Consider the following 56860-nt stretch of genomic DNA (forward strand, 5'->3'; position numbering starts at 1 on the left):
TACGTGGGGGGGGGGGGGGGGGGGGGGGGGGGGGGGGGGGGGGGGGGGGGGGGGGGGGGGGGGGGGGGGGGGGGGGGGGGGGTTGGGGGGGGGGGGGGGGGGGGGGGGGGGGGGGGGGGGGGCCCCCCCCCCCCCCCCCCCCACCACGCGGTGGGGACGGGGTTTGCGGAGCCGGGCGGGGCACAAGGACCCGGTACTGCCACGTGGGCTTGTGGCCCCGCCGACGTCATGTGTGGTCTGCTGGCCGCTTGTTCCGTTCCGCTCCCAGGCGGGCGAAGTAAGCGATCAGATCGGGGTTGTCGACCGCCGCGGGGTTCAGGACCTGCTCGGCGGGGGCGCCCTGGAGCAGGCGCTTGACGGGAACCTCGAGCTTCTTGCCGGTCTTCGTGTGCGGGAGGGCCGGTACGGCGAGGATCTCGTCGGGGACGTGGCGGGGCGAGGCGCCGGTGCGGATCGCGTCGCGGATCCGGTCGCGCAGGGCGTCGTCCAGGCCGACCCCGTCGGCGAGGACCACGAAGAGCGGCATCCAGTAGCCGCCGCCGGGTTCCTCCGCGCCGATCACGAGGGCCTCGGTGATCTCGGGGAGGCGTTCGACCACATCGTGGATGTCGGCACTGCCCAGGCGCACGCCGTTGCGGTTGAGGGTGGCGTCGGAGCGGCCGTGGACGATCACCGAGCCGTGCGAGGTGAGGGTGATCCAGTCGCCGTGCCGCCACACGCCCGGGTAGGCGCCGAAGTAGGCGTCGCGGTAGCGGCTGCCGTCGGGGTCGTTCCAGAAGTACAGCGGCATGGACGGCATAGGGCGGGTGACGACCAGTTCGCCGACCTGGTCGAGGACCGGGGTGCCGGTCGCGTCGTAGGCGGCCAGCGCCACGCCCAGACCGGGGGCGGACAGCTCCCCCGCCCAGACCGGGGTCGTGGCGGCACTGCCGGCGAAGCCGGAGACGACGTCCGTGCCACCGCTGGTGGAGGCCAGCTGGACGCCGGGGCCCACGTGGTCGCGGACCCAGGGGTAGGCGGAGGCGGGCAGAGCGGAGCCGGTGCAGCCGACGACGCGGACGGCCGACAGGTCGTACACGGAGGGTTCGATGCCCAGCTTGCTCATGGCCAGCAGGTACTGGGGGCTGGTGCCGAAGACGGTGACCTTGTGGCGGGCCGCCAGCTCCCACAGGACGTCCGGTCGCGCGAGCGGCGCCGGGCTGCCGTCGTAGGTGCAGGTGGTCGCGCCGGTCAGCAGGGTGGAGACGACCAGGTTCCACATCATCCAGTGGGTGGTGGTGTACCACAGCAGGCGGTCCCCGGTGCCCAGATCGGTGTGCAGGCCGAGCATCTTGAGGTGTTCGAGCAGGATCCCGCCGTGCCCGTGGACGATGCCCTTGGGCAGTCCGGTGGTGCCGGAGGAGAAGACGACCCACAAAGGGTGGTCGAACGGCACCGGGGCGATGGTGAGGTACTCGGTGCGGGTGGCGGCGTCCTCCCAGGGAACCGTCAGCCCCGGGTGCCCGCCCTCGGGCCAGGCAAGGCCCACGTGGTCCACGAGCACCGCGGCCGTCAGCGTCGGCAGGGCGGCGGCCAGTTCGAGCGAGGCGGCGCGGCGGTCGTGTGTGGTGCCGTTGAAGAGGTAGCCGTCCGCGGTGATGAGCACCGTGGGTTCGAGCTGGGCGAAGCGGTCGGCGGCGGCCTTGGGTGCGTAGTCCTGGCCGCACACCGACCACACCGCGCCCAGGCTGGCGGTGGCGAGGAAGGCGATGACGGCGTGGGGAGTGTTGGGCAGGTAGCCCACCACCCGGTCGCCCTGTCCGACGCCCAGGTCGCGCAGGGTGGCGGCGACGGAGGCGACCCGGGCGCGCAGTTCCCGGCCCGTGATCTCGTAGCCGGCTCCGGTCTCGTCCAGCGCGGTGATGGCGGGAGCGTCCGGCTGCAGGTTGCGCAGCGCGTGGTGGGCGTAGTTGAGGGTGGCGCCGGGGAACCAGCGGGCGCCGGGCATGGTCTCCTCGGCCAGCACCCGCTCATACTCGGTCGTCGCGTCGATGTCGAAGTACTCCCACACCGCGGCCCAGAACCCCTCCAGGTCGGAGACGGACCAGCGGTGCAGGGCTTGGTAGTCGGTGGGGTCCTGGATCCCTTCGGTGCCCTGGTGCCGGGCCGCCCATCGGGCGAAGTCCGCGATGCGGCTGCGGGCGGCCGTCTTCGGGTCGGGAGTGAAGAAGGGTGCCGGATACGGCGTGGGGTGCGGGCTGGTCATGGAGTGGTGTTCCTCGTCAGGGGACGGGCCGGACATCGGCGGTATGGCGGGCCGTGTGCAGCAGGGGGGCCCAGGCGACGGCGTCCGTGAAGTCGCCGGTGCCGGTCCGGACGGTGTCCATCACGACGCGGTCGGGGCGCAGCAGGACGGCATCGGCCCGGCCGCGTGCCAGCCAGCCGGCCAGGGTGTCGTCGTCGCCCAGGTCGTCGACGTGGATCGTCGGGGCGCCCAGTGCCGTGGCCACGGCCGTCATCTGCGCCGTGGGCGGCACAGCGGTCAGGACGGCGAAGGAGTCCCCGAGGAGGTCATCGAGGCGCACTCGCCTGCCGTCGTGCCGTACCCAGGGCTGCGGGCAGAAGGTGCCGGCCAGCACGCGGCCGGTCAGCCTGGGGCGGCGCCGAACGAGTGGACCGGCGGTCAGGGCGGGGCTGAGGTCACGGCTCACCGCCGCGGTCACGCCAGGGATGCGACAGACCGTGCCCACCACGGCCCGGCGGAACGCCGCACCGCGGTCCTGCCCGCCGGTCATGGCCCAGCCGACGGCGACCGCCACGCGGATCACATGGCGGGCGTGCGGCTTGCGCTCGCGTTCGTAGGTGTCCAGCAGCCCCTCGTGTACGCCCTGTTGGAGCACGCGGGCGAGCTTCCAGGTGAGGTTGTAGGCATCGCGCAGGCCCGCGCACAGACCCTGCCCGACGAAGGGTGGGGTGAGGTGGGCGGCGTCGCCCAGCAGGAAGACACGCCCCCGGCTCCACCGGTCGGCGAGACGGGCCCGGAAGGTGTACTGGGCCTGCCGGATCACCTCGAAGTCGTCGCCCTGCGAGGCCGGCAGGTCCACCCAGGGGGCGACCAGCTCGCGCAGGCGCTCCCATCCGTCCGGGCCGTCCAGGTTTTCGTCCTCGGGCAGCCGGAACTCCCAGCGGTAGCGGTCCTCGCCGACGCGCATGAACGTGCCCGGCCGGTTGGGGCAGCAGATCTGCTCGGCGCCTTCCCAGGTGCGTACCGGGCGGCTGGTGCGCACGTCGATGACCCGCCAGCTCTCCTCGAAGTGCAGGTCCTCCCACACGGCGCCGATGGCGTCACGGGTGAGACTGCCCGCACCGTCGCAGCCGAGGACGGCATCGGCCCACACGTGCTCCATCTCGTCGCTGCCGTCGCGGCGGAAGGTGACCCGGACCGGACCCGTGGGATCGTTCGATCCGTCGGTGTCCTGGGTGACGGACACGACCTCCACCCCGCCCCACAGCTCGCACTCGGGGCGGCGCGCCAGGGCGTCGCGCAGCAGGCGTTCCAGCTCGGGCTGGTCGAACATGCTGGTCTGCGGGAAGCCGTGGTGCCCGTGCAGGGACCGCGGGAATTCGGTGATCATGCGGCGCCGGGCATCGAGCAGCCGTAGCCCACGCGCCGGGCGTGCGAGGGCGGCGAACTCCTCGTGGACACCGACGCTCTGCAGGATCCGGCGGATCTCGTCGTCCACGACGACGGCGCGCGGCTGGGGGTAGATGTCCCGGTGGCGTTCCAGGACGACGCTGCGCACTCCGTGCCGGGCGAGCAGGAGGGCGGCCGTGACCCCGACGGGTCCGGCACCGATGATCACCACCGGTATCCGGGATACGGCCTTCATGGTGCGTCCGTAACGGGGGTCCGCTGCTCGCCGAGGTCGATCTGCCCGTCGGGGGTGGCGATCGTGGCGGTGATGCGGTCACCGTCGCGCAGGTAAAGGGGGTTCTTGGCCTGGCCCTTGAAGAACGCCTTCCACCTCACCGCGGGCGACAGCAACGCACTGATCTTCGCGATCGGCTTGGGCGGGGCCTTCAGGGCCGTGCCGCCGGGAGTGCCGGTCAGCAGCAGGTCGCCCGGGTCGAGGGTCTGGAAACGGGCGAGCAGGGTGAGCGCCTGTGCGGGCCTTACGATCATGTCGGCGAGCGTGCGGTCCTGGCGCGGTACGCTGTTGACCGACAGCCGCAGCCGCAGGTTGAGCAGGTGGGCGAAGTCCTCGGGCTCCAGCAGGGCCAGATACGGCCCCGTCGGCGTGAAGGTCGGATAGGACTTGCTCTCGTAGAACTGGGTCTTGGTCAGCTGGACGTCGCGGGCGCTGACATCGTTGGTCAGGACAAGGCCGGCGACGTAACGGGGCAGGTCCTGCTCCTCGACGACGGTGCCCACGGGCAGGGTCGCGCCCATGACGAGGCCGAGTTCCACCTCGTAGTCGAGGAACTTCACGTGCGCGGGGCGGATGATCGCGTCACGGGGGCCGCTGACCGAGCCGGACGCCTTGCGGAAGAAGGTGGGCGGAATGTCTCCGGTGAAGCCCGAATCCTTGGCGTGGCTGCGGTAGTTGACCATCTGGGCGACCACCCGGCAGGGGGTGGTGACCGGCGGCAGCGCCACCAGGTCGGCGACGGGCGTGCCGCTCTCGGCGGAGGCAGCCGCCTCGCGGACCGCGTCCCGGTCGGCGAGCAGTTCGGCGGTGGTGACCGCCTTGGTCTCGATGCGGACGGCGCGCTCGTCCCGGACGACCCACCAGCCGTCGGTGGTGCGCAGAACGTTGGTGCTCATGAGCTCATCGCTTTCATCAGGCCCAGCAGGCGTGCGGGGTCGAGTTCGTTGTCGCCACGCAGGGCCGTCATGACCTCGCGCAGCTTTGCGGGGGACGGGTTGGTGCCCAGGAAGTCTCGGGTGACCGGCGGGCCCCATTGGGACAGGCCGCTCGCCGACATCGGCGCCCAGCCGGGCTCCAGGTCGCAGGAGAACAGGTCGCCGTCGGCGAAGTGCTCCAGCATGAAGTGGTCGGGGTCGCGCCAGTAGTCGAACAGCTGGCTGCCCTGGATGTGCCGGCCGATGCCCCAGCTGCGCTGGTAACCGCGCTCGGCCAGGTACTCCCCACCGGCGCCGATCGCGTCGAGGTCGGTGACCTGGTAGGCCGAGTGGACGTAGCCGGTTCCGGGCCCCAGGTGCAGGGCCAGCGTGTGGTGATCGACGGCCACGCTCCCCTGGTCGCACCGGTTGAACGCCATCGTCGGCCCGCGCCCGCGCTGCCCGTCCAGGAACAGGAAGTCGGACACGATCATCCCGAGGGTGTCCAGGTACCAGTCCAGGGTGCGGGCGAACACCCGTGTCTCCAGCACCACATGGCCCAGCCGCTGGATACGGGACGGCTCACGGGGCGGACGCTGGGTGGCGTTCGTACGACGATGATCGGTACCGAAGTTGAGGATCAGCGGCTCCTGCTCGGGCAGCTCGGGCAGCTGCTCGGCGCAGTGCACGACCCGGACCGGCAGGCCCGAGGGATCGAGCAGGGCGACCGACTGCCCACCGCCCGGTACGCCGATGTCCCGGACGGTACTGCCGGTGGCGCGGGCCAGCCGGTCGAGGTCGGCCCGCTCGGCCGCGCGGAACGCCGGCCCGATGAACCGGGACGCACGCCCCCGCCGGATGACCATGCAGGGTGAGCCCGCGAAGGTGCCGCGCAGCCACAGCTCGCCCTCGGTGCGGGCGGCGATCGCGAAGCCGAAGTCACGGGCGAAGACCTCGGCCCGGTCCAGGTCGGGCTTCTCGAACTCCAGCCAGGCCAGGTCGGCCACCTTGACCACGGGATTCCGGGACCGTCCGGGGTGCTCTCCGCGCAGGGCGCCCTGCTCACTGTGGAGGTCTTGGTGGGGCGTCTGGGGAGCGGCCCTGTTAACGGGGGTGTGGGACATGGTGTCCTCCAAGCAACACTGCTGTAATGAGGAAATCATCAACTTTGCCGTTACCCATCGTCAATAGGGTGGACCCAAATAATTGATGATCTCATCAGTAATGGCAGACTGATCGCGACGGTTGTTACACTCGCCGTATGCCGACGTCAGCCCCGCCCAAGAACCGCTTCGAACGGCGCCGCGCCGAGACCCGTCAGGCGCTCGTCCGTGCGGCCCGGCAGATCCTCGCGGAGACCGGGGACACCAGCGCCAGCATCCAGGCCATCGCCGAGCGCGCGGACGTCGGTTTCGGCTCCTTCTACAACCACTTCGAGTCCAAGACGGAGCTGTTCGACGCCGCGGTGACAGACGCCCTGGACGAGTTCGGGCAGGTCATCGACGAGCGCGTACAAGGAATCGACGACCCGGCCGAGCTCGTCGCCGTGGGCTTCCGGCTCACCGCCCGGATGGCCGACTCCCACCCTGAACTCATGCGGATCCTGCGTGACCGCGGTCTGGCCTACATCCACTCCGACCGCGGCCTGTCCCCGCGAGCCCTGCGCGACCTGGAGATCGGCATCGCCTCGGGCCGCTTCACTTGCAGAAACGCGACCACCGCCCTGTCCGCCGTCGGCGGCACCCTGATGTCGCTCGTGGCGCTGCGGCTGGCCCGCCCGGACCTCGACGGCGACGAGACCGCCGCCGACCTGGCCGAGATGGTCCTGCTCATGCTCGGCGTCCCGCAGGACGACGCCCACCAGGTGACCCGGCGGCCGCTGCCCGACCTCGGTTGACCCGAAGCACCGGCTGCGCCAGGCCCCGTGGACACCGGAAAGCCGTGGGCGCCACCCCGCCCGCCGGTGGCCGCGCGGACCCTCGACCACGACCAGCCCGTGAGACCGAACTCCTCCCGGACATCGCGCAGCCAGACGCGGCCGGCTGAGGCTTCGCGGTCCACCCGGACGGCGTAACGTCGTCAATGTGGACTTCACCGCGGACAGTCTTCTGTCCCGTGCCGCGCATGAACTCAGCCCGCGAGCGGATGAGCTGATCCACGACGTAGAGCAATGCCTGCGGCGCGAAGTCCCCGAGCTGTGGGACGAACCCGACATCGCACAGATGACGAGGGAGAACGTCGCCGAGCACGTCATCGCCCTACTTTTCGGCATCGAGCACGGCATCGAGCCAAGGCGGATCGATCAGCCAGCGGCCGACGCAGAGCGCGCGCGTCGGCTGGCTCAACGCGGAAAGCCGGTCACAGCAATGCTGCGCGCCTTCCCCCTCGCGCACGGCCGTGTCCTCGACCGGCTGCTCGAAGAGCTGCCCCGGCTCACCAGCGATGCCGAGTCGATCAACGCGGCGGCACGCAAGCTGATCGCACTGTCGATCGGGTACATGGACCGCACATCGGAGACGGGCATTCTGGCCTTCCAGGAGGAGCGGGATCGCCGGGTGCAGTGGCGGCTGTCGGTGGTGAACGAGGCGAGCGCACGCGTCGGAACGACCCTGGACATCGCCCGCACCGCCCAGGAGTTGGCGGACCTGGCCACCGAGCACTTCGCCGACGCCGTCACCGTCGACCTCCTCGACACGTCTTCCGGAGAGGAGCCTCCTGCGGAGCGCACACTCGTGGTCCGCCGGGTCGCCCAGCGGTCCGTGATGGACGGTTACCCCGAGACGACCCAGCTGGAAGCGATCTACGCGGAGTCGACGGTTCCGCCGCAGCAGCTCCACAGGTATCCGGACGGATCACCACCGGCTCGCGCCCTGGTCACCGGCCGGCCCTCACGGCACCACCTCGGCCCGTCCGCATCAATGCTGCTGGTACCGCTGAGCGCCCGTGGCACCACGCTGGGTGTCGCTCAGTTCTTCCGTCACCACAAGCCCGACGCGTACGGGGACGAGGACCTGCTCCTCGCCCAGGAGATCGCGGCCAGGGCGGCGGTGGCCATCGACAACGCCCGCCGCTACACGCACGCGCGCGCCACCGCCCTCACCCTCCAGCGCAGTCTGCTCCCGCGCAGTACACCCGCGCAGTCCGCCGTGGAGGTCGCCTGCCGCTACCTGCCTGCTGCCGCCCAGCTCGGCGTGGGCGGCGACTGGTACGACGTCATCCCGCTGTCCGGTGCCCGGGTCGCACTCGTGGTGGGCGACGTGGTCGGCCACGGCATCCACGCCGCCGCCACCATGGGCCGGCTGCGGACCGCCGTGCGCACCCTCGCCGACATCGACCTGCCGCCCGACGAACTCCTCACCCACCTGGACGACGTCGTCATCCGCCTGGCCGCCGAAGTCTCTGCCCAAACGGACACCGAACCCACGGGGGACATCGGGGCCACCTGCCTGTACGCCGTGTACGATCCCGTCGCCGGCTGCTGCACCCTCGCCCGCGCGGGCCACGTGCTGCCCGCCGTGATGACTCGGGACGGAACCGTCGACATCCTCGAGCTGCCCGCCGGCCCGCCACTCGGCCTGGGCGGCCTGCCGTTCGAGGCGGCGGAGATCGACCTGCCCGAGGGCAGCATCATCGCCCTCTACACCGATGGCCTGATCGAGGCCCTCGACCACGACGTCGAGGCGGGCCTCACCGGACTGTGCCACGCCCTCGCGCAGTCCTCCGCCTCCCTGGAGGCGACCTGCGACGCCGTCCTCGAGGCGCTGCTGCCCGCAGACCGACCGCACGACGACGTGGCACTCCTCCTGGCCCGCACCCACGCCCTTGGGGACCATCAGGTCGCCACTTGGGAAGTGGATGCCGACCCGGTCGAGGTCGCCCGGACCAGAGCGAGCGTCTCCGAGCAGCTGACCACCTGGGGACTGGAGGAACTCGACTTCACCACCGAACTGGTCGTCAGCGAACTGGTCACCAACGCCATCCGCTACGGCCGGCCTCCCATCCAGCTGCGTCTCATCCACGATCGCACCCTCATCTGTGAGGTCGCGGATGCCGGCAGCACGACTCCGCACCTGCGCCGGGCCCGTGTGTTCGACGAGGGCGGGCGAGGTCTGTTCCTCGTCGCCCAACTCGCCGAGCACTGGGGAACGCGCCATGCCCGACGTGGCAAGACAGTCTGGGCGGAGTGCGCCCTGGGCGCGCCGGAGCTCTCCTCGGACGCGGCAGCGCTGGACGTGGAGGGTATTCCCGGGGTCGTATGAGCACCATCTCGCCCGGCCGCCGAGACGATCGCGAGGTTGTCGGTCCAGCGATCGCACCGGCCACCGCCTCCACGGCGTTTCCTCCGACAGTTACGGCCTGCGCACCAGCCCGATCGCCTTGATGACAGTACTCACGGATGGGGGGCGATGACGGCGCGTCCTTGGATCTTGCCGTCGTGCAGGAGCTGGTAAGCCTCGTTGGCGCGTTCCAAGGGGAACTGCTCGACCAGCATCTTGATCTTTTGCTGCTGGGCGAGGGTGATCACTTCCATCAGTTCGGGAAGGGAGCCCCAGTAGGGGGAGGCGACCGAGCACTCGTGCGGCGGGCTCGCGAAGTTGACGGGGAGGGCTCCGACGCCGATCCCGACGATGGTCAGGTGGCCGAGCACCCTGGCCACCTGAGCAGCCATCCGCAGAGTCGGGTCCATGCCGACCATGTCCAGCACGAGCTGAGCGCCCTGCTGCCCCGTCATGTCCTTGATGCGCGTGACCGCCTCCTCGCCCGAGAGCAGCACCTCGTCCGCGCCCATGCGCTTGGCGGTTTCCAGCTTGCCCGCATCGGTGTCCACGGCGACGACGGTGGTCGCCGCGCTGAGCGCGCGCACCAGCTGGATGGCCATCTGGCCCAGACCGATCGCCCCGATCACCACCGCGGTCGAGCCCGGCCCCAGCAGATGCACCGATCGCTTGGCGGCGTGATAGCTGGTCAGCCCCGCGTCGCTGAGCAGGGCGGCCTGGCGGGGGTCGAGGGTGCCCAGCGGAATCAGGAATCGCGACGCCGGAACCAGCAGGTACTCAGCCATTCCGCCGTCGTGACCGCCTCCCAGGCCCCCGCCCTGACCACTGACCCTCTGGCAGTAGTTCTCCCGGCCCTCCCGGCAGTTGGCGCACACCCCACAACCCCAGGGGCCGTAGACCATCACAGGGTCTCCGGGCGCGAACCCGGTGACACCCGGCCCCAGCCTCTCCACCCATCCCGCATTCTCATGGCCGAGCGTGAAGGGCAGTTCCGTGGCGAACCCGGGTGGTGGTCCGGGTGCCTCCATGATGTGCAGATCCGAGTGGCACGCACCGGCACCTCCGACCTTCACCAGGACCTGCCCCGGCCCGGGCTCGGGCACCGGCACCTCGCGCAGCTCGGGCGGTTGCTGCCATCCGACCAGTTGAAAAGCCCGCATAGCGATCCTTTACGCACGCCGATTCAGTCGCGGATCCCGTCGATGTCGACCAGGACGTGGTGCGGGCCGCGGAAAATCTGGTTGTGGCGGTACGGCGGCGGGTCCTCCACGAGCCGGGGGTTTTCCACCCGGCGGACGAACTCGCCGACCGCGACCTGGACTTCGAGCCGCGCGAGCGGAGCGCCGAAGCAGAAGTGGATGCCCTGGCTGAACCCGAGGTGCTGGTTGTCCCGGCGTTCGAGGTCAAGCTCGTCGGGGTTGGCGAACCGCTTCGGGTCGCGGTTCGCCGAGCCGTATGCCAGGAAGATCGGCGCGCCCTTCGGGATGGTGGTGCCTGCGATGTCGATGTCTTCCACGGCGGAGCGGGTGTGCCAGAACTGGACCGACGACTCGAAGCGCAGCAGCTCCTCGACCGCGGGCACGATCAGCTCGGGCCGGCGGCGCAGCTTCTCGAGCGCGTCGGGATGCCGCAGCAGGGTGAGCACGCTGTGGGCGATGAGATTGACCGTGGTTTCATGCCCGGCGAAGATCAGGAGCAAGGCATTGCTCACGAGCACGCCCTTGGACATCCCTCCCTCCGGGCCGTCCTCGTTCACCATCGCCGAGAGCATGCCCGGGCCGGGCTGCTGGGCGTATCGGTCGAGCAGCTGATCTGCGAACCGCCCGAACTCCTTCACCGCCTCGCGACCCTCGGCCAGCCGGCTCTGTATCTCCTCGGAGGCAGCCTCGGGGCCGAAATCCAAAGCGTCCAGGGCCGTCTCGATCCAGTTGTGGAAGCGTGGCTCGTCTTCCAGTGGCACGCCCAGGACCTTGCAGATCACGGTCACCGGCAGGGGGTAGGCGAACTCGTCGACGGCATCGATCCGGGTCTTGCCCCGCATGTTGTCCAGGAGGCCGTCCACGATGCCGCGGATCTCGGGTTCCAGGTCGGAGATCAGGTGAGGGGAATGGGGCGGGCCGACGAAGTGCGGCGTCATCATCCGGCGATCTCGATCGTGCTCGGGTGGATCCTGGGTGATGATGTTCGGCTCCAAAGAGATGACCGCCTCCGTGATCGGCTCGGCCTCCGCCTCTGCCGAGCCTTCGGCCGGGGCCGCAACCGGGACGGGGAGCTTTCTGACATCCGAACTGACCCGGGGGTCGTGCAGCAGCGCGACGATCTCTTGGTAGGTACTGACGACGTAGGTGCCGTCCGGCTGCCGCGCCACCGGTGTCCTGCGGAGTTCCTCGTAGAACGGGTACGGATTGGCGCGGTTGGCGTAGCGGAGGGCCTGCTGCCAGGGGGTTTCCTCGACCACGAGGCTCCCCTCCTTCTTCCTGTCGATGCTGTCCGCTTGCACGCCCATCCGGCGGGCGCGTCAACGAGGGCGAGACCGGAACTCGGCCCTCCGCTCGCTCGGGTCGTGGCCGGTAAGGACGACGTCGGGGATCGCCGTCGGGACGCCGGGTTGCGGGAACTCGGCCGGGACCGGCTTCATGTCGGGGAACTGGTCCCAGCCCGGCGGCGGAGGCGGGAACGGACCCGATTGCTCGATCAGCTTCCCGTAGTACTCCAGCCACTTGCCGTGATCGAAGGTGACGGCGGCGACGATGCGGCCCCGGCGACCGTAGGCGGCGGCGAAGTGGCGCTTCTTGACGGATCCCTGCGTGAAGACGATCTCGTCGCCGAAAGGCGGCACGCCGACGGACTTGATGTTGACGCCGAACTGACCGGACCAGAAGCCGGGCAGCAACAGATGCGGGCGATAGTGGGGCTCGAGGTTCACCATGTTGTGGGCCGCGACCTCGGCGCCGAGAACGGCATTGTCCCAGTGCTCCATCGCGAGGAACTGGTACTCGTACAGCACGTGGGGCGCGCGCGCCACGTCCCCTGCCACGTAGATGCTGTCGGTGACCACGCCGTTGATGTCGAAGGCGCGACCGCCGGCGTCGCAACCGACGCCCCAGAAACCGGACGCCAGCCCGGCGCCCTCCAGCCATTCCACGTTGCGGATCGACCCCAGCGAGGCCACCACCACGTCGGCGTCGACGGTGGTTCCGTCCGAGAGATGAGCACGCCGCACGTGTCCGCCGGAGTCGCCTTCCAGTGACGACACGCCCAGCCCGCAGCGCAGGTCCACGCCGTGGTCGCGCTGCATCTCCGCGGCGATCTCGCCGATCACCCCGCCGAGCGCGCCGACCAGCGGCGCCGAGCCCCGCTCGACGACGGTCACCGGAAGATCGAGTTCCCGGCAGACGGAGGCCACCTCCGAGCCGATGAACCCGGCGCCGATGACCATGACCCGCGACGGCGACGCGGCCAGCGCCTTTTGCAGCTGTGCGGCATCATCACGCGAGCGCAGCGTGTAGACCCCGTCCAGGGCGGCCTCGTCCGGGTTCGGCCACTGTCGCGCCCGGGTGCCCGTGGCGATCAGCAACCGGTCGTACGGGATCTGCTCGCCGTCTGCCAGGCGCACCTGCTTCGCGGCCCGGTCCAACCCGGTGGCGGCCACCCCGAGCCGCCACTCCGCATTCACTTCTCGCAGGCGGGGCAGCTTGGTGTGGTCGGCCGGTACCCAGCCTTTGAGCACCTGCTTGGACAGCGGAGGACGGTCGTAGGGCTCGTACGGCTCGTCCCCGATGATGGTCAAAGACCCGGTGAAGCCCGCCTCACGCAGGGCTTCGGCGGCCCGCAGTCCGGCCAGGGACGCACCGACGACGACGATCCGGCCGTTGGCCCTGAACTCGCGCACCAGCTCTGCGACCGTTGCCGGCACGGTCATGACGTCGCGCTCCCCTGCGCGCCGTCCAAGCGGTCGATCACGATCGCCTGCACCGGACACGCGGCAGCGGCTCGCTCAACCTGCAGGCGCCGCTCGTCCTCGGGGTTCGGCTCGTAAGTGAGCGCCTCCTGACCAGTCAATCTGAAGACCTCGTGCGCCAAATACACACATTGTGCGTATCCCTGGCACCGATTCAGGTCCACGGCGATCCGCATGGGCAGACTCCTTCCGATCTGCCGCCCAGCCGGACAGCCCACCCGTCGCCCCCGCCGACGCCACCGGCTGAGCACCCGTATGTTCGATCTTCTTCGCCACGGCGGTACCTTCGCGGTGACGCTTACTGCCGGTGAGCGTCACGGTCCGAAGGTCGTACACATCCGATTGGGTCGGCATCAAGATTTGCCCCTGCCGTTCCGCCCATAAAAATGGTCGTCCCGTCTTCCGACGACCGCAAATCCGCTGTTACGGAAGACATCTCGCAGGGCAGCTGTCGTTCTTGATCACTGACCGGTTCGTGCAGGTCCGGGCGGGCTTCCGGAGGGCCTGCCCGCATGGAAGCGGCCACCGTGATCATGAGTTCGAGATGCCGGCTGTACCGCAGGCCGCGATCAAGGCTGGGACGGCGCCCGCACCACTGTGGGCGCCCGCCGCTCCCGCGGACAGCTGCCAAAAGACGTGCCGACTTCGACCGCAGCCGACTGATCGTCAGGTGTTCAGGGCGCCGAGGAATTCCAGGAGCGCCGCATTCACCTCGCCGGGGCGTTCCTCGGCGATCCAGTGGCCGCAGCCGGGAAGGATGTGCGCAGGTCCGACGGTCGGGTGGAGCGTGGGCAGGGCCGGGAGGAGTTGGTCCATCCCCGGGAACCCGTGGACCAGGTCCCGATCGCCGGTGATGTAGCGGCCGGGCATCCCGTACTGCGCGCCGTCCCATGGGGCGGTCAGCTGCCAATTGCGGTCGAAGTTGCGGTACCAGTTGAGGGCGCTGGTGAACCCGGCTTCGGTGAACTCCGTCGCGAGTGTGTCGATGTCGGCCTCGGTGAGCCAGGCGGGGAGTTCCTCGGGGTCCTCGAAGAGGTCCAGGAATCCCTTGCCCGGTGGGACGAGCGGCTCGACCGGCGGGTCGCTGTGCGGGTTGTCGCCGCAGAGGCCGTACATCACACGACGGATGGTGGCGTGCGGGTCCTTCGCGAGCTCGGCGTCCGCGACGCCGGGGGTCTGGAAGTAGTTCCAGTAGAACTGGCCGTCGAACAGCTCGCGCATCGCCTGCAGCGGAGGAACCGGACCACGCTGCGGCGGCGGGACGCTGAGGCCCACGACTCCCCGGACGACGTCGGGCCGCATCAGCGCGGTGGACCAGGCGACCATCCCGCCCAGGTCGTGGCCGACGACCACGGCCTGCTGTGCGCCGAGTTCGCGGATCAGGCCGATGACGTCGCCGACGAGGTGCAGGATGGTGTATTCCTCAACCGCGGCCGGCCGGTCGCTGCGGGCGTAGCCGCGCTGGTCAACGGCGACGACGTGGTATTCGGCCCCGGCCAGGGGCGTGAACTGGTGGCGCCAGTTGTACCAGCATTCGGGAAAGCCGTGGAGCAGGAGAACCAGGGGTCCTTCGCCCTCCTCCGCGATGTGCAGCCGACGCCCTCCAACCGTGACGGTGCGGTGCTCGACCATGGTCACACACCCCTTCCAGGTGGGTTGGTCCGTAACCCACGCTACTCACGGGTCACACCGACGGCCGAGTGATCGCCCGCCGTGGTCGCGGGGCCGTTGCTCAGTTTGACGCGCACAGCCACCCTCGGCGGGCATCGCATTCCCACGATCAGGCGGTGACCCGGCCGGCAGCGGAAGGGCCGGCGCCGCCGCCGGCAGGTGCCCAGTCACTGGTGCTCTCGGTGCCCAAGCGGCCCTACCGGGGCTCGCCGGGCACCACCGATTCATGGCACACCACCGAAGGGTGCGTCTGCCCTTCTCGTCCCCACCACACCCACCGGCCGCAGGCTGTGATGGACAGCCGGGTTGCCGGTGGTTGTCCCTTGTTCAGCGGTCTGACGATGCCTTCGGAGCGGCGGCACCCCCTGGGCAGTGCGTTCACCATGCGTACACGGCATGGGGATGGGACATACCGGCTCCAATGCCCCGATTGCACCCTTCTGGACCAAAGGGCGTAATAATGATAAAAATCTCATGTATGAGGCTTTTGTCCTACGGAGGAGCTCGTCCATGCCTGCAGTTCTGATCCACGGCGTCCCCGACACCCACCGTGTGTGGGACGGCGTGTGCCAGCACTTGAGCCGAAGCGACGTCGCGGCCTGGGACCTGCCCGGCTTCGCCGCACCGCGGCCGCAAGGCTTCGGCTCCACCAAAGAGGAGTACGTCGATTGGCTCATCGATCGGCTGGAGCAAGTCGGCGAGCCGGTGGACCTGGTCGGCCACGACTGGGGCTGCATTCTCACCGCGCGCGTCGCTTCGATACGGCCGGACCTGGTTCGTACGTGGGCCGGCAGCAGCGCTCCGGTCAGTGCTCAGTACGACTGGCATCCGCTGGCCAAGATCTGGCAGGACCCGGTCGAGGGGGACCGGTTCATGAACGAGCTTGACCCGGCGTCCTTCGCCAAGGACCTGAGCAAACTCGATGTTCCGGCTGACGTGGCCGAGGAAATGGTGCGTCGCATGGACGGGTCGATGAGGGACAGCATCCTCAAGCTGTACCGCTCCGCCGTGACGGTGGGCGCGGAGTGGGAACCGGAACTGGCGAACGTGTCCGCGCCGTCCCTGGTCCTCTGGGGGACGCTCGACCCGGCCTGTCCGATCGCGTTCGCCGATGAACTCGGCCAAGCCGTGCGAGCGTCCCGGGTCGTCAAACTCGACTGCAGCCACTGGACGTTGATCCAGAAGCCGGCCGAGGTCGCCGCAGCCCTTGAGGCGCACTGGAATGCCTGAGGAGCTGTTGTCTTTCCGTCCGCGGGAGTGGCGGCCTGTCGTGTCGCCCTTGGGAGGGGTCGCATCCAGGCCCCCATTCACTGCCGGGCGCGGTCCGGGTGAAACGGACGGCCAGGAGGAGCTGGTGGCTGTCCCACTGTCCCACTGACTCCCCCATGTCCGGAGTTTCTTGTCCTGCCCCCTGACGCCAGGCGGGGCGGGAGCGCCTCGTTGACGTGCCGGGCACGGTCCCAGTCGGGTGATCCAGTTCGCCACGCGGGGCGTCGGCTTCCGGTGCGACGCCCCGGTTCCTGCGACGCGCCGCCGCCATCACGAGCGAGAGATGAGCCTCTCCCTTGGCTGGTGGCGCCACCATCGATTTTCCATACAACGTATGGTAATACTGAAAGGGAGGTTTCGTACATTGTATGGAATCTGAGGGCGTTGTCGCATCGCTCACGAAGGAGAGCGACCCGCGCCGCTGCATCGAACAATCCCAGTGAATTGCACTAGTGAACTCGGCGTCCGTCGCACTGACGGATGGTTTTGAATCGAAGGAGAAATCTGTGAGTTACCTCGCGAAGCGCGTGTCTGTCGCCATCGCCTCCCTGGCGGTGGCCGGCGGAGCCGTTCTTGGTGCCGGGGGTACTGCGTCGGCTGCGACGTCGACGTCAGGGCACGTCCAGCGCCCCGCCGCCGGAGCCGAGGCCAACGACCACCGCTGGGGCGGCGATGACGACCGCTGGGGCCGTGACGACGGACGTTCGGACGACGGCCGTTGGGTCCGTTACGACGACGACCGCTGGGACTGTGACGACGACGACCGGGACCGTGACCACGACCGCCGGGACGGTCACAACGACGACGACCGGGACCGCGACCACGACGACCGGGACCGCGACCACGACCGCCGGGACCGCGACAAGGCGAGCCGCCACCACGACCGGTGGAGCTCCGGTCGCTGATACGAAGGTCACCGTGATCCGGCAACCGACGTTGGTCGCATCCCTGTGATGCTCCCGGCCGTCAGTGGTGGCTTCGCCTGCTGCTGACGGCCGGGTGCGACGGCAGGAGATGTAGCTCCTGCGAGCGTTCTCCTGCCGTACGACACCAGTCCCCGTAGTACCTCCCCGTAGTACCCACTTCTCCGTTCAGGCCTCCTTGACAGGCCCTTCCGATGGCCCTCCCTTTATGACTCGAGGCAGCAGGAGCAAAGACCAATGAAGTCGTTGAGAACCGTGATTCAGGGGCTGCATGTGCAACTTGTCGTTGCGCCTGAGATGTCCTTGCCTGTGAGCATGAGGCTGCGGTACGAGCCCTGTGATCCCTATGTCGTCCGTGCCGCATTCACCGCTGTCGACAGCGACGAGACGGTGGAATGGATCATTGGACGAGATCTTCTGATCGACGGGCTGGAAGGCCCCGCCGGCGAGGGGGACATACGCATATGGCCCGCCGACGGGCCTGACCGCTGCGACTCGTACATCCTTCTCGACCCGCCGGCTGGTACGGCCTTGCTCAAAGTCCGGACGCACGAAATCAAGACGTTCCTGGAGGGAACGGAGGCCGTGGTGCCCAGGGGCGCCGAGCTCGGGCACATCGACTTGGACGCTTCGCTGGCGCACTTCCTCGCTGAAGGATGAAGGTGGCTCAGCTGCCACTCGTCGAGAGGCCGGGTCGCTCAAGGGCCCCTCGCCACCGAGTCCTGTTAGCGTGCCCACCCTGAGGTGAATTCATGCTTTTGCTGATGTCCGCTGCTGATCAGAATGCGTCCTCATCGATTTCTGGTGCGGGCTTGCTGTCGATCTGCGCATTGCTCTTCACCATCGCCTCGTTCTGGTGGCTCAACGCCAGACAGGGGCGCCTGGAGTCGTGGGAGCCTCATTTCTTTGCGGCGATTGTCCACGGCTCCATGGTTCGCCTGCGGCTTCCGCTCATCCTTCACAACACCGGTGCCAAGCCGATAGTCGTGCAGGATCTCAGGCTGAGCTTCCCCGATGAGCCCGCCTCTCATCTGCCACTCCTGTGGACGTCTTCACCATCCCGTCTCCAACCCGGGCCGGACGAGGAACCCAAGCTGCCGGCCGGATTCATCGTGGCCGGCAGAGAAGCGCAGCAACTCTTCATCGAGTTCGAGGCACCGTTTTCCGGGTTTGTTCCGGAGGCCCGTGACTACAACGTCCGAATCCAAGTGAGGGTTGGCCACCGCAAGGGGTGGCGCTCGCTTCTGACGTTCACCTTGAGGACCACCAACATCATTTATCCCGACCGGTACACCGTCTACAACAACGCACCTCTCGAACTGACCAGGGAAGACCAGAAAAAGGCAGACGCTGCGCTCCTGGAGCTGTTGGAGGGGCAGGAGAAGGGCGCTTCCGCCAAGGGCGCGACCAAGCGGCGAGACTCTTGGAACGACGAGGGCAACGCCGATACGGACCTGTAGGCCGTGAGAATGGTGCTGAGCTCGGCCAAAGCGCACCGTGTCGGCACCCGCCCGCTGACGCCGGAGCCGCCGATCCTGCTGGGTCGCCCTCAACAGGAGGGCGCCGTCGGGTCACGTCTGCCCGCTGTCGTGCTTCGGCTCACGGGTGCCGACCAGTCCCGGAATGAGCACGGCGGCCACGGCAAGGTGCATCAGAGCCGGCGATGCGCGGGTTCCGAGGTTCTCCTCTCCTGGGCTGGAGCCGGAGGTGAAGGCTCCGGAGTATGCGTGCCGCGCCGGGCCCGCGGGCGCACGTTCTGGGAAGACGGGGGTGTCGGGTGCCCCGATGTCAGCGGAACTGCAGGCGGGCCTGGTTCGGGATGTCGCCGAACCCGCCGCTGTGGAAGTCGCGGAAGGCCTGCTCGATCTCGCTCGCGCTGTTCATGACGAACGGGCCCCCCATCGTGACCGGCTGACCGATCGGCTCACCGCTGTAGACCATGACCACGCTGTGCTCGTCGCCGTCGGCGGTCTCAAGCGCGATGGTCGAGAGCGAAGCCTGGGGAAGGGGGTCGGACCAGGCGATCTCCCCTGCGCGCACGGGACGCCCGGCGACCGAACTCTCCCTGGGGGAGGCGACGGTGTTCGCCCTCGACCGGGTCAGCGGCGAGGCCCCGCCGCGCGGGTGTCCGCACGCCGAGGCCGAGCAAGCGTCGGCACGGCACGCCTGGTCGAGGACCAGGCGTGCCGTGCCCGTCCAACTGTGAGGCCCGTCGTGGGTCATGGCGTCGTCAGGATCACACCAGAGATCGCGGCACCTTGATGCTCCGTGAGCGCAGCCATTCACCGAGTGCTTTGGCCTGCGAGTCCAGCCGCAGTGTCGAAGTGGCGCCGGTCCCGAGCAGTCCTCGGACGAGGAAGTTGACCGCGCCCAGGTTGGGGAGTTCGTGGCGCGAGATCTCCAGTGCGCGTGTTTCGGGAAGAAGGCGTCGCAGTTCGTCGATGGTCAGGGTGGACCTGAGCCAGTCCCATGCCGCACGGTCGCGTACCCAGACGCCCAGATTCGCGTCGCCGCCCTTGTCGCCGGAGCGGGCGTGCACGATCTCACCGAGTGGGGCGACGACGAGTTCGTCTGCCCGCGGCGCAGGCACCGATGGCGCGAGCGCCGGCCCGGCCTGCGGCAATACCTCGCCACGGGCTCCGTCCGGGTTGCCGGGGGCGATGATCTCGGTCGTGCCGTCGTAGTGGTGGACCGTGTGCTGGAGCAGCCGCTGGTCGAGCAGTGCCGGCCAGTAGACACCGAATGCGGAGCCCGGTTGCGGAGGGCCGAGGGAGTACAGCCCGGGGTAGCTGGACAGGGCCAGCTCGACCACGCCCGACGAGAAGGCGCGCCCGGCGGCCTGCTGCGTCCCCTGCACGGTGATCCTGAGCAACTCGGTTGCCGCGTTCTGGGTTTCGGGATCGGGCTGGGCCCGCCCGATGCGCTCGACGGCGACCGCGTCGAGCCCGCGGGCGGCCTCGGCGTAGCGGTGGACGAATCGCTCCACGAGGGCGGCCTTCGCGTCGAGGTCCGTGCCGGTGAGCGCGAGGATCGCGCTGTTCGTCCAGCCTCCCACCCCTGTGATCGCGACCTTGGTCGTCCTGGACGGCGCCGTGCCTCGCACGCCGCTGATCCGGACGCGGTCCTCGCCGAGGTCTGTCAGCGTCGCGGTGTCCAGGTGGGCGGTCACGTCGGGGTTGAGATAGGCGGGCTCACCGATCTCGTAGAGCAGTTGGGCGGTGACCGTGTCCTGGGTGACCACGCCGCCGGTGCCCGGGTTCTTGGTGATCACCGAGGAGCCGTCGGCGGCGATCTCGGCGATCGGGAACCCCGGCTCCACGAGGTCGGGGACGGAACGGAACCCGGAGAAGTTGCCGCCGGTCGCCTGAGGCCCGCACTCGATGACGTGTCCGGCGGCGACCGCGCCGGCGAGGGCGTCGTGGTCGTCAGGCGTCCAGCCCCACCACCAGGCGGCGGGACCGACGACCAGGGATGCGTCGGTGACGCGGCCCGTGACGACGATGTCGGCGCCGCCCTGGAGGGCGCGCGCGATGCCGAAGCCGCCGAGGTAGGCGTTGGCCGTCAGCGGCTGGTGCGGCCAGTCCGACAGCGGCTGACCACTCGTCAGGTGCGGTAGGCAGTGGCCCGCTTGCCGCAGATCGTCGAGGCCGGCGAAGACGTCGTCGCCTTCGATGTGGGAGACCCGCAGGTCGTGACCGTGGCGTGCGATCAGTTCGCGGGTCGCGGCGGCCAGCCCGGCGGGGTTGAGTCCTCCGGCCGGCATGGGCATCGCGGACGCCGAACTGCTGGCCGGGCGCTCGCCGAACACGACCACCTGCCCGCCTCCCTCGGCGTGGGGGAGCAACGGCTGCGCCCGTTCGTCACCCGCCACCAGAGGGAGGCCCTGCGCATGCGGCACTTCTTCATGCCCGCCCACCGGTCCGGGTACGCCGCCCGCCGCACCCTCATCCGCGCGGCCAACACCCCTGTCGGCTCCGCGCGCACCAAGACCCTTGCGAACTGACCGTCCACACAAGACCGTGGGCGCCGGTGCTCCCTCACACACCGGCGCCCACTCACCCCTGCCCGAGGTGGTCTTGATGAACTTTCTGTTCAGTTATCAGGGGACGAGGATAAGGCGGATCGGGTCGCCGATCTTGTTCTCCAGCCGGTTGACCGCGTCGGCGGCCTCGGCGAGCGGGATGTGGTCGGTGATGGAGGGGGCCAGGTCGAGACGGCCGACCTCGGCCAGCCGGACCAGCTCGGTGACGGACTCGGGGGTGCCGCCGTAGTGGCCGCGCACCTGCTTGCCCAGGTAGTTGAAGGTCAGGCCCTCGCTGATGGTGAGGGGCCTGGGGCTGATGCCGACCAGGATGAGGGAGCCGCCCAGGCCAAGCACGGCGGCGGCCTGCTCACGGACCGCCGGCACGCCGGCGCAGTCGAATGCGAAGTCCAGGCCTCGTCCGCCGGTGGCCGCGCGGACCTGGTCGGCGAAGTCGTCGGCGGCCGGGTCCAGGGCGAAGTCCGCGCCGAAGGCCAGGGCACGCTCCCGGGCGCCGGGCAGCGGGTCGACGGCGATGATCGGCGCGGCGCCGGCCAGGCGGGCGATGCGGACGTTGTGCGCGCCGACGCCGCCCACGCCCCAGACGCCGACGGACTGGGCGGGACGTACCCCCGCGGTGGCGACGACGGCGGCGTAGGGGGTGGAGACCGCGTCGGGGATGATCGCGGCCTGGTCGAAGGGGAGGTTGTCGGGGATGGGGATGAGGGTGTCCTCGCGGGCGAGGGTGTACTGGGCCCAGCCGCCGTCGTAGTCGATGCCGGCGGTGCGCATCTGGGTGCAGGGGCGGCTGCGCACGCAGCCGGCGCACTGGCCGCAGGTCTTGCCGGCCTCCAGGGTGACGCGGGTGCCGACGGTCAGGCCGCGCTTGAGGTCGGGGCCGAGGGTGTGGATGACACCGGAGACCTCGTGGCCGACGGTGACCGTGTCGGAGGTGGCGAACAGCGGGACGAGGGAGCCGTCGAGCAGGTGGACGTCCGAGAGGCAGACGCCTGCGGCCTTGACCTCGATGAGGACCTCGCCCGGGCCGGGCACGGGGACGGGAACCTCCTCCACGGCGAACTTCTTGCTGTCCAGGTGGAAGCGTCCGGCGAGCATGGTGTCCATGGTGCTCTGCTTTCTGTGAGCGGCATTTTCCGGCGGTTCGGGCCGGTGGGTGCCGTGCGGTGCCTTGTGGGTGAGTGGTGGCCAGGAGGGTGCGGGGTGTCAGGACCGCCGCACCCTCCCGGCGTTTTTGGGGGTCAGGCGAAGACGTCCTGCTGGTAGCGCTCGTCGGCTTCCAGCTGGGCGAGCCACTGCTGGGCGGCCTCGTCGTCGCTGCCGGTCCGCTCGCGGTAGATCGCCGCGAGGGCCTCGCGCACGGCGGGCGCCATGCGGCGGCCGTCACCGCAGACGTAGATGTACGCGCCGTCTTCGATGGCCTGCCACACGGTGTCGGCGGCGTTGGCGATGGCGTTCTGCACGAACCGGGCCGGGTGGCCGGTCACCGCGGAGTAGGCGGTGTGCACCTGGGCGATCCCGGCCTGCTCCCAGTCCTGCATCTCCTGCCGGTAGAAGTAGTCGTGCTCCGGGTGGCGGCAGCCCACGAAGACCTGGGACAGGCCCACCTCGATGCCGTTCTCCTGCTGCGAGGCGCGCTCCTCCAGGAATCCGCGCAGCGGCGCGATGCCGGTGCCCGGGCCGATGAGGACCAGCGGCGTGGCCGGGTCGACCGGCGGCGCGAAGGTCGGGGAGGGCACCCGCACGTAGCCGTAGAAGACGTCTCCGGGCTCGAGGCCTGCGATGTAGGACGAGCAGGTGCCGCGGTACTGGCCGTCGCCGGACAGGGCCGGGCCTTCCAGCAGGCCCACGGTCAGGCGCACGTGGCGCGGGTTGGCCAGCGGGGCGGAGGAGATGGAGTAGAACCGCGGGCGGATCGGGCCCATCATGTCCAGGAAGTCCGCCAGCGGCAGCTCGACCGCCGGGAAGCGCTCCAGCAGGCCCAGCACGGAGACCCGCTTGCCCAGGATCTCGCTCTGGTAGTGCTCCTCGGATTCGGCGGTGTCGGCCGTATAGGCCTGCAGCTGCGGCCGGGTCCACGGGCACTGGGTGTGCTCGGCCAGCGTCTGTATCTGGGAGCGGGTGGCCACGTCCTGCAGCTCCAGGAACTCGGTGAGCAGCAGGCCTGCGGTGACGGGGGTGCCGACCGGGAGGTGGGTGCGGCCGCCGGCGGGCTGGTCCAGGCGCAGGACCTGGTCGCGGTCGACGCCGAGCCGCGCGAGGGCGCGGTTGACCAGCGCGGGCTCGTTCTTGGCGAAGACGGCCAGGTGGTTGCCGGTGTCGTAGGTGACACCGTCGGGGAGTTCGATGGTGATGGACTTCGCGGACGGGCGCGGCGGCTCGATGCTGAAGTCCCACAGGCCGGTGGCGTCGGCCACGAGTTCCTCGTTGGCCACCACCGTGAGGGGGTAGGCCTGCTCGGAGACGATCGCGGGGCGCACGTCGGCCTCGGTGAGCAGCTGGACCTGGTAGCGCGGGCCGCTGGCCTGGGAGGTGTCGGCGGCGTACTCCTCGGCCAGGGTTGTCCACAGGGTGTCCATCCAGCGAGTGGCCATGCCGTCGAAGTCTCCGGCGGCATCCGCGATGCCGCGTTCGATGACGGGGGTGGCACCGGCGGCCAGCAGGCCTTCCTCGATCCGCTTGGGGAAGGCCTGGTAGGTGGCCACCCACTGGGTGTTGCCGGCACCCAGCAGCGCGAACCGCACGTTGGACAGCGAGCCCTCCGGGAGTCCGGCGGCGAGCAGGTCGTCGAACCGCTGGGCGTTGTCGGGGGCCTTGCCGTTGTAGCTGGAGGCGACGACGACGAGCAGGCCCTCGGTGGGCAGGTTGTCGCCCAGCTCGTCCAGGCCGACCAGGGTGGTGCCGAACCCGGAGCGCTCGCTGCGGTCGGCGATGGTGCGCGCCAGGTCCTCGCTGGAGCCGAGGCTGGAGCCATAGGCGACAGTCAGGTTCACCCCGACACCGCTGACCGCGGCCTGCGCCTGCGTGTCGTCCGTCTGCAGGTCCACTGCGCCGAACACGGTCCGCTCGTGCTCCCGACGAGACCGCACTTTCAGTTCGAAGCCGCCGGGCTTGCGCGTCAGCGCCTCCTTGACGTCCATCTTGTAGTCGTCGGTGTCGGCGAACTTGAACTTCTGCAGCACCAGTGCGAGGGCCAGACGGGCCTCGGTCAGCGCGAACTGCCGGCCGATGCAGGCACGCACGCCGTTACCGAACGGCTTGTAGGCGTGCGGGTGGTGGTTGACCCGGTTCTCCGGCAGCCACCGGTCGATGTCGAACTCCTCCGGCCGGTCCCACGCCTTGGGGTGGGTGTGCAGCGGGCCCTCGAGGAGGTTGACCCGCGCTCCCTTCTTCAGCTCGTAGCAGCCGCCGATGACGGTGTCCTCGATCGGCGACTTGCCGATCATCGGGATGGGAGCCCACAGGCGCAGGGTCTCCTCCAGGATCCGCGGGATCACGTCCAGCTTCATGATCGTGTCGTAGTCCGGGACCGTGTCGCCCGGCAGCAGCCGGTCCACCTCGGCGTAGGCCTGGGCCAGCACCTGCGGGTTACGCATCAGCGAGTAAGTGGCGAACGACAGCAGACCACTGGTGGTCTCGTGACCGGCGATCAGGAACGTCACCACCTGGTCACGGACGTTGTCGTCGTCCAGCCCCTTGCCGGTCTCCGGGTCGGTGGCCTCCAGCATCAGACCCAGCAGGTCATCCTCATCGGTGCCCTTCCCCTCACGGCGCTCCCTGATCACACTCTCGACCAGGTCCCGCATCAGCTGGATGTTCTCGCGGTACTTCTTGTCATCGGCCTTGCGCATCTTGGTCATCATCGGCAGCTCCTGCGAGCGCCGCAGCGACTCAACCAGCGCCTCCAGCAGCGCGTTGAGGAAGGGGTGCAGATCCTCCTCGGCGAAGGAGTCGAACCGGTAACCGAACCCCGACAGGGCGATGGTGTCCAGGGTCAGCCGGGTGTAGTCGTCGGTGATGTTGACCGGCCGGCCCTCCCTGCGCTCCCACTTGCCCACCAGATTCTGGGCGATCTCCAGCATCTGCCCGAAGTAGCCCTTCATCGCCCGCTGGCTGAAGGCCGGGAGGAGGACTCGGTGCGCCATGCCCCATTCCTCCTCGTGCTGGTGGGCCGTGAACAGGCCGGCTCCCGCGTAGTCCCGGACATGGGCCAGCGGCGTCTTGTCGATCTGCTTGAAGAACCGCGTCTCGTCGCAGACCTCGGCCACCAGGTCCGGGTCCCAGACGAAGACCTGCTCGATACCGGCGATCTCCATGCCGTAGAGCCCCTCGGGGAACTGCTTGGCCAGTTCGCCGAAGTACTCCACCGGGTTGGTGCTGGGGATCTGGGGCGTGTGGCCGAGGAAGGGGACCCCGCGCGGAGACCGGATGGGGCGCAGGTCGCTCTTGGACTGTGTGGTCATGGCTTGCTCCTCTGTGCAGAGAGGGGATGGGCAAGGGCGCCGGCGATACCGGGGTGCACCACGGAAACATACGCCGTACGGAATTGGTACCATACGACGTATGGAAAGTCGACCGCAACCCGGAGCCATGCGGGCGACCGTCATGCCGCCGTGTGGTCGAGGTCATTTCCATACGCTGTATGAAACTGATACCGTCCGCGTATGGAAAAGGCGAAGCGTCCCCCGCGGGGAACAAGAAAGAGGGACGTGCCTCTGACCGAGGCCGGGATCTATGCCGCCGCCCTGCGGCTCATCGACGCGGACGGGGTCGAGGCGCTCACCATGCGCAAACTCGCGACCGTGCTCGATGCGAACCCGATGTCGCTGTACCACCACGTGCCGAACAAGGACGCCGTGCTGCGCGGCGTGGCGAGAATGGTCGGCACCCAGTTCCGCACCGTGACGCTGGAGGACGCTCCCTGGCAGGAGCGCATGCGCCTGCTCGCCACGGATTTCCGGACGCTGGCGCACCGCCACCCCAAGCTCATGGCCTACTCGTTCAGCCACCAGGCGGACTTCATCCAGCCCGAAGACCCGTTCTGGGTTGCGCTCACCGCGATCCTGGAAGCCGCAGGGGTGCCGCACTCGGAGCTCCCGCAGATCACCGCTCTCGTGGGCGTCGTCATCACCGGTGTCCTCAACGCCGAACTCAGCGGCGCGATCCACCGGTGGTCGAGCCTCAAACCCCCCACTGTCGGCGAAGACGGGCTCACCGTTCCAGGCCGTGACGAGAACCGCGTCTTCCGCCTGACGCTGGACACAATCATCCTGGGCCTGGAGAGCCGACTCGCCGCCGATGGTGACGGCCTCGCCGCCGACGGTGACGGCCAGGGCATCGGCCATTGATTTTGCAGTCCTGAAGCGTTGCGGCCTGAGGCCGGCCCATGGTCGGGCGGGCGCAGGCTGCCGCGCCTGAGGAGACGCCCATCACATCCCGAAAAGGCCTTCTTCACGCGGCGGCTGCGGATGCGCGGTGTGCTGCGGCCGGGCCGGGCGACCGATCTGTGGCCGACCTGGTGGTGTACACCGTCGGCGGATCCACGTGCGCGCTCTACGGGCACCGTCTGCCCTACGCCACGTCGCGCTCACCCCTGCCGCTGGTTCGCTCGCCTGGATGGTGTGCGTCTTCCGCGGTCTCGTACGGTCCCAGGAACCGCAGCGTCCGGCAGTGGCCAGGGCCCTGGACGCTGCCGGACGGCTCGGTCTCACTCCGGACGACGACCCTGCGCATGACTGACTCGGCCGGCCGAGCTGCGGACGCGGCAGCAGCCTGGCGCACGGGCCGCCGGTACGCGTTCACCCCCCGGTCGGCTGGGCCTCCATGTCACCGGGCGTCGGCCGCCCGTACCGACGGGCACTCAACCGGGTCTTCGGCAACTGCAACCGTCCCCCCGACCTCGCCGATCTCGTCCATGCCGGTTGCCGTCCGGCGAGCGCCGTGGCGCAGTTGCGCGGCGTTCCGGCACGAACGAGAAGGTCGCCGCAGACTTCGAGTGGCTCGGTACCTGTCACCGCAAGGGTGAGTCGGCGGTGGGCGTCAGCACGGACTCGGCGACGCCGACGATCTGGCTCATGTCGAAGCCCTCCATGTCCGCGCGGAATTCTGGGCTGGACAGGTACGCCTCCAGCCGCTCCTGAACGTCGTCGGCGTCCCGATAGGAAACGAGGGCGTACAGCTGGCGCTCCTCACTCCCGGGGGCCGCAGGCACCGTCCAGACGCCGTGCGTGGTGATCCTGTGCTTGGCCATACCGGGAATGTGCTTGGACCAGATGTTCTCGTAGGCGACGAGCGCCTCAGGGCTGCGCAGTGTGTAGACACGAAGCTGGTACTGGGACATGAACACTCTTTCCTTCTCTTCTGCCGCCGGGGCAGAGATCCCCAGCGGCACGGCGGCTGGGAGGCTTCTCTCAGCCTTTTGCAAACAGGTTCGCCAGTTCGAGGTCCCAGTCGATGAGTCCGGACTCGGTACCCCGTGGCACAAGCGCCTCCGTGCTCTCCAGGAAGGCCTTGACGTCCTGCACGGGAACCTCGAGCAAAGCGGTGCCCGCGGGAGACCCGAGGACGATGTACATCGCTTGGTCACCACGGCCGACGGCCGGCCAGACCCGGATGTCCCCACAGCCTGCGGAACCCCTCAGGCCATCGGCCAGAAGATCACGCCCCAGGACCCATTCGGTCGGCTCGTCGGTGTCGGTGAAAAAGGCGGCACGGACGACATAGGGATCAGTGGGCTCGTACCGCAGGCTCATGCACATGGGCAGCGAGTAGGTGCGCGAGATGACAAGCTGCACGGCCACCCCCTGCATCAGGGTCTTCAAAGACTCCATCGACTTTCAATCCAAGGTGTCTCTGCCTCGGCTGCGCCCCGCCGCCGGACCGCCGCTGGGCAGGCAGCGAAGAGGCAACGAAGGAAGAGGCGTTACAGCAGGGCCCGAGCGCCGGAGCGCCGACCGCCTGGGCGGCGTCAGCGACCGCTGATCTCGTACCGGCCGTCGTGGTCCAAGCCACGGATCTCGTCCCAGGAGTAGCCCTGCACGAAGAGCAGGTAGCCGACACCGTTGTCCCAGCGGTAGTCGCCGGCGTTGACGCCGGCGGCCGGGGGCTGGACGTGCGCGGATGCAGAAGTCGCGGCCGAAGCGGTGCCCCCGGCACCGAGAACGGCGACACCCGCGACCGCCACGAATGCAGCGGTGACGGCAACACGCCTCGTGAGCTTCTTCATGATCTTTCCTTCCCGATGGGTGCGACCTGCACCATCGACTGCATGCAGGCGATGTGCGGCGCCTGGCGTGGTCCGAGCCAACTCTTCCATACAACGTACGGAAGCGCGCCCTCCCAGGATTACCATACGACGTATGGAACTGTCGAGGCGGCGAAACCGGCCCGCACGGCCGGCAGCGGCATGAACAGGTCGACGTCCTCGCCGAGACCGCGTCGGACGCCCGGACGAAGTCCGTCTGGCCTTGGAGAAGATGCTCACCTGCACCGACCATTTCGGGCTCTGGACCAAGGAGATCAGTCACACCGGCAAGCAACCGGAAAGCTATTCCTGGAGGTTCACCCGCCAGTCCCTCATCGGCGCGGCCTTCGGACTCGACGACCCCCTGGGCTGAGCCGTCGCCCTGGGGGGACGAGCTGCCCGGGATTTCCGTCTCCGGAGCCGTGGCGTGCGGACGCCCAGGTCCGGCCCCATGCTGAAAACGAGGGGGTGAGACAACAGAGGGAGTGGTGGGGATGCAGACCGTTGTGGATCTCACGCGCTGCCAGGGCTATGCGCAGTGCGTGTTCCTCGCGCCGGCGGTGTTCCAGCTGCACGGGGAGGAGGGGTTGCTGTACGCCACGGCCGTCCCCGACGACCAGGTCGAGCACGTGCGCCAGGCCGCGGCGGCGTGCCCGGTGCAGGCGATCCTCCTCGGTGAGGAGGTGAGCGCCGGTGCCCGGTGACCTCAAGGAGGGCCGCATCGTCATCGTCGGCGCGTCGCTGGCGGGGCTCAGGGCCGCCGAGGCGCTGCGCGAGGAGGGCTTCACCGGCTCACTGACCGTGGTCGGGGACGAGCCCCACCCGCCCTACGACCGGCCGCCGCTGTCCAAGCAGGTGCTGCTCGGCCAGGCGACGGCGGACACCACCGGGCTGCCGATGCGCCAGGACCCGAACGCCGACTGGCGGCTGGGCGTACGTGCCACCGGCGTGGACCTGCTCGGGAAACAGGTGCTGCTGGAGGACGGCGAGTCACTGCCGTACGACCGGGTGCTGATCGCCACCGGGACCCGCGCGCGGCCCTGGCCCAACCGGGAGGAAGGCGCCCTGGACGGAGTGTTCACCCTGCGTACCCGCGAGGACGCCGGGGGACTGGCCCAGCGGCTGGCCGCCGGGCCGGAGCGCGTGCTGGTGATCGGCGCCGGCTTCACCGGCTCGGAGATCGCCTCGGCCTGCCGGGAACGGGGCCTGGAGGTCACGGTCGCCGAACGCGGCCCCGCACCCCTGGTGGGCGCGCTCGGCGGCACCCTGTCGAAGCTCGCGGCCGTCATGCACCGCAACCACGGCGTGGACCTGCGCACCGGGGTGACGGTCACCGCCCTGCGCGGGAACGGCAGCTTCACCGGTGCGGAGCTGTCCGACGGCAGCCGCGTCGACGCCGACGTCTGCGTCGTGGCGCTGGGCGCGGTACGCAACGTCGAGTGGCTGGCGGAGTCCGGGCTGGCGGCGGGCCCGCGCGGGATTGCCTGCGACGCCGGATGCCGGGCCTTCAACATGTACGGGATCGTCACCGACGACGTCTTCGTGGCCGGTGACGTCTCCCGCTTCCCCCACCCGCTGTTCGGGTACCAGATGCTCTCCCTGGAGCACTGGGGAAACGCGGTCGAGCAGGCCGAGGTGGCGGCACACAACATGGTCAATCCGGGGCCCCTGCAGCGCCCCCACCTGGCCGTCCCGTCGTTCTGGTCGACCCAGTTCGGGCTCAACATCAAATCGGTGGGCGTGCCCACCTACTCCGACCACGTGGCCATCGCCCAGGGCTCCCTGGAGGCGCGCCGCCTGGCCATGGTCTACGGCTACCAGGGACGGGTCACCGCCGCCGTCACCGTCGACATGGCCAAGTCGCTCGACTACTACAAGCACCTGATCGAGACGGCTGCGCCGTTCCCGCCCCCACCCGGAGCGGCGGACCGTGCGATCGCGGCCGACATCCCGGTTCCCTCCGACGTACCGGATCCGAAGGGCCTGTCCCACGGCCCCACCGTGGCGCTCACCGGGTACCTGCCCGACCGCCGACTGACCGTGGTGCAGCCCACCGGCTGACCCACGTCCCGCCTCACCACGAGGAGCCGTACGCATGACCGCCGACACCCTCCTGTCACGGATCACTGACTACGCAAACCGCCCCAACCCCTACCCGCTGTACGCGGAACTCCGCGAGACCGGTCCCGTGGTACGGCAGGCAGACGGCAGCTACCTGGTCGGCAACTACCACGAGATCGCCGCTCTGCTCCACGACCCACGGATGGGTGTCGACCCCCGCACCCGTGGCGAGGTGACACACAAGCCGCCGTTCCTGCTGCTCGACGACCCCGAGCACCACAGGCTGCGCACCCTCGCCATGCGGCCCTTCGGCCCGCCGCACAGCCCGGGCCGGGTCGATGCCATGCGCGGCGAGATCGACCAGAGCACCAAGGAACTGATGGAGCCCTTCGAGGCGGGCCGGCAGATCGACGTCGTCGACGATTTGGCCTACCCGCTGCCCGTCACGGTGATCTGCCGCCTGCTCGGCGTACCGCACGAGGACGAGCCGCTGTTCCGGGCCTGGTCCGACGTTCTGGTCGCAGCCGCCGACGTCAGGCCCGAAGAGGACACCACCGAGACGGACAGGGCGGGCGACCAGGCGCGCATCGAGATGGGCGGGTACCTGGTGAACCTCGCCGAGCAGCGCCGTGGCAAGCCGAGCGACGACATGCTCTCCGCCTTCGTCAACGAGCCGGACCCGGCCCTGCGGCTCAGCCAGGAGGAACTCGCGGAAACCGCCGTGCTGCTGCTCATCGCCGGACACGAGACCACGGTCAACCTGATCGCCAACGGAGTGCTCACCCTGCTGCGCCAACCCGAGCGCCTGGACCAGCTGCGCCGCGACCCCGACCTGCTGCCGCAAGCGGTGGAGGAACTACTGCGCTACGAGCCCCCGGTCCACATGCGCGAGCGCATCCCCCTCGCCGACATCGAGGTCGCCGGCACCACGATCCCCGAAGGCACGCCCGTCGTCCTGGTACTGGCCTCCGGCAACCGCGACCCCAAGCGGTTCCACGAGCCCGACCGGTTCGACCCCACCCGCCCGGACAACCAGCATCTCGGTTTCGGCAGCGGCATCCACCTCTGCTACGGCGCCCCCCTCGCCCGCATCGAAGCTCAGGCCGCACTGGGCGCGCTGCTCCCCCACCTCGGCACGGCACGCCTGGTCCAGGACCCGCCCCCCTACCGCCAGAACGCCATGCTCCGCGGACCCCGCCACCTGCCCATCCAGCTCTGAGGCTGCGGGGCGGCGACAGCAGGCGAGAGACCGGCCACCCCGGACATGACGCAGGCCGCGGGAACCGGTGCGCAGTCGGCGCCGGTCGGCCGGTGCGCGACAGGATCCTCTTCACGCTGCAGTGGGAAGGGGCCGCCGGGCGAGGTCTCGGGCCTCATCCGGGGAGACGCCGAGCATGTGCAGCATCATCTCGGCCATCGTGCCTGCGGCCTGGTCGCTGTCGGCCTCGGGCTGGTTGCACCACAGCTCCAGGAGCGCCAGCAGGCTGCCGTTCAGCACGGTCAGGGCGATCACCGGGTCGACCACGGCGAACCGGCCTGCGGCCATGCCCTGCTCCACGTCGCGCTTCGCGCGCGGAGCCAGTCCGTCGCCGGCGCATATCCGACCGAGCTGGCTGTGGCACAGGATCTGCATGATCTCCGGATATGACTCGGCCATGCGCGCGCTGAGCCGCATGCCCCCGGCGAGGCGCTCGGCGGGATCATCGACGCCGTGCAGGCGTTCGTCGACGGCTTGGGCATACTCCTCCAGCGCATCGGCCACGGCCGCGTCGAACAGGTCCGGCTTGCCCGTGAAGTGGTTGTAGAAGGAGCCGAGGCCCACGTCCGCGCGCTCCGCGATGGCATGAATGCTGGCGCTGGTGCCACCGGACTCGGCCAGGATCTGCCGTGCGGCGCAGACGAGTGCCTGGCGGGTCTCGGCACGACGGCGTTCGAATCGGTTCCTGCGTGGAGCTGGCATCGGCATGCTCCATGAATAAGAGCAGCAGTTCTGATCAATTCATCATTGCATTGCCCGCCTCGGCTGTCCACCCTGGCCCACCCATCCCGACTCCGCGGTTGCGTGACGCGACGGCGTACGAGCGTACGGTCACATCTGGCAATGTGATCCAATTCGGGCGACTTGACGATGAAGCGGTCGTATCTGACTATTTCATCAGAAGTGGACAAAGTCGTCCAAGGTTGGCAGATGTCGCGCCGGTGGCCGCTCAACCGTCGGCGAGGTTGCGCGCTCCATCGCAGATCGGGCCGACGCCGCACATGCCGACGCTGTCTCACACCTTTGCACCGATGGGAAGAACCGGATGACGATGACCGACCGCACGCCACTCGCCGAGCCGGTGAGCCCCCGAGAGATACCCGATGCGGCAATAGCGATGCTCGATGCGGAGGGGACCGTGGTGGGGTGGACGCACGCCGCTGAGCAGCTTGTCGGGTACTCGGCCGGGGAAGTGGTGGGCCGGTCCGCCGCACACGTGGTGCCGCCCGCCGCGGACGCCCCGAGCGCTTCAGCGTTCGCCGAGCAGTGTGCCCAGGATGGCTGGTCCGGCGCCGTGACGGTCCGCCACCGCGACGGGCACGCCATCAAAATGACGCTGCGGATCTCGCTGCTGTGGGGGCAGGACGCCGGCACCCGGTGGCTGGTGTCCGTGACCGACATAGGCACCCTGTCCTCGGGGGCGTCCAACGGAGCTGTGCGGGAGTCGCTCCTGGCCCACGCACCGGTCGGCATCGTCGTCTATGACCCGCAGCTGCGCTGTGCCTGGGTCAACGACGTCATGGAGCGCCACGACGGCACTCCTCGTGAGCGACGGTTCGGGCGCCGCCTGCGGGACTCACTGCCCGCCGTCGAGGCCGAAGCGCTTGAGGTGGTGATGCGGCAGGTGCTGGAGAGCGGCACCACCATGGTCCACGAGTACCGGGCGTGGTCGTCGACGGACCGGCGCCGGGAGCACGCGTACTCGGCCTCGTTCTTCTGCCTCCGTGACGCGGACGGCACGGCACTGGCAGTGTGCTCCATGAGCGTGGACGTCACCGGCAACCGGCGGGCGCGCGAGCGCCTTGCCATCCTCAGCGAAGCCAGCACGCGCATCGGCAGCACCCTCGATGTCATGCAGACCGGGCAGGAACTGGCCGACCTTGCCGTGCCCCTGCTGGTCGACCACGCAGTCGTCGACCTGATGGAGTCGGTTCCGTTCGGCGTGGATCCCTCGGCGGGGACCGGCAAGGCGTACGGCCCCCCACCTGTGCTGCGCCGTGCCGGTCTGGCCTCCATCGACCCGGGTATCCTCAAGTTGCCGTGGGTGCGCCAAGACGTGATCCGCCCCTTCCCGACCTCGCTGTTCGCCACCGCCCTGCGCACGGGCAGGTCTTACCTCGAATCGGTGCTGGACACCGATTCAGGCCCCTGGACCCACCACGACCCGGTGCGGACGCAGAAGCTTCGTGACAGCGGCGTCCACTCTTTGATGGTCGTACCCATCCGTGCGCGGCGCTGTGTGCTGGGACTGGCGGTGTTCGGCCGCTCCGAGGAGCCGACGCCGTTCCAGGAGGACGACCTCCTCCTCGCCGAGGAGCTCGTCACCCGAGCCGCGCTCAGCCTGGACAACGCTCTCCAGTACTCTCGCCAACGCACCGCGGCCCTGACGCTCCAACGCGACCTGCTCCCCCACCATGTGGGAGGCGGCGCCGCCGTCGATGTGGCCTCGCGCTATGTGCCGGCTGACATGGACCACGGCGTGGGGGGCGACTGGTTCGACGTGATCAAGCTGTCCGGCGCCCGGGTGGCCCTCGTCGTCGGAGACGTGGTCGGACACGGCATCAACGCCGCGGCAACGATGGGCCGAATGCGCACCGCCGTCCGCACGCTCGCGGACCTGGAACTGCCTCCCCACGAACTGCTGGCGCACCTTGATGCCACGGTCCGGCGGCTGAACGATGAGAACGAGGAAGACGCCGAAGCCCAGGACACGGCGCCCGCGGTGGTGGGTGCCACCTGCCTGTACGCCGTCTACGACCCTGTCACCCGGCGCTGCTCGCTGGCCCGGGCGGGGCACCCCCCGCCCGCGATCATCGACCCGCAGGGCCATGTCACCTTCCCCGATCTGCCCGCCGGAGCCCCGCTCGGCCTCGGCCTCGGGATGGTCCCCTTCGAGTCCACGGACATGGAACTTCCCGAGGGAAGTGTCCTCGCGCTCTACACCGATGGCCTGGTCGAGTCCCGCGACGACGACCTCGACGTCGGCATGCGCCGCCTGGGTGCCGTCCTGGCAGAGACCGGTGCGTCCTTGGAAGACCTGTGCTCTCAGGTGATCGAGACCTTGCCGACTCAGGCCCCGGCCGACGATGTCACCTTGCTCCTCGCGCGGACTCGCGGACTCGAACCGGCCCAGGTCGCCTCCTGGCAACTGCCGAACGAGCCGACCGCCGTCCGCATCGCCCGGCAGGCAGCCGCCCGTCAGCTCAGCGAATGGGGGCTTGGGCATCTGGTGACCACCGTGGAGCTGGTCGTCAGTGAACTGGTCACCAACGCCGTCCGCTACGGCGACGGGCCGATCCGCCTACGGCTCATCCAGCACCAGGTCTTGACGTGCGAAGTCTCTGACAGCAACCCCAGCCACCCACGCCCCCGTCATCCCCACGTCATCGACGAGAACGGCCGCGGTCTCTCCCTCGTCGCTCAGTTGTCCCGCAGGTGGGGCTCCCGCGCCGCAACCGACGGCAAGGTCGTCTGGGCCGAACAAGACCTGCCCTCCAAAGCCGTTGCGGTGTGACGCGCTGCCGACCGGACGGCCGACGGCCGCCACAGCAGGCCGATCTCTCGGTCCGCAGTCTCTCGTAAAGGAAGCCAGAGATGGATATAGAGAATGTCAAGATCGCCTACTCGGCAGGCGCCTCCCAAGGATCGACGGGCGTCTCCGTTTCCGGTCCCAGCGGCAGGTTGTACGCCTTCGACTGTCTGGCAGCCGCCGTGGTCGACGAGCGAGGCGCGGTGGTGGGGTGGACCGGGACGGCAGAGGAGTTGACGGGGTTCCGCGCCGAGGAGGTCTGCGGCCGCCCCGTGCGGGAACTGGTGGACCTCCCGGACGACCTGCGCGGCGCCACGGAGATGCCGGAATCCGGCCGGGTACGGCTGCGGCACCAGTGCGGCGTCACCATCGATGTCACTTTCCGGACCACAAGGGTGGAGGGCTCGGCGGAGGTCCTCGTCCTGGTGGCACCAACACACCACGTCGCCGACCACGAACAGGGCGCAGCGCTCCTGCGCGCACTGTCCGCACAGAACCGGATCACGATCGCTCTGCACGACACGGATCTCACCACTGTGCAGACGAACGCCACGCCGGACCCTCTCGACGGCCGTCCGGTACAGCCCGGCACTCGGCTGAGCGACGTGCTGTGCGCCGACGACGCCGAGAACCTGGAGGCAGTACTGCACCAGGTGCTCGAGACGGGTGTCCCGGTGGTCCGCAGAACCCAGCAAGTGAGCTGGCGGCACAATTCGGCGCGGCGGCACACGCTTTCGCTGTCCGCCTTTCGTCTGGAGAACGCGCGAGGACGCCCCACGGGGGTCGCAGCCCTGTACATCGACAGCGACGACCTGCGTGCCCGCCGTCATCTGGATCTCGCCCGCGAGGTGGCCGAGCGAGTAGGAGGATCCCTGGATGTCGCGCGCACCGCGCAGGACCTCGCGGACGTTCTCGCACCTGCGTTCGGGGATCTCGCCGCAGTCGACCTTGCGCACTCCGTTTTCGACGGGGAAGAACCATCGAAGCGGCTGAACGGTGGAAACATGGGCAACGCGGCCCTTGCGCCGGCCACCGCGGTGTGGCCGGCCGGCATCAAGCGCGGCCAGCCCATTCCGCCCTTCACCGACCACCCCCTGCTGCGCAGTTTCCGACACGGCGAGACACTCGTCTTCGGCCTTGACGACTTCATCGCCATGGTCGGCGACCCGCAGGTGGTCGAGTATCTCGTCCCGAAGGACGCCCACTCGGCGATGGTGGCACCGTTGCATGCCCGCGGGCTCACGCTCGGCGCCATAACGGCCTGGCGCTGCGGCCGATCCGACCCCTTCACCAAGGACGAGGCGGATCTCATGAAACAGATCGCCTCACGGGGTGCGCTCGCCATCGACAACGCCCGCCGTTACACGCGCGAGCACAGGGCGGCCGTAGCGCTGCAGCAGCTCCTCCTTCCCCCGGCCACGACCGACACTCCGGCAGCCGAGACGGCCAGCGCCTACCTGCCCGCAGGCGGCGGATCCGAAATCAGCGGCGACTGGTACGACGCCATTGCTCTGCCCTCTCTCCGGGTGGCTCTTGTCGCCGGGGACGTCGTCGGCCACGGTATGCCCGCAAGCGCCACCGTGGGCCGCCTGCGCGCCGCCATCCAGACGCTCGCGGACCTGGAACTCGAACCGGACGAGTTGCTCGCCCGGATCGCGGACCTGGTCCAGCGCCTCGCGGCCGAAGCCCCACCCGGCGACCACGACATCATCGGCGGCACATGCCTGTACGCGGTCTACGACCCGGTCACCCGACGATGCGCCATAGCCAGTGCCGGGCACCCGCCCCCCGTCCTGGTACGGCCCGACGGGACCACCGAAGTCGTCGCGATTTCCCCGGGGCCACCCCTCGCCGTCTGTGGCATGCCGTACGAGACCACCATGATCGACCTCGAGCCGGGCAGCGTCCTCGCCCTCTACACCGATGGCCTGGTCGAACAGCGCGACCGCGACATCGACCAAGGCCTGCGGCGCCTGACGGATGCCCTCGCCGCGTCCTGCCGTCCGGATCGCGCTCTGGACGAAACCGGCCGGGCTCTCCTCGCCGACCTGACAGACCGAGCGCCGCGCGACGACGCGACACTGCTCCTGGCCCGCACCCGCGCCGTCCCGGCGGAGAACACCGCTCACTGGGAAATCCCGGCCGATTTTGCCGCCGTCGCCGAGGCCCGGGAATGGACAACCCGCCAACTCACCACGTGGGGGCTGGAGGACCTCCTCTTCACCACCGAACTCATCGTCAGCGAACTGGTCACCAACGCCATCCGCTACGGCCGTGCACCGGCGGAGCTGCGGCTCATCCGCCACGACGTTCTGGTCTGCGAGGTCACCGACTCCAGCAGCACCCAGCCTCGCCTGCGGCGCGCCCGCACCACCGACGAGGGAGGACGCGGCCTGTTCATCATCGCCCAACTCGCCGCGCGCTGGGGCTGCCGCCATGGCCAGAACCGTAAGACGATCTGGTCCGAGCAGCTCATCGAGTGCCCCCGCTGACCGTGTCGAGCGATCTCGACGGTTGTGCCGGGTTTGTGCCCCCGGTCTCGCGCCGACGTCCGGTCTGCGGATCACAGCACGGTCCATGTACGCCGTCCTCATCGTCCTCATCCCCCTGCTCACCGAGCGCGCGGCGCAAGCACTACAGCCGCCGCATGGCCCTCGGAATCGGCGGAGCTGGACAGACCGCCGCACCCTCTACGCGACCCTCGCCCGCTCCTGACCGCGCCGGCCACGATCGCCGCGGCCCTGGAACCTGTCTCCTTGACCGGTCAGTGATTCGTGGCGGGGCTGGTCAGGTCGTGCTCGTACACGGAGACCCTCACTCGGCCGTTCCTGCCACCGTTCAGGTGGGGGTGACCACGTACGGACCCCAGGGGGTCGAGGAGACTTTCTCCTGTACTGCGGTCAACTCCAAGACGGGCATCGGCTCGACGTGCCAGAAGGACCTAGTGGTGGCAACGCTTCCAGAGATCACAGCCCTGTTGGGCGAACCCCGATTCAACTGGTCGGATCCGGCTCCATGGAACGAACTGGAGCAGGAACTCGGTATCGAATTTCCTGCGGACTTCCGTGAGATCGTGGACGCCTACGGTTCGATCGAGATCAACACGCAGTTGTATCTGCAGCACCCCGCCGGCCATCTTCTGCACAGTCTGGGAGAAAACATCAGGGGGGATCTCGAGCTCTGGCGCGAGGAGGACATGGCGGAGTTCCTGCCCAGTCCGGTGGGAGCGGACCCCGGGGAACTGATGCCGGTGGCGACGGCCACGACAGGCGAGGCGGTTTTCCTTCGCGTTCCCGACAACCCCTCGTCGCCCTGGCGCGTCGTGGTCCAGGAGTTCGACAGTCCGGCCTGGACTCTCTACGAGATGACGTTCAGTGACTGGTTGCTGGCTTATCTCAAGGGTAGGGACGTGACGTTGTGTTCTCGCAACTTCGCCCCTGACGGCCCGTTCTACGAATTCCTGCCCTGAAAATGACCGCGGTGGTGTCTCCTGTCCTGGTGACAGGAGACACCACCGCGTGAAGATCCAGCCCGCTGCGCCTGGGGGCCCGGACCGAAGTCCGGACCACCCGAAGGAATGAGAGCGATGGTCTGCAGGTCTCAGAAATCTGGCGATTCTGCCATCGTCTCGCCATCACACCTGAGAATCGCCAGGAAATCTGAGACCCTACAGCCCTTATGCGGAGCGTTAGCTCTAGGCACCTTCGCCGCGCGGGAAGGAGACCTCCACCCGGCGGTTCTTCTTGCGGCCCTCTTCCGTGCTGTTGTCGGCGATCGGGTACTGCTCGCCGTAGCCGCGGATCTCGAAGGTGATCGAGGTCGACCCGAGCTCCTTGTTCAGCACTCCCTGCACAGCGTCCGCGCGCTGCTTGGACAGCACGTCGCCATGTGCGGCAGAACCGAGATTGTCGGTGAAACCGAAGACACGAACCTTCGTGGCGTTCTGCTTCTTGATCTCGGCAGCGATGGCCGCGATGCGGGCATTGGCCGCGGAGCTCAGCTTCGCGCTGTCCTTGCCGAAGAGAACCTCAGCCTGAAGCGCGAACTTCACGTCGGCGTTGGTGTCCTCCCGACGTTCCTCGCCGGCTTCGTCCTCGACGACCGTCTTGATGTCCAGCACCTTCGCCGGGGCCAGGGTGGCGCCATCGGCCAGCTTGAGCCCGGGAGAGTTCCCGTCAACCTCGACCGGCGGCTCGGCGGACGCCTCAGTGCCGGGGGGCACGCTGGGCGACTCATCGGCGTACGCCTCCGCCGAAGCCAGCACATTCATGCCGGCGACCAGAACAACTGCCGCCAGGAATTGGGCAGCAGGGCGCCGTGGCGCGCTCGTCATGCGAGTGTGTGCCATGGGGACGCTCACCCGGAGATCTTCAGCTTGGCGGTGGAAAAGGTCGGGAGAGTGAGATCGACTTCCGTCGTGCTGTCCGGCGGTGCCGGGAACTGCATGAAGACGGGGACGCTCTTCCCAGGCTGGACGGGAGTCAGGCCGGCAGTGCACAGGCAACGGCCGTCCGTGTCTCGCAGGACGTAGTAGCGCTTCTTGCCGGCCAGGTCGACGAGCGTGGCACCAGCAACCGAATTGGGGTTCTTGGACACAACGTCAATCTCGATGCCCGCCCACGCACTCGGGTTCTTGGACGCGCTGCCCTCATTCTTGATGACGCCAGTGACAGTCACGAACCCACCGGATTCACGCTTGACGGAATTCACGGTGAGCAGAACATCGCCCGCGCCCCTGAGCTCGGCGAGCTTCGCATTCGGGTCCACCCTGTCCCCGGCCGCTGTGTCACCGTTCGAGCCGCCGTTTCCGGTCGGCGCGGACGACGACGAATCGCTGCCCGACTCCTTGGGATCGTCCCCCCCACAACCGGCCACGGTCAGGGCCAGGGCGGCCGCCATGACGACCGCTGTTGCCCCCCTTCGGGCCTTGGTGGTGTGCCGAATGCTCATAGCTCTGATTCCTTTGCTCATCGTTCGCTGTCAGTCGACCAGATGTACGGCGAAGAAGACTTCCGCCAGCTCTTCCCAGGGATCCAGATCCAAGGGGTCGAGTTTGAACGAGTCGCGGCCATCGCACTTGAACTCGATCGGCCCCGGCTTGTCCTTCTCCTTGTCCTTGTCGGGATCACCACCGTTGCCCGGTTTGCCCTCCTTGTCCGCGGGCTTCCAGGAGCAGCGGAACTCGACCACCGCGGTCGCCTTGGCGGTCGCGTGCCTCGTCTCCGTGCCTGGGATCACGGAATCTCCCACGGTGTACCGGGTCTTCACCTCTACGGTGACCTCGTCCCGCTTGAAGCCGGAGTCCCACTGGCAGCCACCAGTAACCACGTCGGCGCGGTTCTCTGCGGCGAAGTACTGGGCGCGGTTGCACGGCGCACCCGGGCCGAAGTGGTTGCCCTCGAAGAAGTCGTCCAGTCCGCCGGGCAGCAGGAGTGCCGCGAGGAACCCGGGCCCCATCTGGTCACGGGCTTCCTGGGCGGCCGCGAGCGCGGCGGCGTCCGCAGCACCCTGAGCCCCGTTACGCGTGGCCGATGCCTTGCCGACCGCGAAGAAAGCCAACGCGAGAAAGAGCAGGCCCGCCACCATCATGATGTAGATGGGGAAGGCCTGCCCTCGATCGCTGCGACGAGAAGCCAGCATCAGCCCGCGGTGATGGATCCGACCAGGCCGGTGATGCGCTCCGTGATCGCCGAACCGATGCCCGAGGCCACCATGCCACCGATGATCGCGACGACCACCAGGATGATGCCGAGGTACTCGAAGGCCGTCTGGCCGCGGTCGCTGCGCGCCTTGATCTTGGAGACCGCGGTGTTGGCCCAGCCGTTGACGCGGACGGCGGTCTTCAGGGTGATGTTCGACATGGTGTTCTCCTCCTGGTTCGGCCGACCGCCTGCCGGCCGACGCGTAAGTTTCCGTAGTGCCGATCGCGTTACCGGCTTCCTCCTGGCCGGTGCCGCTTTCGACACGAGAAACGTACGCCGGGACAACCCCTGCACCGGAGGGTCCCAGGGCCCAATCCCGGGCCCAAAGAGAGCTTTGGGCCCTCCCCGTGTCGGTCTGGGCCCCAAGGCCCAGATCCGCCCCCTCCCCGTGAATCCCCCGCTCAGCCATGACTGCCTGTCCCCCTCGTGCCATGGTCAGTACCGAGCCACCTGGCGATGGCCTCGCTGCGGCTCCCGCTGTGCAGCTTGGTGAAGATCCGGTTGATGTGGTTCTTGACGGTCTTCTCACTGATGAAGCAGGTGGCGGCGATCTGCTGATTGCTCATACCAGATGCAATCAGATCCATGACCTCCACCTCCCTCGCGCTAAGACCGAACTCTCCCCTGTTCGGGGCGTTGTTGGAACCTTCTACCATCGAAGACTGTGCCACAGAAGGTTGCAGTTGCGAAAGACCCTGCGGCTGTGGGACGGGTCGCCCGACCGGATGAACCTGGTCCGGAACGGGGCCCGGCGCAGTCGCTCCGTGTCCCTGAACCGCGATCTGCGGATACTCGTCATGGCTGGGTCCCGGATGGGCGACTCCGGTGGTCAACGCAGCACCCAGTCCCTCTGGCAACGGCTGTCCGGGCCCGGCCGCCGGTCCTTGCCGCATGTGTTGCAGCAGCGCGTTCGCCGCCGTGGCCGTGAAGTGGGCCCGGCCGCTCTTGATGTCCCGTACGGCCTGGACGAGCTGGTTCGCGGTGAACTCACCGTGCACCAGGTATCCGCCCGCGCCGAGCCGCAGCGCCTCGTGCACGATCTCGTTCTCGCGGCTGTACGTCAGCATCATCACGGGTGCGACCCGGACCAGGTGCGGCAGGGCGGATATGCCGTCCACACCGGGCATACGGACGTCCAGCAGGACCACGTCGGGCCGGTGCTGCACGGCGGCCTCGTATGCCTGGCGGCCGTCGGCGGCTTCCGCCACGACTTCGATGTCGTCACGACCGGAGAGCAGTACGCCCAGGCCTGCCCGGACCACCGGGTTGTCGTCGGCGACCACGACGCGCAGCGGCGCTGGGGCGGGCATTTCCGGGGCAGCGGGGAAGGCGGGCATCGGTCCGGATGCCGCGGTCTGCTGCGAAACGGGATACCCGGAGGAACTGTGCTCCGAGCTGAGCGGTGTGGCGTGCGAGGACGTGTGCTGGGAGGCGTGATTCTGGTGCGCCCAGTGCTGTCCCGACGCGCGGGAGATGTCGTCCGGCATCGTGCGGCCTCCTCTCTGGGTGTTGGGGGGACTGTGGGGAACGAATCAGTGCATCGGTGATGCGTGGGGAGTGCTGTGCGGTGCCGGCGTGGAAAAGGCGCCCGTGCCGACGGACAGAAGTGCGGCCACGGGGAGTTCGAGACGGACTTCGGTGCCCTTCGCGGCACGGCCCTTGCCGATCCGGATCCGGGCGCCGATGGACGCGGCACGCTCGACCATGCCGACCAGACCGAAATGGCCCGCGCGTCTGAGCTCGTCGAGTGTGGTACCGGCGGGCAGGCCGCGCCCGTCGTCGTACACGCTCACCCGCAGGACGTCGCCGACCACACCTGCCGAGACGTCGACGTAACTGGGTCCGGCGTGCCGGTGAGCGTTCTCCATCGCCTCCGAGGCGATCGTCAGCAGTTGCCGGGCAACGACTTGAGGAATCAGGGGCACAGGACCTTCGCCCAGTTGCCGGAACGTCGCGTTGAGGCCGTGGCGGCGGGTGAAGTCGGCAGTTCGGGCAGCCAGCTCCGAGGTGGCGTCAATACCCCCGTCCAAGCCGGACTCGCGCCGCAGATCGGAGAGGAGCTCCCGTGATTCGGCCGCGGCCCGGCGAGCGGACCGGGCGACGAGCTCGGCCTGGTGTTTGACGGTGAGTGGATCCATGCGATCTGCCGAGCCGGCCAGGCCATCGGCCGCAAGCGCCAGTCCATGAAGCGTCTTTGCGACGGAGTCGTGCATCTCGCGGGCGAGCCGGGATCGTTCGCCCTCAACCGCCTCGTTGACCGCGAGGCGGGCTCGGGTCTCGGTGAGGGCCTGACTCGCGGTGCCGAATCGGAGCAGAAGATTACGCAGGGTAACGCCGACCGCGCCGGCGATGACGCAGAACCCCGGGAGCAGAAGGACCGTGGCATCGCTGGCCTCCAGCTCCTTGTCGGTTCCGTAGACAAGGAAGATGATCGCTGTTTGGAGAGCGGCGAACACCGCCGCGCCGCGCCAGCCGTACACGAGCCCGGCCAGCAGCGGTGTGCACACCGTGACATAGGCGAGTGTCGACTCCGGAGTCCCGGTGATCAGCAGCAAGGCGCCGAAGACAGCGTCAATGGCAAGGAGCCAGGGGTGGCGCAGGAAGAGCGGGCCGAACCGCTCCCAGTCCCGGAAGAGGACGTACGACCCCATGAAGGTGACGAGGATTGCCGCACCAATGAGCCAGGTGGCAAGGCCTGGCGCGGTTCTGTCAATGGCGAACGGCGTCGCGACGGCGATCATCGCGAGCCGGAATCCGAAAACCTGGCGACACATCGCCTGGAGCGCATTGACCTGGATGGCGAGCGCGGGACGTGACTCCGGGTTCGCCGTCGCCTGACGCACCTCTCCCGTCAATCCGCCTTGCACATTGCCTAGTTGAAATGCCATGGCCGACTGTCACCTCCCCCGCTGGTCAGTCTCTTCATCCCCGTGTCAACCGCCCAGGAAGCTGAAGTCGACGTTCGCGCCGTACACAAAGCCCACGGTCAGCAGCACAAGCGTCCCCGGCAGCAGGAAGGTGGTCACGGCGAACGTCGCCTTCGGCACAGCCTTCGCCGCCTTCCTCCGCGCGTTCTGCGCATCCGTTCGCCGCATGTCGTTGGCGATCTGGATGAGCGTGTCGACGATCGGCGCGCCCAGTTCCTCGCCCTGCTGGAGCGTCGTGACGAACATCGCCACCTGCTCCGAGTCGTTGCGCTTGCGGAGCTCCTCGAAGGCCTGTCGGCGGCTGACGCCCATGTCCATCTGGCGCAGGGTGATGCGGAGCTCGTCCGCCCAGGGACCTTCGTACTTCTCGGCGACCCGCTCGAGCGCCTGTCGGAAGCCAAGGCCGGCGGAGACGACGACCGCGAGGACGTCGAGGAAGTCCGGGAGCGTCCGCTCGATGTGCTCCTTGCGGACGCGGATCGCCGACCAGATGCCCACCTCGACCCAGAACAGTCCGAAGGCGATCAGCAGCAGAGTGACGAAGACCTGCCCCCGGACGATGGTCGAGAAGGCCCCGAAGAAGCCCAGCGCACCGTAGACAGCTCGGCGGGCGGCATATCGGTCGATGGTGAGACCGCCCGGGTTACCGGCCAGGTCGATCTGCCGGCGCTTCTTGTTGACGGCCTTGGGGCCCATCATCCGCAGGACCGTAGGGGCCCAGCGCATGCCGAGGCGGTCGATGCCGGACCCCACCGCGCTCGTGCGGCTGGAGCCGATCTCCAGGGCGACGGCGAGGTCGCCGGGCAGTTTGGCATCGGCCCGGTACATCCGGATGCCGTGGATCGCTCCGTACACAGCGAGGCCGAAGACAGCGGCAAGCAGCAGTTCCATGTCCGTCGCTCCCCTCAGACGTCGATACGGGACAGGCGGCGGATCACGATGAACCCGATCGCGTACAGGATGAGCGAGACGATGACGGCACCCTGGCCGATGAACGCGCCGGTCATACGGTCCAGAGCACCGGGCATCACCGCGTTCATCAGGAGCATCGCGCCGAAGCCGAAGACCGGAACCGCGTAGGCGGTGACCGTCACCTGGGACAACTGGGTCTTGACCTCACGCCGGGTCTCCTTGCGCTCCTCCAGCGTCTCGGTGAGGTTGCGGAGCGAGCTGACGACCGTACCGCCGGCCCGGTTGGACAGGACGAGGGTGGTGACGAGGACGACCAGCTCGCGACTGGGCAGGCGCTCGGTCAGCTCGCTCAGGGCGTCGTCGAGCGACTCACCGACGGCGAGCCGGTGCGCAACGCGAGCCAGCTCTTCGCCCGCCGGATCCTCCAGCTCCTCCGCGGCCATGGCGATGGCCGTACGGAGAGCGAGACCGGCCTGCGTGGCGTTGGCCAGGATGCGGGACAGCTCGGGCAACTGGTTGATGAAGCGTTCGGTGCGCTTGGTGCGCTGCCAGTTGAGGAAGGTGTTGGTGCCCCAGAGTCCGATGAGGGCGGCGACCGGTCCGAAGAAGGCGGCCAGGATGGACGAGGCGATCATCCAGAGACCGGCCAGGGCAGCGACCGAGTAGACGAAGAATTCGCCCGGGGTGATCTCGAGACCCGTGGCGGCCAGCTTCAGCTCGATTTTCCGGCCGAGCTGGGTCTTGCGCAGTCGGCGGTCGATGCCGCGGAATCGGCGGTGGCGCCCCACCACGGGTATCTGTCCGGTGTGCGAGAGGCGGTCGACCAGGGATTCGCGCTCGGCCTTCCCCTTGGAGTACGCCTGCAGGCCCATGACGCCGAGCACGCAGCACAGCAGCGTGACGCCGATCGTGAGCAGAGCGAGATTGTCCATCGTGCGGTACCTACTTGGCCTCTCGGGTGGCGAGCTGTTCGTCGGACACGGCGACCCCGAAGGCCTGCGGGATGGGCTGGCTGGCCATGTAGAGGCGCTCGGCGAGACGGCGCGGGAGCGGGAGATACTGGAACTGGCCGTAGATCCGCCCGTCGGCGGCCATCGGCTGGGCGTTGAAGCGGGCGAGTGAGCAGATGCGGTAGGCGTCCCGTCCGTGCGAGTCGAGGAACGCGATCTCGGTGACCTTTCGGGAACCGTCGGCGTGCCTGGTCAGCTGGACGATGACGTCGATGGCGCTGTTGATCTGGTCGTGCAGTGCCTCGAACGGGATTTTGATCTCGGACATCGAGGCCAGTGTCTGAAGACGCATCAGCGCGTCTTCGGCGTTGTTGGCGTGGACGGTCGCGAGTGATCCGTCGTGACCGGTCGACATTGCCTGGAGCATGTCAAGCGATTCGCCGCCACGGACCTCACCCACGACGATGCGGTCGGGCCGCATACGCAGCGAGTTGCGGACCAGGTCGCGAATGGTGATCTGGCCCTTGCCTTCCACGTTGGCCGGGCGCGACTCCAGTCTGATGACGTGCGACTGCTGGAGCTGGAGCTCGGCGGAGTCCTCGATGGTGACGATGCGCTCGTCGTTCGGGATCAGACCGGAGAGCGCATTGAGCAGCGTCGTCTTTCCGGTGCCCGTGGCCCCGGAGACGATGATGTTGAACTTCGCCTGCACAAGACCCGAGAGCAGGACCAGCATCTGCTCGTCGATCGAGCCGAAGCCGATCATCTCCTGGAGCGTGAACGCCCGGGGGAAGCGCCGGATGGTGAGGGTGGCACCGGTCAGCGAGAGCGGCGGGATGATCACGTTGACACGCTCGCCGCTGGGGAGACGGGCGTCGACCATGGGGTTCGCTTCGTCCACGCGTCGGTTGACGGTCGAGACGATGCGCTCGATGGTCTGCATGAGCTGCTCGTGGGAGCCGAAGCGCATGGGCAGCTGTTCCACCTTGCCGCTGCGCTCGACGAAGATCTGGTCCGGTCCGTTCACCATGATTTCGGTGATGGACGCGTCTTCGAGGAGCGGCTCAAGGATGCCGAGACCGAGGGCCTCGTCGACGACCCGTCGGATCAGCTGGGAGCGTTCGACGGTGGAGAGGACCGGGCCCTCACGGCTGATGATGTGACCCAGTACGCGCTCGAGCCGGGCGCGCCGCTCGGCGGCCGCGAGCGAGGACATCTCCGCGAGGTCGATCTCCTCGAGCAGCTTGGCGCGGTAGGTGGCGACCAGGTGGCCGTCTTCCCGCCCCCCGCCGTTCTCCTCGGGGGCGGTGATGCGTGCCCGCAGGCTCATGTGCGTAACTCCTTGGTCGAGCTGGGTGGTTCGTCAGTCGCGGGGCATGGTGGAGCTGCGCTCGGCCCAGCCCCAGTCGTCGATGCCGGGGACGACGGAGGGAACCTTGATCTTTACGGTGTACGTCACCTCGTCGTGGTCCCAGCGCCGTGGATCGACATCCATGTCGTCGGCCAGCCAGTCGCTCACAGAGCGCTTTGCGGCGTCGGCCGGAGTGGCGTCCGGCTCGTCGAAGCTCGCCATACGAGCCGCGGCGCGCGCAGCCGTGCCGGCCTGATTGGCGGTGTACGCGGCCACTCCCAGTTGGATCGCCAGCAGGCCGACGATCAGCATCAGCGGGATGAACCCCATGTACTCAACGGCGACCTGGCCCCGGTCACGGCGCCGTATGCCTGCGATGTCCTTCATGGTTCAGCTCTCCCTCACCGCGGAGGCCTTGCCCTCGACCGTGTACGGGAAGTTGAGGACGCCCGGCACCAGAACGGGTACCTCGAGCTCGACCCTGGCCCGGATGAGGCCGTCGTCGGGGTCGCAGTCCGTCGTCACGTCCTTGGCCCAGGCGTCCGGCAGGTCCTCCTTGGCGGCCTCCCGGCATTCCGCACGCCAGCGGACGCTCTCGGATGTCGCACCCGTCCGGGCGGCAACGTCCGCCGAATTGCTGGCCAAACTGAACGTGTACCCGATCAGCGCGCACTGCCACAGCCCGATCAGCAGCAGAATGATCAGTGGCGTGACGCCCACGAATTCGATCGCGGTCTGGCCCTGGTCCCTGTCACGCCCTCGAGTAAGTCCCGTCGTACTTCGTACAGACCTTGTGAACCGTTCCCCCATGCTCACCATCGGTCAGCGACCCTCCTCCCTCTCGCCACGCCTTCGGCGGCCCCCGATCGAGCCTCGGTCGTTGCGGAACTTACCGCTCTTCTCGGCGCCCTCGGGGATCTTCACAAGACCCAACTCCCCTGCCAGGCCCCACAGTGCTTGCTTCACCACACTCTTGGCCTCCAGTTCATGCATGCGGCCCGCATCGACCGCGCCCTGGAGTTCCTTGAAGTTCGCGGGAACAGCCGTCCCGGCCATCCGCGTCCCAGTGATCTTCTGGATCAGCGGCGGCTGGATCTCGGTGTTGCGGTTGTACCGGTTGACCAATGTCACCGTTTCCTCCGCCTTGCGGATCTGGAGCCGGTCCCACATCCGTACGACACGCTTGGCGCCACGCACCGCCACCACATCCGGAGTCGTGACGAGCAGCGCGATGTCCGCCATTTCGATGGCCGCGGCGTTCGCCCCGTGCATCTGGCTGCCGCAGTCGATGACGACGACCTCGTACCGGGACCGGAGCGCGCTGACGATCTGACGCGCCGCCCGGTCGCTGACCTCCTCGCCGCGCTCGCCCTCGCCCGGCGCGAGCAGCAGCGCCATCCCGGTCGTGTGACTGAACACCGCGTCCGAAAGGACCCGGGGAGAGATGTCCGAGATCGCCGCCAGGTCGACGATCGAACGGCGGAACTGCACATCGAGGTACGAGGCGACGTCGCCGGCCTGAAGGTCCATGTCGACCAGGGCGACATTGCGCCCGGATGCCCGTGCTGCCAAAGCGAGTTGGACCGCCGTGACGGTGGCCCCCACGCCGCCCTTGGCTCCGGTGACCGTGACGACGGTACCTCCGGGGCCGGTGAAGACGTCGCCCCCCGCACCCAGGTGACGGCGTACGCCCACGGACCACTGGGCCGCCGCCTGGACCCGGTTGGCCAGCTCCTCGTAGCTCAGCGGCAGTGCGGCCAGGCCCCGCGCTCCCGAGTCCATCGCGGCCGAGAAGAGGCCGGGGCTCGCGTCGGCGGTGATGAGTACGACCCCGACTGCGGGGAAGCGCAGGGCGACCTCCCGGATCAGCTCCAGCGCCGGCACCGGACCGATCCGCTCGTGCACCAGCACGACCTCGGGCAGCTCGTCGAGCGACTCCCCGGCCAGGCGGGCGAGGGTGTCGATGAGTTGTGTCGAGTCACCGACGGGAGCCGCGGGCTCGGCGTCGGGAAGCTGGCTGAGCAGTGTGGTGACGGACCTGGCCGCGTCGGCGTCGCCGACGGCCGGGAGGATCCTGGTGGTCATCCAATCCTCACTAATCCTTGTCGAGCGTGTAGGTGCGGTCGCTCGGACGGATGGTGGTGTCGCTGCCGGGGCCGATCAGCGCGAGGCGGACGTGCTCCGCGAAGGATTCGGCATAGGCCACTCGCTGGGCGTCCAGCGTGTTGAGCGCGAAGGTGATCGGTACGGCCTCGGTGGCCTGGTTGGCCCTGTCGTCCCGGCCCGGCTCGAGGGCGGTGAGCTTGCCGACGTCCAGGACCTTGGCGTTGGACACGATGACCTTCGACTTGGCCGGGTCGCCCTCGTTCTCGCCGGCGAAGGTCGCGTAGATGTTGACCCGGGAGTCCGGTGTGATCTTGCCGGCGACACCGGTCGCCGCGTCGATCATGATGGCGATCTCCTGCTCACCGGGCTGGAGGGCGGGGCGCTTCACGATCATGTCGCTCTGCAGCAGAGAGCCCTTGTTGAGCCTGGTGACGGCGATCTTGCCGCTGATCTCGGAGATGTCGGTCACGGCGTTGTCCGAGAGCCAGCGCTTGGGCATGGACACCTTCTCGAACTGACCTGCGTTGAGAGCCGTGTAGGGCGGCACGTCGGACTTGATCTGGTACGCCGACACCTCGGGGCCGACCTTCGAGTTCACGTCGCTGATCACTGAGAGCACGCCGACGAACGCGCCGAAGGCACACAGGACCGACAACAGCAGGAGTATGACGCCGCGGCGCTGGCGGGAATTCATGGACCGTACAACCTCGTTCGGGTACGTGGGGCAGAGCGGACAGGGGATGCGCGGAGCGTAGGTCGTGGGGAGGAGAGCTAAGACCGGGGATGTGCAGGCGTCCCTTGGTTCAGGACACCTGTGGCAGGAGATTGGTTCTCGGGCTCGGGGAGAGGCGAGGAGCAGAAACCGCAGCGGTCGCCGATGAGCTCCATCGCGCACCAGTGACACTTGGCGCGCCGTACGGACGCGACCAGCTGGTACAGCACCGAGATGTCGGGCAGGAAGGCGGCGAACTCGACCAGCTTTCCGGTGCCCCACCAACGGGGTGAGTCGGAGGGCAGCGCGGCCTCCTGGAGGCCCTGCACCTGCCACGCCGGGGCGAGGGTCCCGGTCACCCAGTCGGTCTGCAACTGACCTTTCGCCAGCAGCAGTTGGGTACCGAACTCCGGACCGGACAAGGGTGTGGAGTTCTGACCGATCTTCAGGAGCTGGGGAGTCGGTCCCGCCAGCACGGCGAACTGGGATCCCGGTACCCAGGACTTGGCGTGCGACTTCAGGCTCACCGCGACCCGGTCGAGCTTGGTCACGGAGTTGAGGACGGCACCCGCGTAGATGTAATGGGCGAGCAGGCGAGCCGCCGAAGCGACGACCCCGGCGCTGAAGTCGCAGATGGACAACTGCCGTAGCTGCCGGACGAGTACGGCGATCCCCAGCGGCGGCAGGTCGGACTTGAGCAGGGCGATACGGTCGCTCTCCAGCATCGCGCGGACCGCGTACATCCGCTGCTCCAGCGCCGGTGGCACGGAGGACGGGTAGACGACGATCACATGTCCGTGCTGCTCCAGCAGGACATGCATCTCGGTGAGCGCGGCATCCAGCGGCTGCGTGGCCGGCGACTGAAAAACGGCAGCGGTCGGCGTCTGCTGGTCTGTCGGCGGCAGCACCAGGTCAGCACTGGTCACCGCGATGACTGTCGGCACTCTGAGTTCCCCGTCCACTCCGGTCGCCGGTGCCCCGGCGGCCGCAGATCGTTTCCTGCTCAGTGCAGCTGCATCGGGCTGCATCAGCAGCTTATCCGCGTCCTACCGACCGGTGAACACCCTTCCTATTGCCCCCGGGAGACAACTCACACGCCATTCGCCAACAAAACCGGACAGAACGGCCGTACCGGTTGCGAACGTTGAATTATTTTCGTGATCAATTCGAAAGGTGAACATGAAACTATCGGCGAATAACGCGGAGCGAATGCGCAGCCAACTAAGCAGCCGATGACCGGATTTCACGATTCCTTTACAGGGCCACCGTGAGTGCGATCCAGAGCAAGAGTGCCAGGAATCCAGCAGTGGCCACCAGCGCACAACCCGGCACCAGAATCGGCGCCATGTCGTCACGGCCGGCGATCGTGGCGGTGCCGGCCGGGTCCGCGGGGTCGTAGCGGACGATGGCCCGATAGCCACGCGGTGTACCCATGGACGCAGCGTCCTCGACGTACTCGATGCGCCGGCCGTCGTCCGTTTCGAACGCGAAGACGTGATGCCTGTGCGACGTTCCCGAATCGGAACGGGACGGGGTGTCACGCACATCGACGCAGACCCCTTCCGCCTTCGCACCGTGCGCCATCACCCGGCGGATCCGCAGCAGCCGTCGGAGCAGATGCACGAAGAGGAGGCCGAGCCCGACGATCGGGAGGCCGACCAGCGCGGCGAACGACAGCCACTCGGAACCGCTCATGTGCACCTCGTCTCGTCCGGATCACGGTCACGCTTGTCCGGATTCCGGTGGGGTCATGGGCCCAGGGATGGGCCCACGGGCCCAGGACCTGGGACTTCACCCACGTTAACGTGTCGCCCTGCAAGATCCGGCAAGGGGAGGAACAGATGGGCGGCGCAGGCGGCAACTGGACATCAGGAGGGGGGCGTCAGACCTACAGCCCATACGGCTCGACGAGCCGGAGCCGCTCCGGGGCCTTCTTCTCGCTGATGCGGTCCTGGGCCGTGGGGCTCGTGGCGTTCTACGGCAGCGGCTATCTCCTGGGGCTCGCCACCGAGTCTTTTGCCACCGCCGACGCACTCGATTCCTTCGGCATGCGATTTCTGCTGATCTATCTGCCGAATTCCGTCGCCACTCTGCTCGGCGTGCTGGCCGCCGCACGGCTGCACCGCGAGCCGCACCGGGTTTCGCCGGTCCTGCACTTCTTTGCCGCGCTCGGTGTACCGCTCTTCGCGCTCGTCCGAACTCTCCTTTCAGGATGGGGAATCATCGGCATCGAGGGCATGGGCATGCTCCTCGCCACGGTGGTGCTCGGCGGATTCTGCGGGCTGCTCATCGACCGCCTCCTGGAGTCCCGGACGGATACGAACGCGGGTTATTCGTGGGGCGATTCGGGCGCCACAGCGATGGAGTACCTGGGAACGGTCTTGGTCGTCGTGGCCGTGATCGGCGGAATGGCGGCGACCGGCGTCGGCGGGCGTATTGCTGAGCGGCTCAAGGCCCAGATATGCCGACTCACCGGCGGCAGCTGTGAGGTCACGACCGAGGCCGACGGAAAGCCGCTCACTGACGCAGATTTCGAGCCCGGCCTGTGCAACACCCGGAACATCTCGGGCACGGCGGGACACGAAGTCAAGCTCGGCTGGTTCAAGCTGGGCAACGAATACGGTTTCCAGAAGCAGGACTTCAAGAAGCGGGTCATCGGCAAGGACGGCAAGCCGAAGGACGTGCCGCGTTACCGCATCACCTTCTCCGAGGCCGGGAAGCTGGGCGCCTCCTGGAAGCCCAAGTTCGGTATGGAGGCCGGGAAGTTCGACGAGAAGCCGTACGAGGTGGAACTCGAGGGCGGCTTCAAGATGACGAGCGGGGACACGTTCGAGTTCGACAGCGCCAAGGAGCGGGACGCGTTCCTGGAGAAGCTGGATTCGCGCGCCGGCGCCAAGGCGCAGATGCAGTACGGCCGTGACTTCGCGTCAGTGCAGGGTGCGAAGCGTTACATGGAACTCGACGAGGAGATCAACAAGACCGTCAAGGGCAAGAAGATCTCCTACGGCACCGCAGCGGCCGAGGGCACTGCCAACGGCAATCTGGAGCTCTCCTCCGGGGAGTCCGACGATCTCTCCACCAAGCTCGGCGGCAAGATCAAGGCATCTCCCTCGGTGACCCTGACCAGGGACACCATCAACGGCATCGAGGGCACGACGTACACCTTCGAGCTGGAGGGGGGCGGCGACGTCGACCTGAGTGGCGGCGGCTCCGGGGCAAAGAGCGGGATCTCCGGCAAGCGCAGCGCCACGGTCACCGTGAACCGTGACATCAACCACCCTGACAAGCTGCTGTCGATCGTCACGACCCAGACGGTGCAGGGCAAGGGCAGTGGCAAGGTCAGCCGCGACAAGAGCAAGGAAGGCAAGACCGAGAACGAGGACGGCAAGAAAGACAAGGGAAAAGTAAGCGGTAACGTTTCTGCCGATGCCACGCAGACCGAGACGGTCACCAACATCGTGCGGTTCCAGGACGGCAAGGACGGCATGGAGCACGACCGGAAGATCGCCGAGAACTGGCTGAGCGGCAATGGTCAGGGCAAGACCGAGCCATTCACCACGCTCTTCGGGGACACCGCGCCGACCAAGGCGCCGAAGCCCGGTGACAATTTCGAGAACCTGATGTTCAACAAGGGCCGGTCCAGCCGGACCACCTACACCGGTGTCACCAATTCCGCCGAGTTCGGCTTCGAGGTCAACCTTGCTGCGGCCGCGGTCGGCTACAAGGCCACTTTCTCCAAGGAGACCCAGCAGATCGGTGAGGCAGAATTCCTCGGAGCACCACGCGAAGGCAAGCGTGAATACGTCCCCTTCAGCCTCTGCGCACAGTGATGCGGCAGCCGGGCAGCACTGACAGTGAGCGAGAGAGTGAGACCCCCATGACCCATTCCGAGCAGCACACCCCGCGCAGGGCTCTCGTCGCACTGGGCGCTGCCGTCCTCGCGGCCGCTCTGGTGACCGGCTGCGCCGGTGACGGCGGCGGCGGAGCCGCACCTGAAGGGTGGGGCACCTTGGACGCCAAGCGGTTGACCGTGTCCTTCCCGAAGGGCTTCAAGCCGCTGACCGGCGCCGGTCTCGGGAAGAACAACGATGCCGCTGCGGTGCTGACCCAGGACGGTGTCATCGTCGCCAAGATCGCCGTGCAGACGAACTTCATGCAGGCGGGCGACGTCGACATGGCCGCGCTCGGTGCCCGCTCGACGTTCGTGCTCGGCGCACGGGCCAAGTCCCAGAAAGAGATCGACGTCGAAGGTACGGACGAGGCACGCCGCGTCGACTACGACACGCAGAGGTCCAACGGCAAGGACAACGCGCCACCGGAGGGCACGCCCATCGAGGGGACGGATGTCGTCGCGATGGACGCCCAGGACGATCCGTTCCTCGTGCGTGTGATCCGCAAGGAGGGCTCGATACCGGCCGCGGACATCGACAAGATCATCGAGTCGGTCACCATCACCACTGACTGACGCTCCCCGTAACTGCCGCCGAGGGGTGGCGGACACACCGCAAGGTGAGGGCCCGGTCCTGTCGAGGACCGGGCCCTTTTTCGTATACGACCTCCTGCCACAGGACTTGACAACCCGATTGGTCTGGACCAACTTGTACGCCCAGCGGTGGCCACCGTTCCTCACGTACCTCCTCCTCCCCCAACTCCCCACGGAGGCAGCAAGTGGACCGAACCACACGCATACGTACGCGCCGTCGCAGATGGCTCGGCGGATTCCTGGCGCTGGCCGTGGGCGCCGGGCTCGGGCTGGCCGGCGGAGCCGGGACCGCGGAGGCTGCCGATGTGAACAACGCCAAGAACGCGGGGTTCGAGTCCGGGCTCGCGAACTGGTCGTGCACCGCCGGGAGCGGCGCGATCGTGGCGTCGCCCGTGCACAGCGGGGCCGCCGCGCTCCAGGGGACGCCCGCCGGGCAGGACAACGCGAAGTGTTCGCAGACCGTTGCCGTGAAGCCCAACTCGACGTACCAGCTGAGTGCGTGGGTGCAGGGCTCGTACGTGTACCTCGGGGCCAGCGGCACCGGGACGACCGATGTGTCCACGTGGACGCCCGGGGGCTCCGGGTGGACACAGCTGACGACGAGCTTCACGACGGGGGCCGGCACGACCTCGGTGACCGTGTACACCCACGGGTGGTACGGGCAGCCCGCCTACTACGCCGACGACGTCTCTGTCTTCGGGCCGGACGGGGGCGGCGGCGGTGACCCCGACCCCGTGGTGCCGCCCGCTCCGGCCGGGCTGGCCGTCGGGGCGGTGACCTCGTCCTCCGTCGCGCTGAGCTGGAACGGGTCCTCCGGGGCGACCGGATACAACGTGTACCGCAACGGCACCAAGGTGCAGTCGGTGACCGGTACGTCGGCAACCGTGACGGGGCTGGCCGCGTCCACCTCGTACCAGTTCCAGGTGAGCGCGACCAACGCGGCCGGCGAGTCGGCGAAGTCCGCGGCCGTGACCGGGACGACGACGTCCGGCGGCGGTGGCGGCAACCCCGCCGTGCCGAAGCACGCCCTGACCGGCTACTGGCAGAACTTCAACAACGGCGCGACCGTGCAGAAGCTGCGCGACGTCCAGGCGCAGTACGACATCCTCGCCGTGTCGTTCGCCGACTCGACCACCACGCCGGGTGAGATCACCTTCAACCTGGACCCGGCGGTCGGCTACGGCTCGGTCGACGAATTCAAGTCCGACATCAGCGCCAAGAAGAGCGCCGGCAAGTCGGTGATCCTCTCGGTCGGCGGCGAGCGCGGCAACGTCACGATCAACAGCGACGCCTCCGCCACCGCCTTCGCCAACAGCGCGTACGCCCTCATGCAGAGCTACGGCTTCAGCGGCATCGACATCGACCTGGAGCACGGGATCAACTCCACCTATCTGACGAAGGCGCTCCGGCAGCTCTCGCAGAAGGCGGGCTCGTCGCTCGTGCTGACCATGGCGCCGCAGACCATCGACATGCAGAACACCGGCACCGAGTACTTCAAGACCGCGCTCGCCGTGAAGGACATCCTCACGGTCGTCAACATGCAGTACTACAACAGCGGTTCGATGCTCGGCTGCGACGGCCAGGTCTACTCCCAGGGCTCGGTGAACTTCCTCACCGCGCTCGCCTGCATCCAGTTGGAGGGCGGCCTCGACCCGTCGCAGGTCGGCATCGGCGTCCCGGCGTCCACCCGGGGCGCGGGCAGCGGCTACGTCGAGCCGCAGATCGTGAAGAACGCCCTCGACTGCCTCGCCCGCGGCACGAACTGCGGATCGTTCAAGCCCTCGCGTACGTACCCGAGCCTGCGCGGCGCGATGACCTGGTCCACGAACTGGGACGCGACGGCCGGGAACGCCTGGTCCGACGCGGTGGGGCCGCACGTCCACAACCTGCCGTAGCGGAAGCCGGACCCCTGCCGACCGCCCACCGGCCGCTAGTGCGCCGGTGGGCGGTTCGCCAGGTAGTGGTGGAGTACGGGACCGAGCTCGGCGAGCCACTGCTGCAGGACGGCCTGCTTGCGGGCGGCGATCCGGCACTCGCAGAGCATGCCGCTGGGATGCGCCACAGCCACCATGAGGACGGTCCCGAAGGGCCCCGGGGCGAAGTGGACCGTGCTGATCGCCGCCCAGGGGAACTCCAGGGTGTGGCCCTGGATCTCCAGGGCCACACCCGACTCGTCGACGATGACGGAGTTGTGGCGGTCGTGCGCGACGAACTCCGGGCCGGCCGGGAGGGGCGGCTGCGGCACCCCGTGCGGGCCGGGCGGGCCATAGGCGGACTGCTGCGGCGGGGGCGGGCCGTACGACGGGGGGACGGGAATCGGAGGACCGAAGCCGGGAGGCGCCTGGGGGTGGTGCTGGTCCGGGTGGCCGCCATAGGTCATGTACGCAAGTATGACCGCGACGGCTCCCGGCCCCCTACCAGGGCAGCTCCCGCACCTGCTGCACGCACAGCACGATGAACAGCAGCCCGGCCACGGCCAGCATCCCGTTGCTCAGCAGCCCGTTGCGCCACTGCGCCGGCGTGCGCGACGAGTTGAGCAGCCAGATCAGTGTGAGCGCGAGGAACGGCATGAAGAAGGCGCCGATCACTCCGTACACGATGACGAGTCCGAACGGCTGGTCGAGGAAGAGCAGCGCGATCGGCGGGAAGGTGAGCCACAGGAGG

The 56860-nt window shown here is 68.5% G+C and carries 52 protein-coding genes (1 of these 52 running past the window's edge); 18 read left to right on the plus strand and 34 right to left on the minus strand.

Annotated features, from left to right (window positions below):
• Window positions 1-226 precede the first annotated feature (226 nt).
• Genes ACFV9O_RS14350 through ACFV9O_RS14365 form a run of 4 tightly spaced genes read right to left on the minus strand, consistent with a single transcriptional unit; the run spans window position 227 to window position 5946 of the window.
• Window positions 227-2245, minus strand: a complete 2019-nt coding sequence (locus ACFV9O_RS14350) for an acetoacetate--CoA ligase (RefSeq protein WP_385416942.1) — start codon at window positions 2243-2245, stop codon at window positions 227-229.
• Between the two features lie 16 nt (window positions 2246-2261).
• Window positions 2262-3869, minus strand: coding sequence for a bifunctional 3-(3-hydroxy-phenyl)propionate/3-hydroxycinnamic acid hydroxylase (locus ACFV9O_RS14355; protein WP_385416944.1), 1608 nt, complete (start codon window positions 3867-3869; stop codon window positions 2262-2264).
• Window positions 3866-4804: a fumarylacetoacetate hydrolase family protein gene (locus tag ACFV9O_RS14360; protein ID WP_385416947.1), complete on the minus strand. Its 939-nt coding sequence runs from the start codon at window positions 4802-4804 to the stop codon at window positions 3866-3868. Before ACFV9O_RS14360 ends, ACFV9O_RS14355 begins: the two co-directional genes overlap by 4 nt.
• Complete coding sequence (locus ACFV9O_RS14365) at window positions 4801-5946, minus strand: VOC family protein (protein WP_385416950.1); 1146 nt, start codon at window positions 5944-5946, stop codon at window positions 4801-4803. Before ACFV9O_RS14365 ends, ACFV9O_RS14360 begins: the two co-directional genes overlap by 4 nt.
• 137 nt (window positions 5947-6083) lie before the next feature.
• Between ACFV9O_RS14365 and ACFV9O_RS14370 the strand changes: the two genes are divergently transcribed.
• Together ACFV9O_RS14370 and ACFV9O_RS14375 are read left to right on the plus strand one after the other, a co-directional pair.
• Window positions 6084-6719 (plus strand): TetR/AcrR family transcriptional regulator, encoded by a 636-nt coding sequence (locus ACFV9O_RS14370; RefSeq protein WP_385416952.1) that lies wholly within the window; start codon window positions 6084-6086, stop codon window positions 6717-6719.
• Window positions 6720-6906: 187 nt separating this feature from the next.
• Window positions 6907-9081, plus strand: a complete 2175-nt coding sequence (locus tag ACFV9O_RS14375) for a SpoIIE family protein phosphatase (RefSeq protein ID WP_385416955.1) — start codon at window positions 6907-6909, stop codon at window positions 9079-9081.
• Between the two features lie 131 nt (window positions 9082-9212).
• Here the strand turns inward: ACFV9O_RS14375 and ACFV9O_RS14380 are convergent, their stop codons facing one another.
• From ACFV9O_RS14380 to ACFV9O_RS14400, 5 genes are all read right to left on the minus strand, one after another.
• Complete coding sequence (locus ACFV9O_RS14380; RefSeq protein WP_385416958.1) at window positions 9213-10259, minus strand: NAD(P)-dependent alcohol dehydrogenase; 1047 nt, start codon at window positions 10257-10259, stop codon at window positions 9213-9215.
• A gap of 23 nt (window positions 10260-10282) precedes the next feature.
• Window positions 10283-11557: a cytochrome P450 gene (locus ACFV9O_RS14385; RefSeq protein ID WP_385416961.1), complete on the minus strand. Its 1275-nt coding sequence runs from the start codon at window positions 11555-11557 to the stop codon at window positions 10283-10285.
• A 60-nt stretch (window positions 11558-11617) separates the two neighbouring features.
• Entirely contained in the window at window positions 11618-13021 is a 1404-nt protein-coding gene (locus tag ACFV9O_RS14390; protein WP_385416963.1) for an NAD(P)/FAD-dependent oxidoreductase, read from the minus strand.
• The gene (locus tag ACFV9O_RS14395; RefSeq protein ID WP_385416966.1) at window positions 13018-13236 is read right to left on the minus strand and encodes a ferredoxin; all 219 of its coding nucleotides are present in this window, start codon (window positions 13234-13236) and stop codon (window positions 13018-13020) included. The genes ACFV9O_RS14390 and ACFV9O_RS14395 overlap by 4 nt, the downstream gene beginning before the upstream one ends.
• A 490-nt stretch (window positions 13237-13726) precedes the next feature.
• Window positions 13727-14692, minus strand: a complete 966-nt coding sequence (locus tag ACFV9O_RS14400) for an alpha/beta fold hydrolase (protein WP_385416968.1) — start codon at window positions 14690-14692, stop codon at window positions 13727-13729.
• Between the two features lie 549 nt (window positions 14693-15241).
• Here ACFV9O_RS14400 and ACFV9O_RS14405 point away from each other — a divergent pair.
• The 4 genes from ACFV9O_RS14405 (at window position 15242) to ACFV9O_RS14420 (ending at window position 18383) form a co-directional block, all read left to right on the plus strand.
• Window positions 15242-15961: an alpha/beta fold hydrolase gene (locus ACFV9O_RS14405; protein ID WP_385417165.1), complete on the plus strand. Its 720-nt coding sequence runs from the start codon at window positions 15242-15244 to the stop codon at window positions 15959-15961.
• Window positions 15962-16506: 545 nt separating this feature from the next.
• On the plus strand, window positions 16507-16905 hold the full coding sequence (locus ACFV9O_RS14410; protein WP_385416971.1) for a hypothetical protein: 399 nt from the start codon (window positions 16507-16509) through the stop codon (window positions 16903-16905).
• 255 nt (window positions 16906-17160) lie between these two features.
• A complete protein-coding gene (locus ACFV9O_RS14415; RefSeq protein WP_385416973.1) occupies window positions 17161-17583 on the plus strand; it encodes an SsgA family sporulation/cell division regulator in 423 nt (140 codons plus the stop codon).
• A 92-nt stretch (window positions 17584-17675) separates the two neighbouring features.
• On the plus strand, window positions 17676-18383 hold the full coding sequence (locus ACFV9O_RS14420; protein ID WP_385416975.1) for a hypothetical protein: 708 nt from the start codon (window positions 17676-17678) through the stop codon (window positions 18381-18383).
• A 328-nt stretch (window positions 18384-18711) separates the two neighbouring features.
• Here the strand turns inward: ACFV9O_RS14420 and ACFV9O_RS14425 are convergent, their stop codons facing one another.
• Complete coding sequence (locus ACFV9O_RS14425) at window positions 18712-19146, minus strand: pirin-like C-terminal cupin domain-containing protein (protein ID WP_385416977.1); 435 nt, start codon at window positions 19144-19146, stop codon at window positions 18712-18714.
• A gap of 13 nt (window positions 19147-19159) precedes the next feature.
• Window positions 19160-20737 carry an acyclic terpene utilization AtuA family protein gene (locus ACFV9O_RS14430; RefSeq protein WP_385416980.1) on the minus strand — a complete coding sequence of 526 codons (1578 nt, stop codon included), beginning with the start codon at window positions 20735-20737 and terminating at the stop codon, window positions 19160-19162.
• 18 nt (window positions 20738-20755) lie between these two features.
• Between ACFV9O_RS14430 and ACFV9O_RS14435 the strand changes: the two genes are divergently transcribed.
• Window positions 20756-20926: a hypothetical protein gene (locus ACFV9O_RS14435; RefSeq protein ID WP_385416983.1), complete on the plus strand. Its 171-nt coding sequence runs from the start codon at window positions 20756-20758 to the stop codon at window positions 20924-20926.
• Between the two features lie 96 nt (window positions 20927-21022).
• Here ACFV9O_RS14435 and ACFV9O_RS14440 read toward each other — a convergent pair whose 3' ends face one another.
• Window positions 21023-22069, minus strand: coding sequence for a zinc-binding dehydrogenase (locus ACFV9O_RS14440; RefSeq protein WP_385416985.1), 1047 nt, complete (start codon window positions 22067-22069; stop codon window positions 21023-21025).
• A 134-nt stretch (window positions 22070-22203) separates the two neighbouring features.
• Window positions 22204-25425 carry a cytochrome P450 gene (locus ACFV9O_RS14445; RefSeq protein WP_385416988.1) on the minus strand — a complete coding sequence of 1074 codons (3222 nt, stop codon included), beginning with the start codon at window positions 25423-25425 and terminating at the stop codon, window positions 22204-22206.
• A gap of 246 nt (window positions 25426-25671) precedes the next feature.
• Here ACFV9O_RS14445 and ACFV9O_RS14450 point away from each other — a divergent pair, with 246 nt between their 5' ends.
• Window positions 25672-26310 (plus strand): TetR/AcrR family transcriptional regulator, encoded by a 639-nt coding sequence (locus tag ACFV9O_RS14450; protein ID WP_385416990.1) that lies wholly within the window; start codon window positions 25672-25674, stop codon window positions 26308-26310.
• A gap of 662 nt (window positions 26311-26972) precedes the next feature.
• On the opposite strand, the gene ACFV9O_RS14455 is transcribed toward ACFV9O_RS14450, so the two are convergent.
• The 3 genes from ACFV9O_RS14455 to ACFV9O_RS14465 all read right to left on the minus strand — a co-directional run bounded on the left by ACFV9O_RS14455 (window position 26973) and on the right by ACFV9O_RS14465 (window position 28187).
• Window positions 26973-27302 carry an NIPSNAP family protein gene (locus ACFV9O_RS14455; RefSeq protein ID WP_358671637.1) on the minus strand — a complete coding sequence of 110 codons (330 nt, stop codon included), beginning with the start codon at window positions 27300-27302 and terminating at the stop codon, window positions 26973-26975.
• 70 nt (window positions 27303-27372) lie between these two features.
• Window positions 27373-27792 carry an SsgA family sporulation/cell division regulator gene (locus ACFV9O_RS14460; RefSeq protein WP_385416993.1) on the minus strand — a complete coding sequence of 140 codons (420 nt, stop codon included), beginning with the start codon at window positions 27790-27792 and terminating at the stop codon, window positions 27373-27375.
• A gap of 137 nt (window positions 27793-27929) precedes the next feature.
• A complete protein-coding gene (locus tag ACFV9O_RS14465; protein ID WP_385416996.1) occupies window positions 27930-28187 on the minus strand; it encodes a hypothetical protein in 258 nt (85 codons plus the stop codon).
• Window positions 28188-28428: 241 nt separating this feature from the next.
• Here ACFV9O_RS14465 and ACFV9O_RS14470 point away from each other — a divergent pair, with 241 nt between their 5' ends.
• The 4 genes from ACFV9O_RS14470 (at window position 28429) to ACFV9O_RS14485 (ending at window position 31485) form a co-directional block, all read left to right on the plus strand.
• Window positions 28429-28578, plus strand: coding sequence for a hypothetical protein (locus ACFV9O_RS14470; protein WP_385416999.1), 150 nt, complete (start codon window positions 28429-28431; stop codon window positions 28576-28578).
• A gap of 121 nt (window positions 28579-28699) precedes the next feature.
• On the plus strand, window positions 28700-28909 hold the full coding sequence (locus ACFV9O_RS14475) for a ferredoxin (protein WP_385417001.1): 210 nt from the start codon (window positions 28700-28702) through the stop codon (window positions 28907-28909).
• Window positions 28899-30266, plus strand: a complete 1368-nt coding sequence (locus ACFV9O_RS14480) for an NAD(P)/FAD-dependent oxidoreductase (protein ID WP_385417004.1) — start codon at window positions 28899-28901, stop codon at window positions 30264-30266. Before ACFV9O_RS14475 ends, ACFV9O_RS14480 begins: the two co-directional genes overlap by 11 nt.
• A 34-nt stretch (window positions 30267-30300) precedes the next feature.
• Window positions 30301-31485: a cytochrome P450 gene (locus tag ACFV9O_RS14485; protein WP_385417006.1), complete on the plus strand. Its 1185-nt coding sequence runs from the start codon at window positions 30301-30303 to the stop codon at window positions 31483-31485.
• 111 nt (window positions 31486-31596) lie between these two features.
• On the opposite strand, the gene ACFV9O_RS14490 is transcribed toward ACFV9O_RS14485, so the two are convergent.
• On the minus strand, window positions 31597-32232 hold the full coding sequence (locus ACFV9O_RS14490) for a TetR/AcrR family transcriptional regulator (protein WP_385417009.1): 636 nt from the start codon (window positions 32230-32232) through the stop codon (window positions 31597-31599).
• 337 nt (window positions 32233-32569) lie between these two features.
• On the opposite strand from ACFV9O_RS14490, the gene ACFV9O_RS14495 reads away from it, so the two are divergent.
• From ACFV9O_RS14495 to ACFV9O_RS14505, 3 genes are all read left to right on the plus strand, one after another.
• Entirely contained in the window at window positions 32570-35038 is a 2469-nt protein-coding gene (locus tag ACFV9O_RS14495) for a SpoIIE family protein phosphatase (protein WP_385417012.1), read from the plus strand.
• A gap of 80 nt (window positions 35039-35118) precedes the next feature.
• On the plus strand, window positions 35119-37545 hold the full coding sequence (locus ACFV9O_RS14500) for a SpoIIE family protein phosphatase (RefSeq protein WP_385417015.1): 2427 nt from the start codon (window positions 35119-35121) through the stop codon (window positions 37543-37545).
• Window positions 37546-37901: 356 nt separating this feature from the next.
• Window positions 37902-38522 (plus strand): SMI1/KNR4 family protein, encoded by a 621-nt coding sequence (locus ACFV9O_RS14505; protein WP_385417017.1) that lies wholly within the window; start codon window positions 37902-37904, stop codon window positions 38520-38522.
• A 225-nt stretch (window positions 38523-38747) separates the two neighbouring features.
• Here the strand turns inward: ACFV9O_RS14505 and ACFV9O_RS14510 are convergent, their stop codons facing one another.
• The 15 genes from ACFV9O_RS14510 to ACFV9O_RS14580 form a co-directional block, all read right to left on the minus strand.
• The gene (locus ACFV9O_RS14510) at window positions 38748-39386 is read right to left on the minus strand and encodes an OmpA family protein (RefSeq protein WP_385417167.1); all 639 of its coding nucleotides are present in this window, start codon (window positions 39384-39386) and stop codon (window positions 38748-38750) included.
• 23 nt (window positions 39387-39409) lie between these two features.
• A complete protein-coding gene (locus ACFV9O_RS14515; RefSeq protein WP_385417020.1) occupies window positions 39410-40003 on the minus strand; it encodes a hypothetical protein in 594 nt (197 codons plus the stop codon).
• 30 nt (window positions 40004-40033) lie between these two features.
• A complete protein-coding gene (locus ACFV9O_RS14520; RefSeq protein ID WP_385417022.1) occupies window positions 40034-40693 on the minus strand; it encodes a pilus assembly protein TadG-related protein in 660 nt (219 codons plus the stop codon).
• A complete protein-coding gene (locus tag ACFV9O_RS14525) occupies window positions 40693-40914 on the minus strand; it encodes a hypothetical protein (protein WP_385417024.1) in 222 nt (73 codons plus the stop codon). The genes ACFV9O_RS14520 and ACFV9O_RS14525 overlap by 1 nt, the downstream gene beginning before the upstream one ends.
• A gap of 242 nt (window positions 40915-41156) precedes the next feature.
• Entirely contained in the window at window positions 41157-42242 is a 1086-nt protein-coding gene (locus tag ACFV9O_RS14530; RefSeq protein ID WP_385417026.1) for a response regulator, read from the minus strand.
• A gap of 45 nt (window positions 42243-42287) precedes the next feature.
• Window positions 42288-43643 (minus strand): sensor histidine kinase, encoded by a 1356-nt coding sequence (locus ACFV9O_RS14535; protein ID WP_385417029.1) that lies wholly within the window; start codon window positions 43641-43643, stop codon window positions 42288-42290.
• A gap of 45 nt (window positions 43644-43688) precedes the next feature.
• Window positions 43689-44573 carry a DUF5936 domain-containing protein gene (locus ACFV9O_RS14540; protein WP_385417031.1) on the minus strand — a complete coding sequence of 295 codons (885 nt, stop codon included), beginning with the start codon at window positions 44571-44573 and terminating at the stop codon, window positions 43689-43691.
• Window positions 44574-44587: 14 nt separating this feature from the next.
• Complete coding sequence (locus tag ACFV9O_RS14545) at window positions 44588-45526, minus strand: type II secretion system F family protein (protein ID WP_385417034.1); 939 nt, start codon at window positions 45524-45526, stop codon at window positions 44588-44590.
• A gap of 10 nt (window positions 45527-45536) precedes the next feature.
• Complete coding sequence (locus ACFV9O_RS14550; RefSeq protein WP_385417036.1) at window positions 45537-46874, minus strand: CpaF family protein; 1338 nt, start codon at window positions 46872-46874, stop codon at window positions 45537-45539.
• A 33-nt stretch (window positions 46875-46907) separates the two neighbouring features.
• Window positions 46908-47282: a TadE/TadG family type IV pilus assembly protein gene (locus ACFV9O_RS14555; protein ID WP_385417038.1), complete on the minus strand. Its 375-nt coding sequence runs from the start codon at window positions 47280-47282 to the stop codon at window positions 46908-46910.
• A gap of 3 nt (window positions 47283-47285) precedes the next feature.
• On the minus strand, window positions 47286-47714 hold the full coding sequence (locus ACFV9O_RS14560; protein ID WP_385417041.1) for a TadE/TadG family type IV pilus assembly protein: 429 nt from the start codon (window positions 47712-47714) through the stop codon (window positions 47286-47288).
• Between the two features lie 3 nt (window positions 47715-47717).
• Window positions 47718-48980 (minus strand): CpaE family protein, encoded by a 1263-nt coding sequence (locus ACFV9O_RS14565; protein ID WP_385417044.1) that lies wholly within the window; start codon window positions 48978-48980, stop codon window positions 47718-47720.
• 10 nt (window positions 48981-48990) lie between these two features.
• Complete coding sequence (cpaB, locus tag ACFV9O_RS14570; protein ID WP_385417047.1) at window positions 48991-49695, minus strand: Flp pilus assembly protein CpaB; 705 nt, start codon at window positions 49693-49695, stop codon at window positions 48991-48993.
• A gap of 77 nt (window positions 49696-49772) precedes the next feature.
• Window positions 49773-50639, minus strand: a complete 867-nt coding sequence (locus ACFV9O_RS14575; protein ID WP_385417050.1) for a hypothetical protein — start codon at window positions 50637-50639, stop codon at window positions 49773-49775.
• Between the two features lie 328 nt (window positions 50640-50967).
• Window positions 50968-51408, minus strand: coding sequence for a DUF3592 domain-containing protein (locus tag ACFV9O_RS14580; RefSeq protein WP_385417053.1), 441 nt, complete (start codon window positions 51406-51408; stop codon window positions 50968-50970).
• Between the two features lie 146 nt (window positions 51409-51554).
• On the opposite strand from ACFV9O_RS14580, the gene ACFV9O_RS14585 reads away from it, so the two are divergent.
• The 3 genes from ACFV9O_RS14585 to ACFV9O_RS14595 all read left to right on the plus strand — a co-directional run bounded on the left by ACFV9O_RS14585 (window position 51555) and on the right by ACFV9O_RS14595 (window position 56091).
• The gene (locus tag ACFV9O_RS14585) at window positions 51555-53543 is read left to right on the plus strand and encodes a hypothetical protein (protein ID WP_385417055.1); all 1989 of its coding nucleotides are present in this window, start codon (window positions 51555-51557) and stop codon (window positions 53541-53543) included.
• Window positions 53544-53590: 47 nt separating this feature from the next.
• Window positions 53591-54178 (plus strand): hypothetical protein, encoded by a 588-nt coding sequence (locus ACFV9O_RS14590; RefSeq protein WP_385417056.1) that lies wholly within the window; start codon window positions 53591-53593, stop codon window positions 54176-54178.
• A gap of 203 nt (window positions 54179-54381) precedes the next feature.
• Window positions 54382-56091: a chitinase gene (locus ACFV9O_RS14595; RefSeq protein ID WP_385417059.1), complete on the plus strand. Its 1710-nt coding sequence runs from the start codon at window positions 54382-54384 to the stop codon at window positions 56089-56091.
• Between the two features lie 35 nt (window positions 56092-56126).
• On the opposite strand, the gene ACFV9O_RS14600 is transcribed toward ACFV9O_RS14595, so the two are convergent.
• Together ACFV9O_RS14600 and ACFV9O_RS14605 are read right to left on the minus strand one after the other, a co-directional pair.
• Window positions 56127-56576: a hypothetical protein gene (locus tag ACFV9O_RS14600; protein ID WP_385417062.1), complete on the minus strand. Its 450-nt coding sequence runs from the start codon at window positions 56574-56576 to the stop codon at window positions 56127-56129.
• A 34-nt stretch (window positions 56577-56610) separates the two neighbouring features.
• Window positions 56611-56860, minus strand: partial view of an Nramp family divalent metal transporter gene (locus ACFV9O_RS14605; RefSeq protein WP_385417064.1) — the 3' end only. Its footprint extends 1037 nt past the window's final position; the window shows 250 of its 1287 coding nt (coding positions 1038-1287); its start codon lies beyond the right edge, outside the window; it ends in the stop codon at window positions 56611-56613.

The sequence above is a fragment of the Streptomyces sp. NPDC059909 genome (assembly GCF_042730885.1).
In the GTDB taxonomy this organism is placed as follows: domain Bacteria; phylum Actinomycetota; class Actinomycetes; order Streptomycetales; family Streptomycetaceae; genus Streptomyces.

Coding starts and splice junctions, on each gene's coding strand:
- ACFV9O_RS14485 (WP_385417006.1), top strand. CDS start 30,301: ATGACCGCCGACACCCTCCTGTCACGGATCACTGACTACGCAAACCGC.
- ACFV9O_RS14580 (WP_385417053.1), bottom strand. CDS start 51,408: ATGAGCGGTTCCGAGTGGCTGTCGTTCGCCGCGCTGGTCGGCCTCCCG.
- ACFV9O_RS14465 (WP_385416996.1), bottom strand. CDS start 28,187: ATGAAGAAGCTCACGAGGCGTGTTGCCGTCACCGCTGCATTCGTGGCG.
- ACFV9O_RS14560 (WP_385417041.1), bottom strand. CDS start 47,714: ATGGTGAGCATGGGGGAACGGTTCACAAGGTCTGTACGAAGTACGACG.
- ACFV9O_RS14425 (WP_385416977.1), bottom strand. CDS start 19,146: ATGACCCACGACGGGCCTCACAGTTGGACGGGCACGGCACGCCTGGTC.
- ACFV9O_RS14520 (WP_385417022.1), bottom strand. CDS start 40,693: ATGCTGGCTTCTCGTCGCAGCGATCGAGGGCAGGCCTTCCCCATCTAC.
- ACFV9O_RS14525 (WP_385417024.1), bottom strand. CDS start 40,914: ATGTCGAACATCACCCTGAAGACCGCCGTCCGCGTCAACGGCTGGGCC.
- ACFV9O_RS14565 (WP_385417044.1), bottom strand. CDS start 48,980: ATGACCACCAGGATCCTCCCGGCCGTCGGCGACGCCGACGCGGCCAGG.
- ACFV9O_RS14515 (WP_385417020.1), bottom strand. CDS start 40,003: ATGAGCATTCGGCACACCACCAAGGCCCGAAGGGGGGCAACAGCGGTC.
- ACFV9O_RS14365 (WP_385416950.1), bottom strand. CDS start 5,946: ATGTCCCACACCCCCGTTAACAGGGCCGCTCCCCAGACGCCCCACCAA.
- ACFV9O_RS14370 (WP_385416952.1), top strand. CDS start 6,084: ATGCCGACGTCAGCCCCGCCCAAGAACCGCTTCGAACGGCGCCGCGCC.
- ACFV9O_RS14460 (WP_385416993.1), bottom strand. CDS start 27,792: ATGGAGTCTTTGAAGACCCTGATGCAGGGGGTGGCCGTGCAGCTTGTC.
- ACFV9O_RS14555 (WP_385417038.1), bottom strand. CDS start 47,282: ATGAAGGACATCGCAGGCATACGGCGCCGTGACCGGGGCCAGGTCGCC.
- ACFV9O_RS14380 (WP_385416958.1), bottom strand. CDS start 10,259: ATGCGGGCTTTTCAACTGGTCGGATGGCAGCAACCGCCCGAGCTGCGC.
- ACFV9O_RS14475 (WP_385417001.1), top strand. CDS start 28,700: ATGCAGACCGTTGTGGATCTCACGCGCTGCCAGGGCTATGCGCAGTGC.
- ACFV9O_RS14600 (WP_385417062.1), bottom strand. CDS start 56,576: ATGACCTATGGCGGCCACCCGGACCAGCACCACCCCCAGGCGCCTCCC.
- ACFV9O_RS14540 (WP_385417031.1), bottom strand. CDS start 44,573: ATGGAACTGCTGCTTGCCGCTGTCTTCGGCCTCGCTGTGTACGGAGCG.
- ACFV9O_RS14530 (WP_385417026.1), bottom strand. CDS start 42,242: ATGCCGGACGACATCTCCCGCGCGTCGGGACAGCACTGGGCGCACCAG.
- ACFV9O_RS14440 (WP_385416985.1), bottom strand. CDS start 22,069: ATGGACACCATGCTCGCCGGACGCTTCCACCTGGACAGCAAGAAGTTC.
- ACFV9O_RS14420 (WP_385416975.1), top strand. CDS start 17,676: ATGCTTTTGCTGATGTCCGCTGCTGATCAGAATGCGTCCTCATCGATT.
- ACFV9O_RS14590 (WP_385417056.1), top strand. CDS start 53,591: ATGACCCATTCCGAGCAGCACACCCCGCGCAGGGCTCTCGTCGCACTG.
- ACFV9O_RS14355 (WP_385416944.1), bottom strand. CDS start 3,869: ATGAAGGCCGTATCCCGGATACCGGTGGTGATCATCGGTGCCGGACCC.
- ACFV9O_RS14550 (WP_385417036.1), bottom strand. CDS start 46,874: ATGAGCCTGCGGGCACGCATCACCGCCCCCGAGGAGAACGGCGGGGGG.
- ACFV9O_RS14490 (WP_385417009.1), bottom strand. CDS start 32,232: ATGCCGATGCCAGCTCCACGCAGGAACCGATTCGAACGCCGTCGTGCC.
- ACFV9O_RS14360 (WP_385416947.1), bottom strand. CDS start 4,804: ATGAGCACCAACGTTCTGCGCACCACCGACGGCTGGTGGGTCGTCCGG.
- ACFV9O_RS14415 (WP_385416973.1), top strand. CDS start 17,161: ATGAAGTCGTTGAGAACCGTGATTCAGGGGCTGCATGTGCAACTTGTC.
- ACFV9O_RS14585 (WP_385417055.1), top strand. CDS start 51,555: ATGGGCGGCGCAGGCGGCAACTGGACATCAGGAGGGGGGCGTCAGACC.
- ACFV9O_RS14400 (WP_385416968.1), bottom strand. CDS start 14,692: ATGGTCGAGCACCGCACCGTCACGGTTGGAGGGCGTCGGCTGCACATC.
- cpaB (WP_385417047.1), bottom strand. CDS start 49,695: ATGAATTCCCGCCAGCGCCGCGGCGTCATACTCCTGCTGTTGTCGGTC.
- ACFV9O_RS14455 (WP_358671637.1), bottom strand. CDS start 27,302: ATGTCCCAGTACCAGCTTCGTGTCTACACACTGCGCAGCCCTGAGGCG.
- ACFV9O_RS14535 (WP_385417029.1), bottom strand. CDS start 43,643: ATGGCATTTCAACTAGGCAATGTGCAAGGCGGATTGACGGGAGAGGTG.
- ACFV9O_RS14445 (WP_385416988.1), bottom strand. CDS start 25,425: ATGACCACACAGTCCAAGAGCGACCTGCGCCCCATCCGGTCTCCGCGC.
- ACFV9O_RS14500 (WP_385417015.1), top strand. CDS start 35,119: ATGGATATAGAGAATGTCAAGATCGCCTACTCGGCAGGCGCCTCCCAA.
- ACFV9O_RS14390 (WP_385416963.1), bottom strand. CDS start 13,021: ATGACCGTGCCGGCAACGGTCGCAGAGCTGGTGCGCGAGTTCAGGGCC.
- ACFV9O_RS14545 (WP_385417034.1), bottom strand. CDS start 45,526: ATGGACAATCTCGCTCTGCTCACGATCGGCGTCACGCTGCTGTGCTGC.
- ACFV9O_RS14350 (WP_385416942.1), bottom strand. CDS start 2,245: ATGACCAGCCCGCACCCCACGCCGTATCCGGCACCCTTCTTCACTCCC.
- ACFV9O_RS14395 (WP_385416966.1), bottom strand. CDS start 13,236: ATGCGGATCGCCGTGGACCTGAATCGGTGCCAGGGATACGCACAATGT.
- ACFV9O_RS14510 (WP_385417167.1), bottom strand. CDS start 39,386: ATGACGAGCGCGCCACGGCGCCCTGCTGCCCAATTCCTGGCGGCAGTT.
- ACFV9O_RS14495 (WP_385417012.1), top strand. CDS start 32,570: ATGACGATGACCGACCGCACGCCACTCGCCGAGCCGGTGAGCCCCCGA.
- ACFV9O_RS14405 (WP_385417165.1), top strand. CDS start 15,242: ATGCCTGCAGTTCTGATCCACGGCGTCCCCGACACCCACCGTGTGTGG.